This window comes from Streptomyces sp. NPDC053069 (assembly GCF_044546895.1).
Classification (GTDB): Bacteria; Actinomycetota; Actinomycetes; order Streptomycetales; family Streptomycetaceae; genus Streptomyces.
Genome location: NZ_JBITZN010000002.1, coordinates 114,317 through 162,014, shown reverse-complemented (window position 1 = coordinate 162,014; position 47,698 = coordinate 114,317). Strand labels below are relative to the sequence as shown.

Below are 47,698 nucleotides of genomic sequence, written 5' to 3'. Positions count from 1 at the left end.
GTCTACCGACCACCTCGCCTTGTTGCGGCGGGCCCTCGCCCCCCGCCCCCCCCCGGGGGGCCGCGGGGGGGGGGGGGGGGGGGGGGGGGGGGGGGGGCGGGGGGGCCCGGGCCCCCCCCCGCGCCAGGTGCACGAGCCGTGGGTACGGGGGGAACCCCGGCTCAGTGCGACGGCCGATGACCAGTCGGCTCACTCAGTACTGCGTCCCGGGCTCCGAAAACGTCACACCTTGCGGGAAGAAATTTTCGCGACGTACGAAACCGCAGGTCAGACGCGGTTTGCTGGGGTCGGCTTCAGGGCTGGAACGGAACCGGTGCCGTGCAGGGCCGTCGCGCCGGCCCGGCCCTTGCCGGGGTGACCGCCGCCGTGGCCCGGGTGACCGGGGCGGCCCCGGCCGGGGTTGCCGTCGTCGTCGCCCGTGCCCTTGTCCTTGCCCCCGCTCCTGGTCTTGCCGCCGCCCCCGCTGTTGCCCTTGGCCCCGCCGCTCTCCTCGCCCTTGCCGCCGCTCTTCGTGCCGTCGGCCAGGTCGGCGGCGGACAGGACGAGCTTGCAGTACCGGCTCACGCGTGCGCTGCCGCCCGCCAGGTTCTCCAGCGCGCGCCGGCGGCCGGCCTCCAGTTCCCTGCCGTCCCGGAGGTCCCGGCAGGCCGCGGCCGCGTCCTTCCAGCGTCGGCCGGGAGTGCCGGAGGGTTCGCCGGCGCCCGGGGCGTGGCTCCTGCCCGTGCGGTCGTCCGGTCCGACGGCCTCTCCGGAGGCGCCGCCGCGGTGCGCATCCGGGCCGCCGCTCGGCGCGTCCGGCCCCTGCGTCGTGCCCGAGGTGCCCCGGGGCGGGACCGAGGCGAACGGCGCCGTGGCGGTCGCGTCGGGGGAGACGGAGGAGGCGGGGCCGTGCTTCTCGGGCCCGAACGGCGTAGGCAGCATCCCGCTGCCGGCGGCCATGGCGACGCCGCCGAGGGTGCCCGCGGCCACCACGGCGGCGAGCGCCAGCCGCACCGGGCGGCCCCAGCGGGGGCGGCGGGCCGGGGTTCCGGTACGGCCCGGGACGCCGATGCGGATCAGGCCCGCGTCGGCACCGGGCACGGGCCGGCGGGAGGCACCACCGGCGCGGCGCGGGCCGGGGGCGGCAGCGGTCCGTTCGGTCCCGGCGGCCTCGCGGGCCTTGCGGAACGCGGCCAAGGCGGCCTGTTCGCCGGGGAGTTCACCGCTCGCGGGGGCCGCCTCCGCGGCGAGCGCGCCGAGTGCCCTGGAGAGGCGTTCGGCCTGGTCACGGGCGGAGGCGTCGACGGCTTCCAGCGGCTCACCGCGCAGCAGGCGTTCCGCGGTCTCACGGTTCAGCCACTTGTCCTGCTCGTCGGCCATCACATGTCCTTCTGCGTCCGCGCACGCGTATGCGTCACAGTTGCGGACGACACCGCGCGGCCGCGCGGTTCTCGCTGGGGTGGGAGCGCGTCGAGCACGCCCGCCGATTCCGGATCCTCGCCGAGCAGCTCCGCGAGCCGCTTCAGACCGCGGTGCGCCGCCGTGCGCACGGCACCGGCGCGTTTGCCGAGGGTCTCGGCGGCGCTCTTGGCGTCCAGGCCGACGACGACCCGCAGGACGACCGCCTCGGCCTGGTCCTGCGGGAGCCGCGCGATGAGGGAGAGGGTGCTGTCGGTGGCCAGCGCCTCGATGGCCTCGCCGGCCGTGTCGGACTCGGCGGCCCGGCCGGTCAGCTCCGTCTCGTCGCCGCCTATGGCAGGACGGCGGCCGCGCATGCGTATGTGGTCCAGGGCGCGGTTGCGGGCGATCCGGGCGGCCCAGCCGCGGAAACGGTCGGCGTCTCCGCTGAACCGGTCCAGGTCGCGGGCGATCTGCAGCCAGGCCTCGGACGCGACGTCCTCGGCGTCCGGATCACCGACCAGTGTCCGCACATATCCGAGCAGGCGTGGCTGCACGGAGCGGTACACCGTACGGAATGCGGTCTCGTCTCCGTCCTGTGCCGCACGCACCGCGGCGGTCAGCTCCGCGTCGTCCCCCAGCACCGCACTCCCTTTACGCCTGTTTGCCGGTCGGCGCGAAAGGCACGTTACGGCGTCAAACCGCTCCTCGTCCATGTCCGTAGAAGATGCAACTAACTCGTGACCGGGTACGGATGTGCGCAGGGTGAGGGCGGACGGGGCCGGGGTGTGACAGAAAACGCACTCCTGGCGCTGTATCAAGTACGGGTCGTGCGCGGCCCGTCCGCGCGACGGCCGGGGCCTCTCCTGTGGGGGGTGGCGGCCCCGGCCGTTCGCTCTGCACGGGGTGCGCCGGGTGACGAGGATTACTTCTCCCCGGAGGCCTCAGGTGCCGGATCGTCGGCCGCACCCGCTGCGGGGGGCTCACGCGGCGACCGTCACGCCGGCCCGGAACCACTGCGCACAGTCCGCCAGCCGGGCCCTGACCTCGGCGGCGTCCCGGCCGGCCACGACGATGTCGCCGGCCCGGTCGAAGGACTTGACCACGGGCCCGACGAGGTCGCCCGGCCCCTTGGTGACGGCGGCGGCCACGACGCCCCGCTGCCGCAGCAACTGCTGTTCGTCGGGTATCGACACGACCCGGCCCGCCGGAGCGGTGAGGAAGGCCCAGCCCAGGGACCCGCCGCTCGGCGTTCCGGCCTCCGGCGGCGTGGTGCCGAGCGCCGCGGCGGCCCAGTGCCGGTGGAGGTCGGCCCCGGTGGCGCGGCGCGTCACCTCGTCGATGCGTCCGCCGCCGACCCTGCCGCCGCACTCGCCGAACACCAGGGACCCGTCGGACTGTTCGAAGACCTCCAGGTGGAACACCCCGTCCGAGTGTCCGAGGGCGGCCAGTGCGCGGTCGGTCAGGGCGCCCGCCCGGGAGTAGAGCCCGGGCTCCTCCTCGGGGGTGGCCCGGACGGACCCCACCAGGGCCCCGGAATGCACGTCGATCACATTGCGGAGGTACCGCGAGGCGCTCAGCACCAGGGTGCGGCCGTCCCGGACGACACCGTCCAGGTGCAGCTCGGCGCCTGGGACGAACTCCTCGACCAGCCAGGGGCCCTGGCCGGCCGAGGCGGCCCAGCGATCGGCCTCCGCCTCCGAGGCCAGGCGGACGGTGTTCCGCGCCCCGGCGCCGGCCTGCGGCTTGACCACCACCGGAAACCCACCCGCGTGCCGTGCCGTCGAAACGACGTCCCGGGGAGTCGGCGCGATCCCGCATCGGGCGGTCGCGATCCCGGCCGCCCTGATCCGCCGCTTCTGCACGTACTTGTCGCGGAGGGCGACGGCCACATCGAGCGGCAGTGCCCGGACACCACCGAGCGCGCCGACGGCCGCGGCGGTCGTCAGGGAGTACTCCTGGCCGCTCGTCACCAGGTCGAAGCCGTCGGGGGAAAGCCCGGCCCGCGCCAGCGCGAACAGGACGTCCTCGGTGCTTCCGGCCTCGCCGGCGACGAGGACCTCCGCGCCGGCCGCGCCCCGGGCCCGGTCCGCGTCGGTCGCGCTCACCACGCATGTGACCGAGCAGTCCTCCGCCCGGAGAGCATCGATCGCCAGCGGCTTCCAGCCGACCAGAAGAGCGTGGGGCGGGGGCGCGGTGCGGGGCAAGGGAATCTCCGGGGCAGCAGTGTTCTGGACCTGCCGAATTCTGTGCTCTGAAACTCCGGCGGTCAATGGCGGCAAGTCTCGCAGGAAAGCCGTTCCAAGTGGGCTCAACGGACAGGTTCGGGATGTTGTTTCAGATCACTCTTGTCAGTGACCAGAGCGTCCGTTACGGTGAAGGTGATCAAGACCAAAGAGGCGCGGTTCGGGGGAATTCGTGCGGGTGAGAAGTCTTGCACGGGTCGTGACATCAGTCACACCCGCGAAGCGCGGCAGCCGCATCATGGTGGGCGGAGCGCTGGTCGACTCGTTCGGCAACGGGCTCTTCATGGCCGCTTCGACACTGTATTTCGTGGGCGTCGTGGGATTTCCCGCGGCCCATGTCGCGGCGGTGCTCTCGATAGCTGCTTTATTCGGTCTTGTGAGCCCGCTGCCACTGGGTCATATCGCCGATCGTTATGGCGCGGTACGCATTTATCTCGTACTCATGTGCATTCGCTCGGCGGGTTACGGGGCATACGCTTTCGTTCATGAATTCTCCGGTTATGCCGTGCTCACCTGCCTGCTGTGCGCGGCCGACCGGGCCTGCTCCCCCCTGCTCCAGGTGATCGTCTCGAACGTGGCCGGCGGCGAGGAGCGGACCCGCACCCTGGCGTCCATCCGCGCGGTGCGCAACGCCGGTCTCACGGCCGGCCTGCTCACCGCGGGTGTGGTACTCGGCCTCGATGTGCCGTTCGCCTTCCAGGCCGTGTTCCTGGTGAACGGGGCGTCGTTCCTGGTGATCGCCGGGATGGCCCGGTGGGCGGTGCGGGTCGCACAGGTGGCCGCGGGGCCGGCTCCCGCGGCCGACAGGGCCGCGGTCCAGGCGCCGTACCGCAACATGCGGTTCCTGGTGTTCACCGCGGCCAACGGCGTCCTCTCGCTGTACGACTCGTTGCTCCTGGTCCTGATACCGGTCTGGATCGTGCAGCGGACCGGCCTGCCGCACGCCTGGCTGTCCGTCCTGCTCGCCGTCAACACGGTTCTCACGATCCTGTTGCAGGCCTACGTGCACCGCTTCGCCACCACGGTCCGAGGCTCCCTGCGGCTGCTGAAGGTGACGGCGGTGGCGCTCTGCCTCAGCTGCGGGCTGTTCGCCCTGGCCGAGGAAGTGCCACGGTGGCCGGCACTCGCTCTGGCCGCTGCCGCGGTCGTCGCCCTCACCGTGGGGGAGAACCTGCACTCGGTGGCGAGCTGGGAACTCTCCTTCGTCCTGGCGCCGCAGGCCGCCCGGGCGCGCTATCTGGCGACCTTCAGCATGGGAATGACGGGGCAGCGCATCGTCGGCCCGGCGCTGCTGGTCGGTGTGCTGTTGCCCCTGCACCTGTGGGCGTGGGGGGTGGTGGCGGCCCTCTTCCTGGCCGCGTCCGGCGTCGCGGTGTGGTCGGGCCGCCCAGCCAGGGCGAGCACGGAAGACACGGCAGTCACCTCGGGCGCGGACAGCGCCAGACACGCCCCCGGCACCGCTGACGCGGCGGCACGCCAGGAGTGATCCGGGCCGCCCGAGCGGTCGCACCCCACCCTTCTCCCTCGCCCTTCTTTCCCCCTTGGCCGACGGCATCCGACCCTCCGGAATCCATCCGATCCTTCGAACAGAGAGCGCGGACCCTCACACCATGCCTCAGATCACCTTCGTCCATCCCGATGGCCTGCGCTCCGTCGTGGACGCACCCGCCGGCACGACCGTCAGGGACGTGGCGGTGGACGACGCGATCGACGGAATCCTCGGTCAGTGCGGTGGCCGCCTGGTCTGCGCGACCTGCCACGTCTTTGTCGAGGAGGTCGACGGGGCGCCCCTGCCGGAACTCGGCGACGACGAGGACGAGATGCTCGACTACACCGCCGAGGAACGCCGCCCGAACAGCCGTCTGGGCTGCCGGCTGACCATCGGCGAAGACCTCGCGGGCCTCGTCGTACGCGTCCCGGAGAGCCAGACCTGAACCCGCGCGCGGTTCTCACCCGGCGACCGCCGTGACGACAGCGACTGCCGCGATCACCGCCCGTCCGCGAGAGCAAGGAACCATGACCACGACACCTCTGAGAGCACCCACCCCGCCCACCGCGCCGGCCCGTACCGACAGCCCGGACCGCGGGGCCGGGTTCCCGGAAGCCCCGTTCCTGCACCTCCCGCCGGCCTTCGTCGAAGAAGCCCTCGGCGCCGTGCCGCGCGAGGCCGCGCAGCGCTTCACGGACTCCTGGCACGACCTGCCGGCGGACGCCTACCTCGGCACCGACAACCCCTACCGGTACCGGCGTTACAACGCATTCCGGTGCACCGGCACGGATCTGGAACGCCTGCCGCAGCGCCCCTTCATCCAGGACCGCGCGGTGAACGGGCTCGTCGGCGGAGTACCCCGGACGTTCGCCCCGCTCCACCCGGACGTGGCCGAGGGCGCCGCCCTGAGAGCCGTCGTACGAGCCTTCAGGGGCCTCCTCCCGGCCGGTGACCGGGAGGCCGTCGACACCTGCGGCGTCCACCAGATCCGCGTGGTCGCCCGCACCGACGCGGCCGGCGACCCCGCCCCGGAGGGCATCCACCAGGACGGCCACCACTACGTCGGACAGGTACTCATCCGCCGCGAGGGCGTGCTCGGTGCCGAGTCCCGCCTGTACGACCTCGACCGCCGGCAGATCCACCAGGCCCGGCTCACCGAACCCTTCGAGTCGATCCTGCTGGACGACCGCCGGGTGTTCCACGACGTGTCACCGGTCACCGCCTCTCCCGGAGCGGGCACCGGCGTCCGCGACATGCTCCTCATCGACTTCTTCTCCCGTACCGAACCGACGAAAGGGACCTCCCGTGACTGATACCGCTCCCGTGACCGCTCCCACCCGCCCGCGCATCGGTTTCTCCACCAACATCTGGGACAACCCCGCCGAGATCGTGGAGCACCTCGAATTCCTCGCCGGGCATTTCACCGACATCGAGTTCGAGATCGCCGAGGAGGCCCAGGAGGTCCTCTTCGGAGCCGACGGACCCGAGTACGAGCGGATCGTCGAGGGGATGCGCCGCGTCATCGACAAGCACGGACTGGACGTGTCGGTGCACGCCGCGTGGTACGGCCCGCACACCGACCTGGTCTCCCCCGACGAGCGGGAGCGCGCGGAGTCCATCAACTATCTGCGCCGGGCCGTCCACCTCGCTGCGGACCTGGACGTGCAGCGCGTGACATACCACCCCGGCTACATGTCCCGCCGGCCCAACGACGTGCTCCTCGACGTACTGCGCTCCTCGCTGGACCGCGTCCAGCCGCTGCTCTCCCGCACCGGTGTGCAGCTGTGCATCGAGAACATGGGCGCCAACCGCCCCCGCTACGTGGTGTTCTCCCCGGAGGAGCACGTCGAGCTGTGCCGGAGCACCGGCACCTGGATGACCCTGGACGTCCCCCACCTCGCCACCGTCCACCTGCCGCGCGGCGACTACGACGAGGCACTGGCCATGGTCGCCCCGTACGTCCGCACGGCCCACATCGCCGACATCAAGGGCGCCGACCACACCCACATCCCCATCGGCGAGGGCGACTTCGACCTGTGGGGGTCGCTGGAGAAGCTCGGCACCTACGGCTTCGACGGCGCCGCCGTCGTCGAGGAGTTCGCCAAGGGTTACCGGCCGGAGCAGTACCTGGAGGCCGCCCTTGACTTCCGCCGCCGCTGGGACGCCGAGGGCGCCCGCCTGCGGGGCGAGGGATGACCACATCGCCGGCCGTCGCCGATCCGGACCTGCGCCTGCCGCGGCCCGGTCCCCGCGAGCACGTGGCCGAGCTGCTGGGCGGCGTACGGGCGGACGAGGAACGGGTCGCGACCACGGTCAACCTGGCCGCCTTCGAGAACGTGCTCTCCCGTACGGCCACGGCGGCCCTGCACGGACCGCTGGCCAACCGGTACCTCATCGGATACGAAGAGGAGCGCCGCGGGCTGGACCCGGTGCTGCGCTCCGGGCTGCTCACGGCCGCGTATCCCGGCGTCGACCGGCTGGAGCGGGAAGCGGTCGGGACCGCCCGCGCACTGCTGGGCGCCGCCTGGGTGGACTTCCGGCCGCTGTCGGGACTGCACGCCACGATGTCGGTGTTCGCGCTCCTGACCGCCCCGGGCGCCCTGGTGTACTCTATCGCGCCCGAGAACGGCGGCCACTTCGCCACCCGGCCCCTGCTGGAGTCGATGGGCCGCCGCTCCGCGTACCTGCCCTGGTCCGCCGAAGCCGGAACCGTCGACATGGCCGGCTTCACCGACCTGTGGCGGCGGGACCCGGGCGCGATGGTCTTCCTCGACCACGGCGTGCCGCTCGTACCGCTGCCGGTCCCGAGCCTCCGCGCCGCCGTCGGCACCCGCGCGCTGCTGGTCTACGACGCCTCGCACACGCTGGGCCTGGTCGCGGGCGGAGCCTTCCAGGACCCGCTCGGCGAGGGCTGCGACATCGTCCAGGGCAACACGCACAAGAGTTTCCCCGGCGCGCACAAGGGCCTTGTCGCCTTCGCCGACGCCGACGCCGGCCGGGACTTCTCCGACCGCATGGGCCAGGCGCTGATCTCCTCCCAGCAGACCGGCCCGACCCTGGCCAACTACATCACCACTCTGGAGATGGGCGTCCACGCCGCCGCGTACGCCCGGCAGATGCTGTCGAACCGGGCGGCGCTCGCCACGGCACTGCGGGAGGAGGGCTTCACCGTGTTCCGCCCGCCGCATGCCGCCCGGGAGAGTCAGAGCCACGTACTGCTGCTCGAAGCCCCGGACCGGCCGGGCCGTCTCGGCGGCTACGCGGTCGCCGGCCGGCTCGTACGGGCCGGACTGGCCCTGAACGCACGCCCCGTCGAAGGACGGGTGATGCTCCGGGTGGGTGTCCAGGAGGTCACCCGCCGCGGTATGCGGGAAGCGGAGATGGCCCGCCTGGCCGAACTCATGGCGCGGGCTGCGCACGCCGGCCCGGCGGACGGGACGGCCGACGGCCCGCCCGGCGGGGTCGCTGCGCAGGTGGCCGCGCTCGCCGGATCGTTCTCCTCCGTCGCCTACGGATTCGACGACACGGACACGACGGAGAGGACGAGATGACCACACCCGACACGGTGTTCTTCCTCGGCAACGCCCGGTACGGCGAGTTCGAGCCGCTGCGGGTGTCCGGCCTGCGGGTCGGTCTGATCCGCGATGTCCGCTCCCGGGGCTGGTGCGCCGACGACGAGGCCTTCGACACGGTCGTGCCATGGGACCCCGAAGAGGGTGCCGAGGGCCTGACGGTCCTCGCCGGACGGCTCCGTGAGGAGTCCGCGGCCTGCGTGCTCAACCTGCGGGAGGCGTACGTCGAGCCGTATGCGAGGCTCCTCGCCGTACTCGGCCTGCCCGCGCTGCCGGTGGACGAGGTCGCCGCGCTGCGCTCGAAGGAACTGATGCGGCGGCTCTTCACCGAGCGGATCGGACCGTCCAGTACCGGCCGCTACGGCCGGGCCGGATCGGCGGCCGACGTCGTGGACTTCGGCGAGCGGAACGGCTGGCCCGTGGTGGTGAAACCGGCGGCGCTCTACTCCAGCCTGTTCGTGCTCACCGTGCCGGGACCCGAGGCCGCGGCCGAGGTCTTCGAGCAGGTCCGGCAGGGCGTCGCCGAGCACGTCCGGGCCAAGGGGATGCCGGAGCGGTTCACCGCCCTGCAGGTCGAGGAGTTCCTGTCGGGGAGCAACCACTCGGTGGACCTGGTCGTCGACCGCGACGGCACACCGTGGCCGAGTCCCGTCGTCGACGTCCTGACCGGCGCCGACCTCGGCGGTGATGACTTCCACCACTTCGCCCGGTTCGCTCCGAGCCGCGCCGACGCAGAGGACCAGCACCGGATGACCGGGCTCGCGGTCGATGCCGTCCGGGCCATGGGCCTGCGGCTGTGCGCCGCACACGTCGAGTTCGTCCTCACCCCGCAGGGCCCCCGGCTGCTGGAGGTGGGCATCCGGCCGGGCGGCCACCGCGCCCGAGTCCTCCACCAGGCCCACGGCATCTCCTTCATGGACGCCTACGCCGCGGTGCTGCGCGGCGAGAAGCCGGACCTGACGCCCCGGTACGACCGGCCCTTCGGCATCGTCACACCGTTCGCCCGCGACACCGGCGTCTTCACCGGCCTGCGTGGCTTCGACCGCGTGACCTCCCTGCCCACGTACGCCGGGCACAGCCTCTACCACGCACCGGGTGCGACCGCCGGGACCGCGGCACACGGGCACTGGCAGATCCTGTCGGCCGAGCTGTCGGCCGACGGACCCGCCGATCTCCTGCGCGACATCACGGCGGTGTGGCAGATGTCCGACCTGGTGCAGACCCGCCCGTCCGAGGCACGGAAGGTCCCGTCGGCGGGCCGGCCGCACCTTCTGATCGTCGGCGGCAAGGACTCCGGGTTCCGTTCGATCGCCGGCCTCGACGTGCGCATCACGCTCCTCCAGGAACGCGCCAACCTCAGCGAGCTGCAGGAGCGGCGCGCCGACGGCCTGTTCCTCGTCGAGCAGCTGGACCCCGCGTGGGCACGGACCATGGCCGGGTCCCTGCACCGCGGAGAGGCTCCCTTCGACGCCGTGCTCTCCTTCGCCGAACAGCATCTGCTCACCGCGTCGCTGATCGGTGAGGACCTCGGCATCGCGCACAACCCGGTACGGGCCGTACGGCACAGCCGGGACAAGGGCCTGATGCGCGACCTGCTGGCCGTCCACGGGCTGCCGACGGTACGCCACCGGGTGTGCGCGGACGCCGGTGAAGCGGCCGCCTTCCAGCGCGAGCTCGGCACCCCTGTGGTGGTCAAACCGGCCGACGGCTCCGGCAGCCGCGGTGTGACCCTCGCCCGTACTCCGGCGGAGGCCGCCGAGGGCTGGCACCGGGCCGGGAACACGGGGGCCGCAGTGATCGCGGAGGAGTACGTCACCGGGCGGGAGCTGAGCGTCGAGACACTCACCCTGGACGGTGCCCATCAAGTGGTCGCGGTCACCGAGAAGCTGACCTCGGGCGCTCCCTCGTTCGTGGAGACCGGCCACCAGATGCCGGCCGCCCTCGAACCGGCCGTGGCACAGTCGGTCGCGGACACGGCCGGCGCGCTGCTCACCGCCCTGGGACACCGCTGGGGACCGGCCCACACGGAGGTCATGCTCCGGGCCGACGGCTCACTCGCCGTCATCGAGACCCAGACGCGCTTCGGCGGGGACCAGATCTGGGAGATGGTCGAACTCGTCACCGGCGTACGGCTGGCCGCCGCCACCGCGGCCGGGCTGCTCGGCGTCGAGACCCCCGTCCTCCCGGCCTCGGCCGGGGGCGCCGCCATCCGGTTCTTCGCGCACGAGAACGTCGTGCTGGAGGGCGTCGAAGGGGTCGAGGAGGCCCGGAAGCTGCCCGGTGTGGTCGAGGTGAGGGCCACCGTGCGCCCCGGCCAGCGGCTCGGCCCGCTCACCGGTTCCGGCAGCCGCCAGGGCTACGTGCTGGCGGTCGGCGCGACCCGGCAGGAGGCGGTCACCCGGGCCGAAGCGGCCCACGCGGCCGTGCGCTTCGATGTGCGGGACGCCGCGGATCCGCAGTAGGGCGGGTCGCGTCAGCGGGGCGAGCGCAGCGGCTGGTCCCCTGCGGCCGCGGGAGGGCCGGCCGCTGACGCACCGCAGCGTCGCCGATCCCGGACGGCGTCCACCGGCAGGGGCGAGGTTCCGCGACCCCGTTCACGCATGCCCGTTCCTGTCCTCGTCCGCCGCGCTCCCGGCGCCCAGGTGCCGGGCGAGGCGCTTCAGCCCGCGGTGCGCGGCCGTGCGGACGGCGCCGGGGCGCTTGCCGAGGACGCGTGCGGCGGCCGGGCCGTCGAGGCCGACGACCACCCGCAGCAGCACCGCCTCGGCCTGGTCGCGCGGCAGTCCGCGCACCAGTTCCAGCGCCCGCTGCGTGGACAGCGACTCCAGGGCCTCGTCGTGGGTGCTGTGCCGGCCGGGCAGCTCCAGCACGTCCTGTTCCAGCGGCGCGGCCCGGGGCCGTATCCGCCGGCGGCGCAGCTGGTCCAGGGCCCGGTGCCGGGCGATGGTCGCGGTCCAGCCGCGGAAGCCGGCGCCGTCGCCCTGGAACCTGCCGAGGTCGCGGGCGATCTGCAGCCAGGCGTCGGCGGCCACGTCCTCCGCGTCCTCGCCGACGAGGCCGCGGAGAAAGCCCAGCAGGCCGGGCTGCACGATCCGGTAGGCCACCGCGAAGGCGGCCTCGTCGCCCTGCTGGGCGCGCGCGACGGCCTCGCCCAGCTCCCGGTCCCGCGGCTGCGGGCGCCGGGGTTCCCCTCCCTGGCCCAAGACGTCCTCGTTCGTGCCGAGTTCATGGCCACTGCGTGGCGCGTCCCTCACGGTCCGACACGCTCAGGCCGTGTCCCCGCCTCCACGATGATCTGCGCCGCGCCGCGCAGAAGTGTCACAGGAGTGGGAGCCGGGGTCCTCGCGGTCAGCGGGAGCTCGTCGCGTCCCGGCACAGCAGGCGCAGCGAGCCGCTGCCGCCGTAGACGCGCCGGGCCTCGTCGATGGGGTCCCAGAGTTTGCCGTCGGGGGTGCGCACCCAGTGGTCGCCGCCGGTCGCCCACCACTCGGCGCCGGTCTGGCGGACGATCACCTCACCGGCGTAGGCGCCGAAGCCGCGCAGCACGCTCTCGACAGCGGCGTACGGCGGTCCCTCACGGCTTATCTCCTCGATCATCCGGTCGACCCGCCACAGGCTCTGCGCCGAGTAGTCGAGCCGTACCCGGGCGCCTTCGCGCATCGTCGCCACGGTGTCCGCGGCCCACCGCACGGGCTTCGCCGCGGCGGGCGGCCTGGTCTCCTGCTGTGCTGTCAGGTACTGGGTTGTCACATAGGGGAAAGCGGCCGTCTCCGGCCGACTGTCACGCCGTTCAGTACGGTTGCGGCAACCACCGCAGAACTACCCCACGCCGACCGCACGACGGTCACAGGACTCGCGCAGCCAGGGGGTTTGAACGCCGCAGAGCCGGTGCGGGTCCGTCGCCCGCCTCGTACCGCCCGCCGGTGCGCCTCTCAGGCACCGGACTCGTTGCGCGCCCGCCGTGACACCACGGCCCGCAGCACCCGCCGCCCCTCGATCGACAGATCCAGCGCGCGGCGAAGGCCGTGCGGGCCGTGCTCGGCCAGCAGTTCCAGCACCGCCGTCTGCCGCCGCAGCTCCGCCGCGACCAGCGGAGGCAGGTCGGCCGTGTCTCCCGCGCGCCCGGCGTCCAGTCCGTCCCCCGCCTCCGTGCCGTCCGCCGCCGGATCCAGCAGCCGGTGTATCCGCAGCGCGGCAACCGAGCAGGCGTCGGCCCAGGGCCGCACCGCGTCGGCGGTGCGCTCGGCCGGGACCGCCTGCAGCATGCGGCGGACCAGCCGCGCGACCTCGTCGTCGTCGGACTCCTCGGCACCGAGCGCCCCGCGGGCCTTCTCCAGGCTTGCACCCCAGCCGGAGCCGTCGGCGAGGCTCGCCCACAGGGGGCGCAGCAGCTCGTCGTCGGCGCCGAGCAGAGGCAGGCACCGATCCAGACAAGCCAACCCGCTGGCCGCCAGTCCCCGTTCGTCGGCCTGTGCGATCAGTTCCACCAGGCTCATGAAATGTCTCCCTTGCCAGGGCGCCGCCCCATACGGAGCCCGCACTTCCCCTTACTGCGTGCAACGGCGCGGGAGTGTCACAGCGGATGTTTTCAGCCAAGCCGGTTCGCGAGATTCCGGAAGTCGGTCCAGGACAGCGCGGGCCTGCCCGGGTCCCACAGCTTCTGCACGGTGGCCCGCAGCGGCATCCGGATCCCGGCCGCCACCTGCGCCTCCGTCTGCGCGTTCGGGAAGTCGCACCACACCGCGAAGGAGCCGCCGAGGATCTGCCCGTCGTAACCCGCCGGTACGGCGCTCGTGCCGCGCAGCACCCGGGGGTTCCACTGCTCGTAGATCCGCTGTCCGGTCGGGTACACGAAGGTCTGCGGCTGACCGAGCACGTAGTAGAGGAACTCGTCGTTGTAGTTGAGCACCTTCCGCCCCGCGCTCAGGTACTCCACGGGCTGCCGGGCACCGAGCTCCTTGCCGGTCCAGTAGGCGGCCTGCAGGTCCTTCGCGGCCTGCACGGAGGTCCCGCGGTAGAAGCCGTCGTTCCAGGCCCGCACGGTCTTGCCGTGGGCGCGGACGGTGCCGGCCCGGTCGTTCAGCCAGCCGGTGGCGAGGTCGGCGACGGTGCCGCCGGAGCCGTACTTCTGCCGGGCCGCCGCGGCGAGCTGCGGATAGGACGCCTGCGCGTTCTTCACGGTCAGCGCCTGGTACTCGTCGCCGCCGAGGTGCCACTGGTTGCCGGTGAACAGCCCCGCGTACTCGTTCAGCAGGTCGTCGACGATCTTCGCGGAGGCGGGCTTGGAGATGTCGATGGCCCCCTTGGTCGCGATCCCGCTCGCGTTGCGCAGCTGGAGGTCCGGGTGGGCGGCGAGGACGGCGCCCAGGTGTCCGGGCGAGTCGATCTCGGGGACGACGGTGATGTGCCGGCTGTTCGCCAGCCCCACGATCCTCTTGACCTGCGCCTTGGTCAGATGGTCCGGGGAGACGATCTCGGGATGGGTGCTGGACTCGATGCGGAACGCCTGGTCGTCGGAGAAGTGCAGTCCCAGCTCGTTGAACTTCAGGTCCCCCAGCTCCCGTATTCGGTCCTCGATCCAGGATTCGCTGAACGGTTTGCGGGCGATGTCCAGCATGAACCCGCGCACCGGTTTGGCGGGCGCGTCCCGCACGACGCCCTCGGGCGCCGTACCGCCGCCGTGGACCTCCTGCTTCAGCGTGCGGGTGCCGTAGAAGACACCGGCCTCGCCGGGACCGCTGATGTCCACCCGCCCGTCACGGACGGTCATCGTGTACGACTCCTGGTTCCCGCCCCCGCCGCCGAGCGCGAGCCGGACGTCCCCCGCCCGCACGTCGTCCTTCTGGCCCGCGTAGCCGATCCCCAGCTCCCCGGCTATCAGCCGTCCCTCGTCGGCCAGCTCCGCGTCGCTGATCACCACCCGGTCCGCCTTCTGCGGCTTCCAGCCGGGCCCGCGCGCCGGAGCGTGCGAGCGCACCGCGGGTATCGTGCGCGGCGCCTGCGACAGCGCATAGGACCGGCTGGGCCGCGGACTCGCCGAGGGCGTGGCCGCACCGCTGGAGGCGCTGCCGGCCACCCGGCCGGACGACGACTGCTGTCGCGCACCCCCTTCCGGCTGCCCGCCGCCCCCGCCCGCCGAGGCCCATACGCCGACGCCCGTACCGAGCGCGACGGTCCCGACGAAGGCGGCGGCCACCACCGTCCGTTTCCGTATCACCTGCTGCGCCGAACCACGGCGCTTGTGCTGGGTCACCCTGCCAACGTACGACCGATCGGCGCTTCCTTCGTCACCGAGTCGCTCTGAAACTCTCCCGTCCGAGTGAATTTCAGGCATCGCACGGACACACAGTGACCACTCTCGATAACCTGACGACACACCTTTCACAGCATCCCCTGCCACGCCACATGTGACGCGAGGACCCACGCTGCCCGCCCACCGCCTTCCGTATCTCCCCACGCCCCTCGACGCCTTCAACAGCGCCCCCGGCGACGAGGCCCGCGCCCTCCTGCTGCGCTGCCTGGGCAGCCTGCGCTGGTCGCACCGCCTCGCGGACCACCGCCCCTACCCCGACCTGGACTCCCTCCTGGCGGCGGCGGACGAGGCGGCATACGACCTGTCGCCGGCGGATCTGGCGGAGGCCCTGGCGGGCGAGTCACTTCCCGACCTGCCCGAGGGCACCTACTCGGCGGCCCACATGGCTCTGAGCGCGGCCCACGCGGCCTATGAGGCCCGATTCGGACACGCGTTCGTCATCTATCTGGGCGACACTCACCCGGACGAGGCCATCGACCGCATCCTGGAGGCGATCCGATCACGATTGGCGAACGATCCGGAGGAGGAGCGGGTGATCGCGGCAGAGGAGCTACGGCGCCTCGCCCGAGGCAGGCTGGACACCTGCCTCGGGGGCGCGGGGAACTGTGCGACCAGCTACAACGCACCCGCACACGGCACATAACCGCTCATACCACCCCGGCAGCCGCACGGCCCCTAACCCATCCGGTGCCAGTTTGATCACACCGGGAGGCCCCCCGTAAGGCACAGCGCAGCGTCTCGCTACGATGCTGAGGGCCGGTGGACCGTACCCGGCCGGGCCCGACCGACAGTGAAGCCGGCGCGGCCCTAGTCCCCGCTCCCGGAGGGTTCTTCCGTGCCGGCTGGAACGCTGTACCGCGGCCGGGAAGGAATGTGGTCCTGGGTGGCTCACCGAGTCACCGGCGTCCTCATCTTCTTCTTCCTGTTCGTTCACGTGCTGGACACCGCTCTCGTGCGTGTCTCCCCCGAGGACTACGACAAGGTCGTAGCCACGTACAAGACGCCGATCGTCGCGCTGCTGGAGTACGGCCTCGTCGCCGCCATCCTCTTCCACGCGCTCAACGGCCTGCGCGTCATCGCCGTCGACTTCTGGTCGAAGGGCCCGCGCTACCAGAAGCAGATGTTCTGGACCGTGATGGGTGTCTGGGTCGTCCTGATGGCCGGCGCGGTCTACCCGGTCCTCGGCCACGCCGCCCGCGTTCTCTTTGGGAGCTGACGCCGATGTCGACCACTGAAACCACCGCGTCCGGCGTCGGCCCCGTCGAGGGAGCCGCCTACGACGTCGACAACCCGGCCCCGCTGATCGAGGCGCCGCGCAAGCGCACCAAGAAGACCCCGAAGTCGACCCGGGGCAACTTCGAGCTGGCCGCCTGGCTGTTCATGCGCCTGTCCGGCATCGTGCTGGTCGTCCTGGTCCTCGGCCACCTGCTGATCCAGCTCGTGCTGGACGGCGGTGTCTCCAAGATCGGCTTCGCCTTCGTGGCCGGCCGCTGGGCCTCCCCGTGGTGGCAGGTCTGGGACCTGCTGATGCTGTGGCTCGCGATGCTGCACGGCGCCAACGGCCTGCGCACGGTCATCAACGACTACGCGGAGCGCGCGAGCTCCCGCATGTGGCTGAAGGCCCTGCTGTACACCGCCACGGTGTGGACCATCCTGCTGGGCACGCTGGTGATCTTCACCTTCGACCCGAACATCCGCTAGGCACGGGGCTGCGAGAATCATGAAGATCCACAAGTACGACACCGTCATCGTCGGCGCCGGTGGCGCGGGCATGCGCGCCGCCATCGAGGCGACGAAGCGCAGCCGCACCGCCGTGCTGACCAAGCTCTACCCCACCCGCTCCCACACGGGCGCCGCGCAGGGCGGTATGGCCGCAGCGCTGGCCAACGTGGAGGAGGACAACTGGGAGTGGCACACCTTCGACACGGTCAAGGGCGGTGACTACCTGGTCGACCAGGACGCCGCCGAGATCCTGGCGAAGGAGGCCATCGACGCCGTCCTCGACCTGGAGAAGATGGGCCTGCCGTTCAACCGCACCAAGGACGGCACCATCGACCAGCGCCGCTTCGGCGGTCACAGCCGCAACCACGGCGAGGCCCCGGTCCGCCGGTCCTGCTACGCCGCGGACCGCACCGGCCACATGATCCTCCAGACGCTGTACCAGAACTGCGTCAAGGAGGGCGTGGAGTTCTTCAACGAGTTCTACGTCCTGGACCAGCTGATCACCGAGGTCGACGGCGTCAAGCACTCGGCCGGTGTCGTCGCCTACGAGCTGGCGACCGGTGAGATCCACATCTTCCAGGCGAAGGCCGTCATCTACGCCTCCGGCGGCTGCGGCAAGTTCTTCAAGGTGACCTCCAACGCGCACACCCTCACCGGTGACGGCCAGGCCGCCGTCTACCGCCGGGGCCTGCCGCTGGAGGACATGGAGTTCTTCCAGTTCCACCCGACCGGCATCTGGCGCATGGGCATCCTGCTCACCGAGGGTGCCCGCGGCGAGGGCGGCATCCTGCGCAACAAGGACGGCGAGCGCTTCATGGAGAAGTACGCTCCCGTCATGAAGGACCTGGCGTCCCGTGACGTCGTGTCCCGCTCCATCTACACGGAGATCCGCGAGGGCCGCGGCTGCGGTCCCGAGGGCGACCACGTCTACCTGGACCTCACGCACCTGCCGCCGGAGCAGCTGGACGCCAAGCTCCCGGACATCACCGAGTTCGCGCGCACCTACCTCGGTATCGAGCCGTACACGGACCCGATCCCGATCCAGCCGACCGCGCACTACGCGATGGGCGGCATCCCGACGAACGTCGAGGGTGAGGTCCTGGCGGACAACACCACCGTCGTGCCGGGTCTGTACGCGGCCGGCGAGGTCGCCTGCGTCTCCGTGCACGGCGCCAACCGCCTCGGCACCAACTCGCTGCTGGACATCAACGTCTTCGGCCGCCGTGCGGGCATCGCCGCCGCCGAGTACTCGGCGAAGGCCGACTTCGTCGAGCTGCCGGAGGGCCCGGAGACGTTCGTCGTCGAGCAGATCGAGCAGCTGCGCAACTCCACCGGCAACGAGCGGGTGGCCACCCTGCGCCGTGAGCTGCAGGAGACCATGGACGCCAACGTCATGGTGTTCCGCACCGAGCAGACGATCAAGACGGCCGTCGAGAAGATCGCCGAGCTGCGCGAGCGCTACAAGAACGTGGCGATCCAGGACAAGGGCAAGCGGTTCAACACCGACCTGCTGGAGGCCATCGAGCTGGGCAACCTGCTGGACCTGGCCGAGGTCATGGCCGTCTCGGCGCTGGCCCGCAAGGAGTCCCGCGGCGGTCACTACCGCGAGGACTACCCGAACCGCGACGACGTCAACTTCATGCGCCACACCATGGCGTACCGCGAGGTCGGCGCCGACGGCTCGGAAACCGTCCGTCTCGACTACAAGCCGGTCGTCCAGACCCGCTACCAGCCGATGGAGCGTAAGTACTGATGGCTACCCCTGTTCTGGACAAGGCGGACGCGGCCGGCCGGCCCGAGCCCGGTTTCGCCGACTCCCCCTACATCACGGTCACCTTCCGGATCCGCCGGTTCAACCCGGAGGTCTCGGCGGAGGCGGCCTGGGAAGACTTCCAGCTGGAGATCGACCCGAAGGAGCGTGTCCTCGACGGCCTCCACAAGATCAAGTGGGACGTCGACGGCACCCTCACCTTCCGCCGCTCGTGCGCGCACGGCATCTGCGGCTCGGACGCGATGCGGATCAACGGCAAGAACCGCCTTGCCTGCAAGACGCTGATCAAGGACATCAACCCCGAGAAGCCGATCACGATCGAGCCCATCAAGGGCCTGACGGTCCTGAAGGACCTGGTCGTGGACATGGAGCCGTTCTTCCAGGCGTACCGGGACGTCATGCCGTTCCTGGTCACCAAGGACACGAACGAGCCGACCCGTGAGCGGCTGCAGTCCGCCGAGGACCGCGAGCGCTTCGACGACACCACCAAGTGCATCCTGTGCGCCGCGTGCACGTCGTCCTGCCCGGTGTTCTGGAACGACGGCCAGTACTTCGGTCCGGCCGCGATCGTGAACGCCCACCGCTTCATCTTCGACAGCCGTGACGAGGCGGGCGAGCAGCGCCTGGAGATCCTCAACGACCGTGACGGTGTGTGGCGTTGCCGTACGACCTTCAACTGCACGGACGCCTGCCCGCGCGGTATCGAGGTCACCAAGGCGATCCAGGAAGTGAAGCGCGCGCTCATCACGCGCCGCTACTGATCTTCCCGGTCATCCGCATCCGGCCCGAGGGCCCTGCTTCCGATCCTCCGGAAGCGGGGCCCTCGGGCGTTTTTGTCGCGTTTCACCGACCCGCGGTTCTAATCTGACGACATGTCAGACAAAGAGTCGTACGAACTGCTCGGTTTCGACAACGTGCTGCTGCCCGTCGGTGACCTCGGCGAGGCCGTCGACTTCTACGAGCGGGCCGGGTTCACCGTGGGGTTCCGGTTCGACGAGGCCGGGATCGCGCTGCTGAGGGTCGGCGCGGAGACCCCCGGGATCCTGCTGCGCGCCGAGGAGGCACTGGGGCACCGGACGCCGCCCTGGCCCTCGTCGCGCATCTGGCTGGAGGTGCCGGACGCACGGGCGGCGGCCCGGGAGCTGGCCGCGGCCGGCATCACCCCGCTGGACGAGGTGTTCCGCGCGGCCACCGGCTGGACCGTGGAGATCGCCGACCCCTGGGGCAACGTTCTCGGCTTCACGGACTACACCAAGCGCCCGGAACTGGGCCGCCGTTGGTGAGCCGGAGGACTCCACTCTTGAGTTGAACACGTTCAAAAATGGGGCTAGAGTCATCCCTGTCAGCGTTTTGAACGCGTTCAAGAAGGGGTGGGGCATGGACCGCACCGTCATCGCCTACGTCATCTACCTGGTCGTCAGCATCGCGCTGACCATCTGGGTGGCCCGCACGCTCAGCCGCAACGGCCGGATCTTCCTCGCCGACGTGCTGCACGGCAACGAGAAGCTCGCGGACGCCGTCAACCACCTCCTGGTCGTCGGCTTCTACCTGGTCAACCTCGGATTCGTGGCGCTGTATCTGAGCGGGGACGAGACGATCGAGGACACCCGCGGCATCTTCGAGGCGCTGTCGACCAAGCTGGGCGTGGTCCTGCTGGTGCTCGGCGTGATGCACCTGGGCAATGTGTACGTCCTCAACCGCATCCGCCGGCGCGGGATCATGGAGCGCGAGCAGCAGCCCCCGGTCACCCCGCAGGAGTGGATCACCCCGGCGGCCGGGGCGTGACCACCGTGACCGGCATGACCACCGCGGAGGACCGGGGCGCCACGGGGGGCATCCCGGCCCTCCGCGGGCTGACCGTGCTGTACGACGCCGAGTGCGGCCTGTGCACGCATCTGCGGGACTGGCTCGCGCGGCAGCCGCAGCTGGTCCCGCTGGAGCTGCTGCCGGCGGGCTCCGACCGGGCCCGGGCCCGCTTCCCCGGGCTCGACCACCCGGCCACCCTCGACGAGGTCACCGTCGTCGGCGACTCCGGCCAGGTCTACCGGGGCGCCGGCGCCTGGATCGTCGTCCTGTGGGCCCTGCGCGAGCACCGGCCCCTCGCCCACCGGCTGAGCACCCCGTCCGGCGCCCGGCTCGCCCGCGGGGCGGTGCTGGCGGCGGCGAAGTGGCGCGGCGCGCAGTGGGGCGGGCACCAGACGTACCGGCGGCAGGACGGGTGGTCGTACCACCCGAGCACCGGCTGGAGCTACAACCCGCCGTCCTGCCCCGACGGCTCCTGCGCCACCCGTTAGGGTCCTTTGCCGCACTCGTTAGGCTCTTGTACCGTGCCCGCGAAGAACGACGGTCCCGAGACGGCCGGCTCCCCCAGCAGCAAGTCCGAGCAGACCCGCGCGCTGATCCTGGAGACCGCGATGCGGTTGTTCCAGGAGCGCGGGTACGACAAGACCACCATGCGGGCCATCGCCAAGGAGGCCGGGGTCTCCGTAGGCAACGCCTACTACTACTTCGAGGGCAAGGAACACCTGATCCAGGGCTTCTACGACCGGATCGCCGCCGAGCACCAGGCGGCGGTCCGCGAGATCCTGGACCGGGAGACCGACCTGGAGGCGCGGCTGGCCGGCGTACTGACCCGCTGGCTCGACATCGCCCGGCCCTACCACGAGTTCGCCGTGCAGTTCTTCAAGAACGCCGCCGACCCCGACAGCCCGCTCAGCCCCTTCTCACCGGAGAGCGAACACGCCCGCGAGCAGGCCATCAGCGTCCACCGGGAGGTGCTGGCCGGCTCGAAGTCCAAGGTCGCCCCCGAACTGCGGGACGTCCTTCCGGAGTTGCTGTGGCTCTCCCAGATGGGGCTGGTCCTGTACTGGATCTTCGACCGCACCGAGGACCGCGAGCGCAGCTACCGGCTCGCCCGGCGCGGCGCCCGGCTGACCGCCCGCGGAGTGGCGCTCGCCCGCTTCCGTGTGCTGCGCCCCCTGGTCCTGGAGGTCCATGAACTGTTCACGGACTTCCTGCCCGGCATGACGAAGGCGCTGCCGGACCCGCGGGCCAAGGGGCCCAAGGAGCGCAAGGGGCCCGAGGACGAGGAGTGACCCCGGTCAGATCCAGTTCAGACGCCACAGGCGGAACACGCCCGTGCCGTCGTCCAGGTACTGGCTGCCGCCCACGTCCTCGGTGCCGACCACGTACTCCTTGCGCTGCCACAGCGGGATCAGCGGAACGTCCCGGGCGACGTCCGCCTGGATGTCCTTGAAGTCGCCCGCGGCCCGGCTGCGGTCGGGGTACTGCTGGCTGTCCAGGATGAGATGGTCGACCAGTTTGTTGCTGTACCCGGTGCTCATCGTGGAGCCGGTGCCGACGAGCGCGGCGCCGAAGGTGTCCGGGTCGGGATAGTCGGCCACCCAGCCGACCGCCCACGCGTCGATCTTCCCGGTGGCCCAGCGCTTCTGGAAGTCGGTCCACTCGTACCCCTGGACGTCCACCTTGAACAGACCGCCCGCCTCCAGCTGCTTCTTCAGCGCCGCGGCCTCCTCCTCACCGGCGCCCCGGTTCCTGCCGTAGCCGAAGGTGAAGCGCACCGGCAGGCTCACCCCGGCCTGGGTGAGCAGCGCACGCGCCTTCTGCACGCTCTGCGTCGGGTAGTCGTCGAAGAAGGAGGTGGTGTGGCCGGTGATGCCGGTCGGGATCAGCGAGTACAGCGGGTCGACCGTGCCCTCGTAGACCGTCGCGGCCAGCTCCTCGCGGTTGACCAGCCAGGCCATCGCGCGGCGCACCCGCACGTCGTGCAGCGGAGAGGTCGCGCGGGTGTTGAGGTACAGGTTGCGGGTCTCGGCGCTGTCGGACTCGGTGATGCGCTGCTTGGGGTCGCTGGGGTTGAGGTGGGAGAGCACGTGCGGCGGCAGGTCCCGGGTGGCGACGTCCACCTGGCCCGCCTTCCAGGCGCTGTCGAGTTTCGCCGAGTCGGCGTAGTAACGCAGCTCGATGGGACGGCCGGTGCCGCTGAGGTAGCCCTCGTACCGCCCGTTCGGCCTCAGTTCGGCCTGCCGGCCCCTGGTGTACGAGGCCAGGGTGTACGGGCCCGTGCCGTCGACCGCGGTACCGGTGCGCAGGGAGTCGGCCGGGTAGGCGTCCTTGTCCACGATCGCCCCGGCGCCCGTGGCGACCTTCAGCGGGAAGGTGGCGTCGGGGGACGACAGGTGGAAGGTGACGGTCGTCGCGTTGTCGGCGCTCACCGAGGCGAGCGTGGCGAACAGCGACGACGGGCCGACATCGGAGTTGATCCTCTTGACGCGGTCGAAGGAGTACTTCACGTCCTCGGCCGTCATCGCGCGCCCGCTCGGGAAGGTGATCCCGGACCGCAGCGTGCACCGGTACGTCCGCAGGCCGGCGCCCTGGAAGGCACAGCTCTTCGCCGCGTCCGGGACCGGCTCGACGCCGCCCGGTTCGAACGTCAGCAGCGACTGGAAGACATTGCTGAACAGGGCCCAGGAACCGGCGTCGTAGGCACCGGCCGGGTCGAGGTTCGTGACGGCGTCCGTCGTACCGACCCTGATGGCCCTGTTCTTGTCCTGTTGCGACGGCAGCAGCTGCCAGCCGCCGATTCCCACGACCGCGAGCACGAGCAGTGTCATGAGAACGCGCATGCGAACAGATCGCATGGTGGTGCCCTCCCCAGGCCTGCAAAAGCCCTACCCCTGGCCAGCACTGTTTGCGCCACTCCCCTAGTGGCGCGGCTCACCTAATCACACCTGTTTCAGATGGGGGAAGGGCTTTCTGACCAGATGAGCAAGAACTTACCGAGGCGTTTGTTTCCGCCGGGTTTCACAGGGCCTTCACAGGCGTGGGAGCGGTTGCCGCCGACGGGCGCTATGACGTCCGGCGCAGTGCACGCAGGCCGCGCAACCCGATGACTCCGATGACCGTCCCCCATACGAAGGAAACGACCGCCAGCAGCAGGTGCACCCAGAAGTACGCGGTCGGGTGGCCGTGGTCGAAGGCGAGTCCGCTGCTGTCCTTGACCAGGTTCTTGACGAAAGTGACCCAGATGACCCAGGACCACACCCCGAAAACGAGCAGGAACCAGGAGACCGGGCGGCTGAGCTTCATGGCACCAGTATCACCGTCGGCTGTCCGGTTCCGTGTCGGGGGTGACCTGGGTCATGGGACTCCATGGCCGACAAAAGGTACGTTCTCGACCGTGCCCGCACCGAAGAAGACCGGCCGGCGCTCGCTGCTGGTCACCTCCGCCGCCCTGCTGTCCCTGTCCGTCACCGCGCCCGCCGCCCTCGCCGCCCCGGCCCCGCCGGCGAGTCCGTCGGCGACGCCCCCGGCCCGCATGTCCACCGTGGGCGGGGAGCGGCTCGGGCAGCCCGGCACACAGGTGAACCTGGCCCCGGGTGTGCCCGTGCTGCCGAAGGACCTCACCGCCCGCTCCTGGATCGTCTCCGACGCGGAGTCGGGGCAGGTGCTCGCCGCGCACAACGCGCACTGGCGGCTGCCCCCGGCCAGCACACTGAAGATGCTGTTCGCGGACACCCTGCTGCCCAGGTTCCCCAGGACCATGGAGCACAAGGTCGCGCCGGCCGACCTCGCGGGCGTGGGCGCCGGCTCCAGCGTGGTCGGGATAACGGAGGGCCACGCCTACACCGTCCACGACCTGTGGCTCGGTGTCTTCCTGCGCTCGGGCAACGACGCCGTGCATGTGCTGTCCGCGATGAACCAGGGCGTCGCGCAGACCGTCAAGGACATGCAGAACCACGCCGACGAGCTCCAGGCCCTGGACACCCATGTCGTCTCCCCGGACGGCTACGACGAGCCGGGACAGGTGTCGTCGGCGTACGACCTGACGCTGTTCGCCCGGTCCGGGCTGCAGAAGAAGGACTTCCGCGACTACTGCTCGACCGTCAGCGCGAAGTTCGAGTCCGGTGAGATCCGCAATACCAACCGGCTGCTGAGCGGCGACACCGACGTGCCCGTCTACCAGGGCATCGCCGGGGTGAAGAACGGCAACACCACCAACGCGGGCGCCACCTTCACCGGCGTCGCCGAGCGGAACGGCAAGGTGCTGCTGGTCACGGTGATGAATCCGCAGAAGCACGAGCACAACGAGGTCTACAAGGAGACCGCGAAGCTGTTCGACTGGGGCTTCCAGGCGGTCGGCAAGGTCGGCCCGGTGGGCGAGCTGGTGCCGCCGAAGAGCGCCGCGCCGAGCCCCGCGCAGTCCGGGGCCGGCGCCTCCGCCGGACCGTCCACGGGGACCGGCGGCTCCGGCTCCAGGCCGGTGGCCGGAACCACCACCCGCTCGGGCTCCCGCGGCGTGGGCATCGCCGCAGCCATCACGGGCGGCGTGCTGGTGCTGCTCGCGGGCGCGGCGTTCCTGATCAACCGCCGGTGGCCGCTGCCGGACCTGATGCGCCGCCGGACCCGTCCCTGACCTCGGCGGGTTCGGCCTCGGTGCTCGGCGTCGCCGTCCAGGAGGCGCAGAACAGGACGAGTCTCGCGGTGAAGTCGATCCACAGCAGCAGCGCCACGGGCACGCCGAACGCGCCGTACATGCTCTTCGCGGCCACCCCCTGGATATAGCCGCTGAGCAGCAGCTTCAGCAGTTCGAAGCCGACCGCGCCGAGCAGCGCGGCCACCAGCAGGCGGCGGCGCGGCGGCTCGACCCCCGGCAGCAGGGTCAGGACGTAGAGCAGGACCAGGAAGTCGGCGAGCACGGCGACGGCGAACGCCGCGATCCGCAGCAGCACACTGCCCCAGCCCTGCTCGGCGAGGCCCAGCGCACGCGAGACCAGGCCGACGGCGGCCGACGCGAGCGTGGACGCGGCGAGGGTGACGAGCAGGGCGCCGCCGAGGCCGAGGAGGATGCCGGCGTCCTTGGCCTTGGCCACCAGCGGGTTCTGCTGCTGGTCCGGCAGCTCCCACACCGCCCGCAGGCAGTCCCGCATCTGCCCGACCCAGCCGACGCCGGTGAACAGCAGCGCGGCGCCCGCGATGACGCCGACCGTGCCGGCGTTGTCGACCAGCGAGGTGAGGTCCAGCCGGCTGGAGACGACGCCCGGGAACTGTTCGGCGATCTTGTGCTCGACGGTCTTCTGCCGGGCCGGGCTGAGCGTGGCGGCACTGATCGCGGCGGCCACGGTCAGCAGCGGGAAGAGCGCCACGAAGCTGACGAACGTCATGGCGGCGGCCAGTCGCGTCCACTTCACCCGGTCCAGCCGTTCGTAGCAGCGCCACGCGTGCGTGGCCATCAGGCGGGTGACGATCGGCCCGATGCCGGGGAGTCTCTTCAGCCAGTCCATGATCCGTCCCTGCCCCTGCCGGCGCGCTCGTATGACATCCCACTAATCCCCCATTGTGTGGAGCGGGCGAATGTTCCGTAACTAACCACCCGTACCGGGGCGATACGGTCACCGACATGCCTGGAGACACGGTTTCCGTCATCCGCCCGCGGACGTACGAGGAGGCCGCGGCAGCCGTCCGCGCCTGCGGGGCGGGCGGTGTCGTCGCCCGGGGCGGCCCGGCACGGACGCACGGGGACGCGGCCCGGAACGCCGGCGGCACCGTCCTCGACACGACCGGCCTCGACCGCGTCCATGTCGTCGACGCCGACGAGGGCATCGTGCTGTGCGGCGCCGGTGTCCTGCTGCACCGGCTGACCGAACTCCTGCTGCCGCTCGGCTGGTTCGTGCCGGTCGCCGCCGCCACCGGCCCGGTGACCGTCGGCGGGGCGATCGGCGCCGACCTCCACGGCGACAGCCATCACGTCTGCGGGTCCTTCTCCCGCCATGTGCTGTCCGTGGAGCTGCTGACCGCCGACGGCGAGGTCCACGCGGTCAAGCCGGGCACCGAGCTGTTCGAGGCGACCGCCGGCGGCATGGGCCTGACCGGGGTGATCCTGACGGCCACGATCCGGCTGCTGCCGGTGCAGACGGCGTATCTGACAGTCGCCACCGAACGCGCCACCGACCTCGACGACCTGCTGGCCCGGCTGACCGCCGACGGCCACCGCGCGCGCTACTGCGCCGCCCGGATCGACCTGACGGCCCGGGGCGCGGCCACCGGACGCGCCGTCCTCACCCGCGCCGACCACACCCCGCTCGACGGCCTCCGCGCGGGCACGCGCGCGTGGCGGCACCCGCTGTCCCACCGCGCGCGCCGCATCCCGACCGCCCCCGCCCTCGTCCACTCCCGCATTCCCGCCCTCGTCCCCGCCCTCGTCCCGAGTGGTGCCTTCGGCGGCCTCCCCGGCGGTCTCCTCGGCCGTACCGCCGCCGGCCTGCTGGGCGGGATCCGGTACCACACGGCGGCGCCACGCGCGCGTACCGGCCAACTCCGGCCGCTGTCCGCCGTCTTCGGCCCCGCGGACACCCTCCCCCACGTCCCGCTCGGGAACCGCCCGCACGGCCGCGCCGGCCGGGTGCGCTACGAGTTCGCCGTCGGCCACGGCCAGGAGGAGACCCTGCACCGGATCGTGCGGCGCCTGGCCGCACACCGCTGCCCGTCCTTCCAGGCCGTCCTGCGGCCCCTCGGGGACGCGGACGCCGGCTGGCTCTCCTTCCCCCTGCCCGGCTGGACCCTCGCCCTGGACGTGCCGGCCGGGCTGCCCGGACTCGCCGCCTTCCTCGACGACCTCGACGAGGAGATCACCGCGGCCGGCGGCCGTATCCGCCTCGCCGGGGACGCGCGGCTCCGCCCCGGCCTGCTCGCCGCCATGTATCCGCGCGTGGCCGACTTCCGCGCGCTGCGCACCCGGCTGGACCCGCGCGGAGTGTTCGTCTCCGACCTCGCCCGCCGGCTCGGGCTCTAGCCGGCTGCGCGCCTCAAGACCTCTACGACACCGCGCTGCTGCGGAGCGCACCGGCCTGGGGCGGAACCACCGACCCGCCGAACGCGAACTCCCGCAGCTTGCGCCACACGCCGTCCGCGCCCTGCTCGTACAGGGCGAACCCCGTGCACGGCCACTGGGCGTCGAACCCGGCCAGTTCCTCGAAGGCCCGGTCCATCGCCGTCTCGTCGATCCCGTGTGCGACGGTGACATGCGGGTGGTACGGGAACTGCAGCTCGCGCGCCACCGGCCCGGACGCGTCCCGCACCCGCTGCTGCAGCAGGGTGCAGTCCTCGGCGCCCTGGACGACACGGACGTAGACCACCGGGGACAGGGGACGGAAGGTGCCGGTGCCGGACAGGCGCATCGGGAACGGCCGGCCCGCAGCGGCCACTTCGGTGAGGTGCGCCTCGACGGCCGGCAGCTCGGCCTCGTCGACCTCCGTCGGCGGCAGCAGGGTGACGTGCGTGGGGATGCCGTGAGCCGCGGCGTCGCCGAAGCCCGCGCGCCGCTCCTGGAGCAGGCTGCCGTAGGGCTCCGGGACCGCGATCGACACGCCGATCGTTACGGTCCCCACGTCGTCTCCTGTCGTCGTGCCCGTGTTCCTGTGTCTGTTTTCTGCTCAGCCGCCGGATTCCTCCGGCTGTTGGCTATCGACTGTACGGCCATGACTGTCCTGTGGGCAGGCGCAGCGGAAGTGATGTGCAGCGCTCTGCCCGGCCGGACGGGTGTGCGGTCGTACGCCTGGGTGCGCCCGGCGCTCGTCAGTGCTTCGCCGGCAGGAAACCCACCCGCTCGTAGGCCTGCGCGAGCGTCTCCGCGGCGACCGCGCGGGCCTTCTCCGCGCCCTTGGCCAGGATCGAGTCGAGGGTCTCGGAGTCGTCCAGGTACTGCTGGGTGCGCTCGCGGAACGGCGTGACGAACTCGACCATGATCTCGGCGAGGTCGGTCTTGAGAGCGCCGTACATCTTGCCCTCGTAGTCGCGCTCCAGCTCGGCGACGGACGTGCCGGTGAGGGTCGAGTAGATGGTGAGCAGGTTGCTGACGCCCGGCTTGTTCTCCGCGTCGTAGCGGATCACGGTGTCGGTGTCGGTGACGGCGCTCTTGACCTTCTTGGCCGTGGTCTTCGGCTCGTCGAGCAGGTTGATCAGGCCCTTCGGCGTGGACGCCGACTTGCTCATCTTGATCGACGGGTCCTGCAGGTCGTAGATCTTCGCCGTCTCCTTGAGGATGTACGGCGACGGGATCACGAAGGTCTCGCCGAAGCGGCCGTTGAAGCGCTCGGCCAGGTCACGGGTCAGCTCGATGTGCTGACGCTGGTCCTCACCGACCGGCACCTCGTTCGCCTGGTACAGCAGGATGTCGGCGACCTGCAGGACCGGGTACGTGAACAGGCCGACGGAGGCGCGGTCGGCGCCCTGCTTGGCGGACTTGTCCTTGAACTGGGTCATGCGGCTGGCCTCGCCGAAGCCGGTGAGGCAGTTCATGATCCAGGCGAGCTGGGCGTGCTCGGGGACGTGGCTCTGGACGAAGAGGGTGCAGCGGTCCGGGTCCAGACCGGCCGCGAGCAGCTGGGCGGCGGCCAGGCGGGTGTTGGCACGCAGCTCCTTCGGGTCCTGCGGGACCGTGATCGCGTGCAGGTCGACGACCATGTAGAACGCGTCGTGGGACTCCTGCAGGGCCACCCACTGGCGGACGGCGCCGAGGTAGTTGCCGAGGTGGAACGAGCCGGCGGTGGGCTGGATGCCGGAGAGCACGCGGGGGCGATCAGCAGTGGCCATGTCGCCCATTCTCTCATCGGCTGGGGTGTCATCGGCCCGAGAGGTGGGAGTGGGCCGGTGCGTGGGGACCACGGACCGGTTGTGGCGGGTCGCGCCCCGCGGCGGAGCCGCATAGCGATGCGGCCCCGCGCCCCGTCGGGTTGGCTGCCCCTTGCGGAGTTGTCAGCCCAGGTCGACTTCCGGGTACAGGGGGAAGCCGGCCACCAGGTCCGTCGCCCTCTGGGCGATCTCCTGGGACACCTTCTCGTCCAGGACGTGGGCCGCCTTGGACGGGGCGCCCGACTTCGTGGTGCCCGGCTCGGTGGTGGTGAGGACGCGGTCGATGAGGCCGGCGACCTCGTCCATCTCGGCCGTGCCGAGGCCACGGGTGGTGAGCGCGGGGGTGCCGATGCGGATGCCGGAGGTGTACCAGGCGCCGTTGGGGTCGGCCGGGATGGCGTTGCGGTTGGTGACGATGCCCGAGTCGAGGAGGGCCGACTCCGCCTGGCGGCCGGTGAGGCCGTAGGAGGTGGCGACGTCGATCAGGTTGAGGTGGTTGTCCGTGCCGCCGGTCACCAGGGTGGCGCCCCGGCGCATCAGGCCCTCCGCCAGGGCGCGGGAGTTGTCGACGATGCGCTGGGCGTAGTCCTGGAACGCGGGCTGCCGGGCCTCGGCGAGGGCGACGGCCTTGGCGGCCATGACGTGCGGCAGCGGGCCGCCGAGGACCATCGGGCAGCCGCGGTCGACCTGGTCCTTGAGGGAGTCGTCGCACAGGACCATGCCGCCGCGCGGGCCGCGCAGCGACTTGTGGGTGGTGGTGGTGACGATCTGGGCGTGCGGGACCGGGTCGAAGTCGCCGGTGAGCACCTTGCCGGCGACGAGGCCCGCGAAGTGGGCCATGTCGACCATCAGGGTCGCGCCGACCTCGTCGGCGATCTCGCGCATGATCCGGAAGTTCACCAGGCGGGGGTACGCCGAGTAGCCGGCGACGATGATCAGCGGCTTGAACTCGCGGGCCTGGGTGCGCAGGGCCTCGTAGTCGATGAGGCCCGTCGCCGGGTCGGTGCCGTAGGACCGCTGGTCGAACATCTTGCCGGAGATGTTCGGGCGGAAGCCGTGGGTGAGGTGGCCGCCGGCGTCCAGGGACATGCCGAGCATGCGCTGGTTGCCGAAGGCCTGGCGCAGCTCGGCCCAGTCGGCCTCGGTGAGGTCGTTGACCTGGCGGGCGCCGGTCTTCTCCAGGAAGGGGGCCTCGACCCGGTCGGCGAGTACGGCCCAGAAGGCGACGAGGTTGGCGTCGATGCCGGAGTGCGGCTGGACGTAGGCGTGGCGGGCGCCGAACAGTTCGCGGGCGTGCTCGGCGGCCAGGGCCTCGACGGTGTCGACGTTGCGGCAGCCGGCGTAGAAGCGGCGGCCGACGGTGCCCTCGGCGTACTTGTCGCTGAACCAGTTGCCCATCGCCAGCAGGGTGGCCGGGGAGGCGTAGTTCTCGGAGGCGATCAGCTTGAGCATCGCGCGCTGGTCGGTCACCTCCTGGCCGATGGCGTCGGCGACCCGGGGCTCGACGGCGCGGATGACGTCGAGGGCGGCACGGAAGGCGGTGGACTCGGTGGAGAGGGGCTGCTGCTCTGGCATGAGGACCTCCGGACGGTGTGCGTACAGCGTTCACGTTCGGCCCAGGCGCACGGCACTGTTTCCCGTCGGGCCGCTCCCCGATGGTCCGTCCCATCCCAGCGCGCCAGTCACGGCCCGCTGATCAGCCTACCGGGCGAGCCGGACGGCGCAGGTCCCGCGTCCACCATGCGAGCGACGGTAGGAAGGAGTTCACCGTCGTGTTCCCGAAGTGTTCTCGTCGGATCCGGGAGAGGCCATGACCGCTGCAGAAGACCTCATCAGCGCCGCCGAGGCGCACTGTGCGCCCACCTACCATCCGCTGCCGGTCGTCGTGGCCACGGCGGACGGCGCCTGGATGACGGATGTGGAGGGGCGGCGGTATCTCGATCTGCTGGCCGGTTACTCGGCGCTCAACTTCGGACACCGCAACCGGCGGCTGATCGAGGCGGCGAAGGCGCAGCTGGAGCGGGTGACGCTGACGTCCCGCGCCTTCCTGCACGACCGGTTCGCGGCGTTCTGCACGGAGCTGGCCGAGCTGTGCGGGATGGAGATGGTGCTGCCCGTGAACACCGGCGCGGAGGCGGTGGAGAGCGCGGTGAAGACGGCCCGGAAGTGGGGGTACCGGGTGAAGGGGGTGCCCGCGGAGATGGCGAAGATCGTGGTTGCGGGCGGCAACTTCCACGGGCGTACGACGACGATCATCAGCTTCTCCACCGACCCGGAGGCCCGGGCGGACTTCGGGCCGTACACGCCGGGGTTCGAGATCGTGCCGTACGGCGATCCGACGGCGATGCGGCAGGCGCTGACGGAGAACACCGTGGCGGTGCTGCTGGAGCCGGTCCAGGGCGAGAACGGGGTGATCGTGCCGCCGGCCGGCTATCTGCCCGCGGTCCGGGAGCTGACCCGCGAACGGAACGTGCTCTTCGTCGCCGACGAGGTGCAGTCGGGTCTCGGCCGCACGGGGCGGACCTTCGCGTGCGAACACGAGGGGGTGGTCCCGGACATGTATGTGCTGGGCAAGGCGCTGGGCGGCGGGATCGTGCCGGTGTCGGCGGTGGTGTCGAGCGCGGAGGTGCTCGGAGTGTTCCGCCCGGGCGAGCACGGGTCGACGTTCGGGGGGAATCCGCTGGCCTGCGCGGTGGCGCTGGAGGTGATCGCGATGCTGCGCACGGGCGAGTTCCAGGCGCGGGCGGCCGAGCTGGGCGCGCGGCTGCACAGCGAGCTGGCGGGGCTGCTCGGCACGGGCGCGGTGACGGCGGTGCGGGGACGCGGACTGTGGGCGGGGCTGGACATCGCCCGGGCGGTCGGCACCGGGCGCGAGGTGTCGCAGCGGCTGATGGACCGGGGCGTGCTGGTGAAGGAGACCCACGGCGTCACCATCCGGATCGCGCCGCCGCTGGTCATCTCCGAGGAGGACCTGGACTGGGGCCTCGCCCAGCTGCGGGCGGTTCTGGGCTCTGGCGGATCACGTGCGGCAGGAAACGCGCGTACGTGTCGGTGATCAGCCCGGAGGACTCGCGGATGCCGAGACCGGCCGGCTCGTTCTGGACGACCCAGGCGCCGAGGACGACATGGTTGCCGTCGAAGGCGGGCAGCGGGGCGAGCTGCTGGTAGCAGGCGGGCTCGTCGCGCAGTACGGCCGGTGCGCCCGGCTGGTGCACGGTGACGCCCTCGCCCTCGCGGCCGAGGAGGGGCTTGGCGACATAGCCCTTCTCGACGGCCAGCTCGCGAGGGCCGTCGAGGTAGGCGGGGAGCAGGTTGGGGTGACCGGGGTACAGCTCCCAGAGGACGGCCAGCAGGGCCTTGTTGCTGAGCAGCATCTTCCAGGCGGGTTCGATCCACAGGGTGCTGCCGGTGCCGCCGCCGTTGTCGAGGGTGTCCAGGACGTGCCCGCCGAAGGCGTCGGTGGTCAGCCACTCCCAGGGGTAGAGCTTGAAGATGCTGCGGATGAACCGGAGCTGGTTGTCGACGAAACGGCCGGAGAGGGTGTCCCAGCCGATCTCCTCCATGGACAGCCAGTCGGTGTCGAGGCCGGCCTGTTCGGCGGTCTCCTTGAGGTAGGCGACCGTCATCAGGTCCTCGCCGAGTTCGTCGGCCGAGGAGTGCGCGAAGTGCAGGGGGCTGCCGGGAGGCAGCAGCGCGGCCTGGGTCCGCCAGGCCTCGACGAGGCGTTCGTGCAGGGAGTTCCACTGGTCGGCGCCGGGGAAGCGGTCCTCCATCCAGAACCACTGGGGTGAGGCGGCCTCCACCAGCGAGGTCGGGGTGTCGGCGTTGTACTCCAGCAGCTTGGCCGGGCCGGTGCCGTCGTAGCGGAGGTCGAACCGGCCGTAGACGGAGGGGAGTTCGGCGCGGCGCCGCCAGGCCTCGGTGACGGCGGCGGCCACGCGCGGGTCGGTGATGCCGAGGTCGGCGAACCGGTCCCCCGCCACGATGTGCTCGGCGGCCGCCAGGCACATGCGGTGCAGTTCCTCGACGGTCTCCTCCAGCGCCTCGATCTCGTCCAGGGTGAAGACGTAGTAGGCGCTCTCGTCCCAGTAGGGGCGCAGGGACCCGTCGGGGTGGCGGGTGAGGGGGTAGACGAGCCCCTGTTCCTCGACGGTCTGCTGCCAGCCGGGGCGGGGGGTGGTGGTACGGCGTTCCATACGGCGGTCTCCGGTCCGTTGTCCGGATCAGCCGCCGGAGCCGTGGTAGCCGCCGCCGAAGCCGCCGCGGTGGACTCCGGTGCCGCCGCTGGAGGAGCCGGAGCCCTTGTGGGGCTTGGTGAAGGAGCCGCCGTCCACCCAGGAGCCCTTCTTCCGGCCGCCGTAGTACCAGGCGCCGTCCACGGACGCCTTGGTCGACGTGCAGTTCTTGTCGGAGACGACCTTGTACCCCTTGGCGAGGTTGTAGCTGTCGCGGTCGACGCAGCGCTTGTCCGGTTCGGACGAGCAGGCGGTCAGGGCGGCGGCCAGCAGACCCATTCCGCCGAGGACGACCGTGCCGGAGCGCAGCCGGCGGCGTGTGTTCTGCATCGTGGTGTCTCCCCGTGTGCTCTTCGCGCTCTTCGGACGATCGGTTCAGACCGACGATCGGTTCAGACTAGAGAACGGTAAGAGCGCCGACCCGGGCGGGTGTCCGGATCGGCCCTCTCCTAGAGTCCCTTTGTGTTCTTTGGAATGGTGTGCGCCCTTGGCGCGGCGGTCTGCTTCGGCACCGCGACGGTGTTGCAGGCGGTGGCCACGCGCGAGGCCGGTACGGGCGGGGGCGGCGAGGCGGCCCTGCTGCTGCGGGCGCTGCGGCAGTGGCGGTACATCGCCGGACTGGCACTGGACGGGCTCGGCTTCCTGTTCCAGATCGCCGCGCTGCGGTCCCTTCCGATCTACGCGGTCGGCGCGGCCCTGGCGTCGAGTCTGGCGGTGACCGCGGTGGTGGCGGCGCGCCTGCTGCAGGTGCGGCTGAGCGGCACCGAGTGGACCGCGGTGGCCGTGGTGTGCGCCGGGCTCGCGATGCTGGGGCTGGCGTCCGGACCGGAGGGCAAGGAGGCCGGCTCGGACGTCTTGCGGTACGTGATGCTCGCCGTGGCGGTCGGAATGCTGCTGCTCTCGTTCACGGCCGGGCGGCTGTCCGGGCCGGCGCGGGCGCTGGTGCTCGGGCTGGGGGCCGGTTTCGGCTTCGGGGTGGTGGAGGTGTCGGTCCGGCTGATCGACAGTCTGGCGCCGACGGATCTGCTGACCAACCCGGCGGCCTACGCGCTGGTGATGGGGGGCGGCGCCGCGTTCATGTTGCTGACGTCGGCTCTTCAGCGGGGGTCCGTGACGACCGCCACCGCCGGCATAGTGATCGGCGAGACCATCGGTCCGGCGGCGGTCGGGGTGGTGTGGCTGGGGGACCGTACGCGGGAGGGGCTGGCCTGGCTGGCGGTGCTGGGGTTCTTGGTGGCCGTGGTGGGGGCACTGGCGCTGGCGCGGTTCGGAGAGGCGCCGGTGGGGGCCGAGGAAGGCTGAGGCCGCCTGTTCGGGCTCTTGATTGCCCGCCGCGGCGGGATGCGTGAGGCCTCCGCCCGGGGAAATCCTCGGTCGACGGCGTCGAACCTGCGCGCCGATCGACGAGCCGCCGTCAACTCGCCGCACCCCGCCGGTCGTAGAGTCACCGGCATGCGCCCCGTCGACGACCCCTCCTACCGGAACAACCCGCAGTTGAACGCCTGGCTGGACACCGCCCGCGCCGACTTCACGGCCCTCGCCGAGCAGGCCGGCGGACGGTGGGACTTCTCCCCCGCCTCCCTGCCCCGACTCGAACGCCTCGTCCTGGAGCGCTACACCACCTGGGAAGAGCAGTACGACGACCGGCGAGGCCCGTTTCTGCGGGCGGTCGCCTGGTACCTGGGCGAGGTCCTGGTACGGCACCACGATGCGGTCTGGGTGTGGCCGCCCGGCACTCCCTGTCCCGGCCGGGAGCGGTCGTGCCCTGCGCTGACCTACCCGTACGACCGGCTCACCGAGCGGGAAGCCGAAGCCGTCGCGGCGTCGGAGGAGGAGGGCGAGTCCCTCCTCCCGACCGTCGACCCGCACCGGATCGTCGGCGCCCTCCACCGGGCGAAGGACTCCCGTCTGAGCGTCGCCCTGGAGCACTTCGAGGGATGGCGCGACGACCTCGCACCCTGGATGCCGTCGGACACGTGAACCGGATGCGGCGCGCATCGCCGCCCTACGGCAACACCCTGCACAACGCGTCCAAGGCTCCCGCCCACGCGCTGTCCGGCGGTGTCGCGTAGCCCACGACCAGTGCGTCCAGCGGTTCGGCGACGGCCTGTGGGTGGCGGTGCAGGGACAGGCCGTGGAGGGCGAGGCCCTGCCAGGCCGCGGCCTGGACCACCGACTGTTCCATGCCGGCGGGCAGCCGCAGCAGCGCGTGGAGGCCCGCGGCGATGCCGGTGACCGTCACCTCGGGCGCGCGGGCGCTCACGGATGCGGCGAGGGCGTCGCGGCGGCGCCGGTAGCGCAGCCGGGAGGAGCGGACGTGGCGGTCGTACGCGCCGGAGGTGATGAACTCGGCGAGGGTGAGCTGGTCCAGCGCGCCCACGGTGTCGATGCGGCCCTTGGCCGAGGCCGCCTCCTCCACGAGGGCCGGGGGCAGCACCATCCAGCCCAGCCGCAGTCCGGGGGCCAGGGACTTGCTGGCGGTGCCGAAGTAGATCACGCGGTCGGGGTCGAGACCCTGGAGGGCACCGACGGGCTGGCGGTCGTAGCGGAACTCGCCGTCGTAGTCGTCCTCCAGGATCAGACCGCCGGTGCGCCGGGCCCAGTCGATCACCGTGGCCCGCCGTTCCGGGTGCAGGGGCGTGCCCATGGGGAACTGGTGCGCGGGGGTCAGCAGGACCGCCCCCTGATCGCCCAACGCCCTGGTGTCGGTGCCGAGTTCGCCGTACGGGAGGACGGATGTGGCGAGGCCGGCCTGCTGGAGCAGGTTCCAGTAGACGTCGAGGCCGTACGACTCGACCGCCACCGTGCGCACCCCGCGCGCCGCGAGGACCGTGCCGACGATGCGCAGGGCGTGTGCGAAGCCGGAGGTGATCAGCACGGTCTCCGGATCGGCGCGGACGCCGCGCACCCGTGCGAGGTAGCCGGCGAGGGCGGCGCGCAGTTCGGGCCGGCCGCACGGGTCGCCGTAGCCGAGAGCCTGGTAGGGGGCGGTGGTGAGGGCGCGGCGGGCGGCCTTGAGCCACTCGGTGCGCGGGAAGGCCGCGAGGTCGGGGGCGCCGGGGAGCAGGCTGTACGTCGGGCGGGCGGGCGCCGGGTGACCGGGTGCCGTGCCCCTGCCGGCGGGCGGGGCCGCCGCCAGCTCCGCGACCCGGGTGCCGGAACCCTGCCGGGCGGTGAGCCAGCCCTCCGCCACCAGGTCCGCGTAGGCCTCGGCGACGGTGTTGCGGGCGATGCCGAGGTCGGCGGCGAGGGAGCGGGAGGAGGGCAGCCGGGTGCCGGCGGCGAGCCGGCCGCTGCGGACGGCGTCGCGCAGGGCGTCGGTCAGGCCCCGGCGCAGACCGCCCGCGCCGGTCGGTTCGAGGTGCAGGTCGACACCCAGAGTGGCCCAAGGTTTCGCCATGGAACTGGACCATACTCCTGGGCTGCCTGGCTTCTAGGGTCGAGGGCATGAGCACTGAGGAAACCGTCGAATACGCCCCCGAGCGCACCCCCCGTATGCACTGGGCCCAGCACGCCCCCGAGGTCTACAAGGCGATGATCCGGCTCGACGCGGCGGCCAGGCAGGGCCTGGACCCCAAGCTGTACGAGCTGGTGAAGATCCGCGCCTCGCAGCTCAACCACTGCGCGCTCTGCCTCGACATGCACACCAAGGACGCGCTGGCGGCCGGCGAGAGCGTCCAGCGGATCGTGCAGCTCAGCGCGTGGGAGGAGTCGAAGCACTTCTACACCGAGAAGGAGCTGGCGGCGATCGAGCTGACCGAGGCGGTCACCGTGCTCACGGACGGCTTCGTGCCGGACGAGGTGTACGAGAAGGCCGCCAAGCACTTCGAGGAGGCCGAGCTGGCGCAGCTGATCGCCGGGATCGCGGTGATCAACGCCTGGAACCGGTTCGGGGTGACCACTCGCGCGGTGCCCGGCCACTACCAGGCGGGGCAGCACACGTGAGCCGTACCCAGCTGCTGGACCCGGCGGTCGGCCGGGCGATGTCCGCGCTCAGCGCGGCCGCGAAGAAGGGGCTCGGTGATCCGGTCCTCGCCGAGCTGGTCATGATCCGCGCCTCGCAGATCAACCACTGTGCCTTCTGCCTCGACATGCACCTCCAAGTGGCCCGGAAGAACGGGGAGTCCGAGGACCGCGTCCAGCTGCTCAACGCCTGGGAGGAGGCCGAGGACCTCTACAGCGAGCGGGAGCGGGCCGCGCTGGCGCTGACCGAGGCGGTCACCGTGCTGACGGACGGCTTCGTGCCGGACGAGGTGTACGACACCGCCGCCAAGCACTTCAGTGAGGCCGAACTCGCCCATCTCATCGGCCTGATCACCGCCATCAACGGCTGGAACCGCCTGATGGTCAGCCGCCGAGTCCCGCCAGGGGGTTACCAGCCATGAGCAAGGTGGACGTGAGCAAGGTGGATGTGTTCCGCACCCTGCACCGCAAGCGCGCCCAGGGTGATCCGCTGGTCCTGCCCGGCCCCTGGGACGCGGCGAGCGCCCGGGTGTGTGCCGAGGCCGGGTTTCCGGCGCTGGCCACACCGAGTGCGGGGGTGGCCGCCTCGCTCGGGTACGAGGACGGGGCGACCCCGGCCGACGAGATGTTCGCGGCGGTGGCCCGGATCGTGCGGGCGGTGGAGGTGCCGGTCTCGGCGGATGTCGAGGGCGGGTACGGGCTCGCACCGAAGGAGCTGGTGGAGCGGCTGCTGGAGGCGGGTGCCGTGGGGTGCAACCTTGAGGACTCCAACGGGGGTGTCCTCAAGGACCCGCACGAGCACGCCGAGTTCCTCGCCGAGGTCCGCTCGGCCGCCGCCGACCGGCTCTTCGTCAACGCGCGGGTGGACACGTTCCTGCATGGCGACGGCGAGCCCGAACGGGCCATCGAGCGGGCCGCGTTGTACGTGGCCGCGGGCGCGGACTGCGTGTATCCGATCCTCGCCCCGGTGGACGTACTGCCCCTGCTGCGGGCCGGCATCCAGGGCCCGCTGAACATGGTGGCCCGGCTGGACGGCGAGGGCCCCTCGCCCGCCGTGCTCGGCGAACTCGGGGCCACCCGCGTCACGTTCGGGCCGGGGCTCCAGCGGCGGGCCGTGGCCGCGCTGCGGGAGATCGCCGACGGCCTGACGAAGTAGGGCGGTTCAGGGCAGCCACTTCTTCCACTCGGAGGGGTGGCTGTCCACCCACTTCTTCGCCGCCTCCTCGGGCGACAGCTTCTGGTCGGCGATCATCAGGGAGACCTCGTTCTGGTCCTCGGTCGTCCACCGGAACTTCTTCAGGAAGGCCGACGCCTCGCCGCCGGACTTCGCGAAGTCGGCGTTGAGGTACTTCTGCAGCGGGGTGTGCGGGTAGGCGCAGGCGATCTTGGCCGCGTCGGCGTCGCAGCCCTCCTTGTACGGCGGCAGCTTCACCTCCGTCATGGGGACCTTCTTGAACAGCCACTGGGGTGAGTACCAGTACGTCAGGAAGGGCTTCTTCTCCTTCGCGAACTGTTTCATCTGGGTGATCTGGGCCGCCTCGGAACCGGCGAAGACGACCTGGTAGTCCAGCTTCAGGTTCTTCACCAGGGCCTTGTCGTTGGTGACGTACGACGGGGAGCCGTCCATCAGCTGGCCCTTGCCGCCGCTCTCCGCGGTGCGGAAGAGCGAGGCGTACTTGTTCAGGTTCCGCCAGTCGGTGATGTCCGGGTGCTCCTTGGCGAGGTACGTCGGGACGAACCAGCCGATGTGTCCGGTCACCCCGAGGTCGCCGCCGTGGGCGATGGTCTTCTTGTCCTCGACGTACCGCTTCTCCTGGTCCGGGTGGCCCCAGTCCTCCAGGATGGCGTCGACCCGGCCCTGGCTGAGCGCGTCCCAGGCGGGCACCTCGTCGACCTGGACGGTGTCCACGCGGTAGCCCAGCTTGTGTTCCAGCAGGTACTGGGCGACGGCCACATTGGACTGGGCGCCCACCCAGGACTGCACGGACAGCGTGACCGTCTTCGAGCCCCGGGCGTTGGCGAACGGGCTGGCCTGCCTGGTCATGTCGGCGGCGCCGCAGCCGGTGAGCAGCGCCAGCGAGCCCGTCACGGCGATCGCGGTCAGGACAGTCGTACGACGTCGCATGTCAGGCTCCCTTCCTCGGGCGTCGTTCCGTCGGCTGGGTCACCCGGTCGAGCATCAGACCCAGGCAGACGATCGCGGCTCCGGCCACCAGACCGGTCGCCAGGTCGCCCTGGGCGAGGCCGAAGGCGACGTTGTAGCCGAGGGCGCCGCCGCCGACCAGGCCGCCGATGATGACGACGGCGAGGACCAGGACCACACCCTGGTTGACCGCGAGCAGCAATGAGCGCCTGGCGAGCGGGAGCTGGACCTGCCACAGCTGCTGCCGGCCGGTCGCGCCGAGCGAGCGCGCCGACTCCAGCGCGGCCGGGTCGACCTGGCGCAGACCCTGCGCGGTGATCCGGACGACGGCCGGGAGGGCGTAGACGACGGCCGCGGCGACGGCGGGGGCACGGCCCACGCCGAACAGGGCGACGACCGGGATCAGGTACACGAACTGCGGCATGGTCTGGAACACGTCCATCACCGGGCGCAGGGCGCGTTCGACGCGGTCGCTGCGGGCCGCGGCGATGCCGGTCGCGAAGCCGAGGACCAGGGTGACGGCGACCGCGGCCAGCACCTGGGAGAGCGTGTCGAGGGCCGGTCCCCACACCCCGAGCACACCGATCGCGGCCATGGCGAGCACGGCGGTCAGGGCGGTGCGCCAGGTGCCGATCGACCAGGCCAGGGCGGCGACGATCAGCAGCACCGCCCACCAGGGCAGCCACTGCAGGCCGCCGCGGACGGGGTCCAGGATCCAGGTGGTGAAGTGGCCCGCCCAGTCGGCCGTACCGCCGATGACCGGGACACCGGAGTAGAGGTGGTTGGTCATCCAGTCGACGGCGCGGTCGACCGGTTCGGCGATGTCCAGGGTCCAGCCGGAGGGCCAGTCGAGGCGGCCGAGCAGACGGGCGGCCAGCGCGACGGCCACGGTGACGGCGAGGGCGTAGGGCCAGCCGATGGCGCGGGTGCGTGTGTCCCCGGCGCCGGCGGCCCCGCCGGCCCCGGCGGCTGCGGTCACCCGGTCCAGCACGATCGCCAGCAGCACGATCGGGATGCCGGCGGCGAGGGCCTGGCCCACGTCGACCGAGGAGAGCGCCTGGTAGACGCGGTCGCCGAGGCCGCCGGCGCCGATGACCGAGGCGATGACGGCCATGGACAGCGCCATCATGATCGTCTGGTTGAGGCCGAGCAGGAGTTCTCCCCGGGCCAGGGGGATACGGGCGGTCAGCAGCCGCTGGCGGCGGGTCGCGCCGAGCGACTCCACGGCCTCCAGGACTTCGGGGTCGGCGCCGCGCAGTCCGAGCGCGGTGAGACGGGCCATCGGCGGGGCGGCGTACACGACGGTGGCGAGCACGGCCGCGGGGACGCCGATGCCGAAGACCAGGACGACGGGGAGGAGGTAGGCGAAGGCCGGGAGCACCTGCATGGTGTCCAGGACCGGGCGCAGGCCGCGGTCCAGGCGGTCGGAGAGGCCGGCGGCGAGGCCGAGCAGCGCGCCGACGACCACGGAGGCGAGGACCGCCACGACCATCAGCGCGAGGGTCTGCATGGTCGGGACCCACATGCCCAGCGCTCCGCAGGCCAGGAGGGCGACGGCGGTGCCGGCGGCCAGGCGGGGGCCGGCGACGCGCCAGGCGACCAGGGCGCCGAACGCCGTGACGCCGGTCCAGCCTGCGGCGAGCAGGGTGACGTAGACGACTCGTACGGAGAGTACGACCGCGTTGCTGATGTAGCCGAAGAAGTAGAGGAACAGGGGGTGGCTGTCCCGGTTGTCGATGACCCAGTTGCTGGCCGTGGCGAGGGGTTTGTCGACGCTGACGGTCAGCTCGTGGGGCCAGCTGGTGCCGGGCCAGTGGGTGGCGGCCCAGGGGGCCAGGACCGCGGCGAAGAGGGCGAGCAGGAGGAGTTTGCCTGCGGCGCGGCTCTTGAGGACGCGGGGTGTGCCGGTACGGGAGGTCGGGAGACTGAGCGTGGCCATCAGACGGCCTCCGGGCTGGTGCGGGGCCCCTCCGGGCTGGTGCGGGGGGCGGGGGGTGCCGCTTGCCCGCGCTTGCGGGGTGCCGCTGCGCCCGCCCCTGCCGCCCCAGCGGCACGACTGTCCGCAGCTGCGGCGTCGGCGGGGGGTGAGGTGGTGACGCCGGCCACCACGTCCAGGAGGTGTTCGTGGTCCACGATGCCCAGGCACCTGCCCTCGTCCATCACCCGGGCGGGCTCGCCTGCCCGTGCCACCGCCTCGATGGCCTCGGCGACCGTGGCCTCCGGGCGGATCGCCGGGCCGGTCCCCGTCTCCTGCGCGACGGCGGGGCGCATGGCCGTACGGCAGGTCATCACCTGCTCGCGCGGCACGTCCCGGACGAACTCGCGGACGTAGTCGTCGGCCGGGGAGCCGACGATCTCCTCCGGGGTGCCGAGCTGGACCACTCGGCCGTCGCGCATCAGGGCGATACGGTCGCCGAGTTTCAGGGCCTCGGTGAGGTCGTGGGTGATGAAGACCATCGTGCGGCCCTCCTCGCGGTGCAGGCGGGCCACCTCGTCCTGCATGTCGCGCCGGATGAGCGGGTCCAGCGCACTGAACGGCTCGTCGAAGAGGAGGACCTCGGGGTCGACGGCCAGGGCGCGGGCCAGGCCCACGCGCTGGCGCTGGCCGCCCGACAGCTGGCCGGGGCGGCGGTGCTCCATGCCCTCCAGGCCGACCTTGGTGACGACCTCGGCGGCCCGTTCGCGCCGTTCGGCCTTGCCGACGCCCTGGATCTCCAGGCCGTAGGCGACGTTGTCGAGGACCGTGCGGTGCGGGAGCAGGCCGAAGTGCTGGAAGACCATGGCGGCCCGGTGGCGGCGCAGTTCGCGCAGGCGGGCCTTGTCCATCGCGCGGACGTCCTCGCCGTCGATGGCGATGGTGCCGGCGGTGGGTTCGATGAGGCGGGTGAGACAGCGGACGAGGGTGGACTTGCCGGAGCCGGACAGGCCCATGACCACGAAGACCTCACCCTTGCGGACGTCGAAGGAGACGTCGCGGACGGCCGCCGTGCAACCCGTGCGGGCGCGGAGGTCGGCGGGGTCCAGCGTGCTGAGCTCCGGGTCGGCGGGAATCCGCTCCGGCTTGGGGCCGAAGACCTTCCACAGGCCGGACACCGAGAACACCGGCTCGGTCGTGGTGGGCGGCTTGCGGGTGGGAACCGTGAGCGCCATCAGGCGTCACCTCCGATCAGTTCGACGGCCTTCTCCCCGACCATGAGCACCCCGATCATCGGGTTCACGGCGGGCATGGTCGGGAACACGGACGCGTCGGCGATGCGGATGCCGTCGAGACCGCGGATCTTCAACTCGGGGTCGACCACGCCGAGTTCGTCGTCCGTGGCGCCCATCTTGCAGGTGCCGGCAGGGTGGTAGACGGTGTGCGCGACCTTGCGGGCGTACTCGCTCAGCTCGGCGTCGCCGAGGACCTCGGGGCCGGGGCAGACCTCGCGCTTGAGCCAGCCGGCGAGCGGCTCGGTCCTGGCGATCTCACGGGCGATGCGGATGCCGTCGACGAGGGTCCGGCCGTCGTAGTCGTCCTCGTCGGTGAAGTACCGGAAGTCCAGGGCGGGCTTCACGGACGGGTCGGCGCTGGTCAGGTACAGCCGGCCGCGGCTCTTCGGCTTGGGGATGTTCGGGGTCATGGACACCCCGAACTCCGGCCGCTCATAGCCCAGTCGCTCGGGGTTGTCCGTGAACGGGATCTGGTAGAAGTGGAACATCAGGTCCGGGCCCGCGCTTCCGGGGTCGCGGCGCACGAACAGGCCGGCGTCGGAGTCCATCGCGGAGTTCTCCGGGATCGGGCCGTGGGTCTCCCAGACGATGACCGACTCGGGGTGGTCGAGCAGGTTCTCGCCGACGCCCGGCAGGTCGTGCACGACGGGAATGCCGAGGGCCTCCAGGTCCGCCCGCGGTCCGATGCCCGAGTGCAGCAGCAGGCGCGGGGAGTCGACGGCGCCCGCGCACAGCACGACCTCGTTGCGGGCCCGGATCAGCAGCTCCTCGCCGTCCTTGGTGCGCACATGGACGCCCTCGGCGCGGGTGCCGTTCAACTCCAGCCGGTACGCCCAGGTCTCCAGCAGGATGGTCAGGTTGGGCCGCTCGTCCATCACCGGGTGCAGGTACGCCACCGACGCCGAGGACCGCTTGTTGTTCTCGGGGTGGTAGGCGAGGTCGAAGAAGCCGACGCCCTCGGTGAACGGCTTGCGGTTGAAGCCCTCGACGCGGGGAACCCCGAGCGCCGTCCGGGCGGCGTCGACGAAGTCGCGGGCGATGGCGTTCCGGTCCTTCTCGTCGACGGAGACGATGTTGTTCTTCAGACGGGCGAAGTAGGCCTCCATGGGGACGGCGCCCCAGCCCTTGGCGCCGGCCTCCTCCCACTCGTCCCAGTCGGAGGGCAGCGGCTTGAAGGAGATGAGGGTGTTGTGCGAGGAGCAGCCGCCGAGGACGCGGGCGCGGCTGTGCCGGATGTGGGAGTTGCCGCGCGGCTGCTCGACCGTCGGGTAGTCGTAGTCGAGTTCGCCGCCGAGCAGGCCCATCCAGCGGCGCAGGGTCAGGACGTCGTCGCGGCCGACGTCGCTCGGGCCGCCCTCGATGACGGCGACGGTGACGTCGGGGTTCTCGGTGAGGCGGGAGGCGATGACGGAGCCCGCGGTGCCGCCGCCGATGACGACGTAGTCGTAGACGTGGGGGGTGTGGGACATGGGGGTACTACTCCAGGGGGTGTTTCCGGGGGGAGAGGCGGGGCTCAGCCGGCGAACCATCGCACCGGCTTCGGCGCGAGGTTCTGGTAGACGTGCTTGGTCTCGCGGTACTCGGCGAGTCCTGCGGGCCCCAGCTCGCGGCCGGTGCCGCTCTTGCCGAAGCCGCCCCACTCCGCCTGCGGCAGGTAGGGGTGGAAGTCGTTGATCCAGACGGTGCCGTGGCGCAGCCGCCCGGCGACGCGGCGGGCCCTGCCGGGGTCGGTGGTCCACACGGCGCCGGCTAGGCCGTACTCGGTGTCGTTGGCGAGGAACACCGCCTCTTCCTCCGTGCGGAAGGTCTCGACGGTGAGGACCGGGCCGAACACCTCCTCGCGTACGACGGTCATGTCGCGGTGGCAGGCGTCGAGGACGGTCGGCTCGTAGAAGTAGCCGGACGCGGGCCGCTGCGCCGACGGCTCGGGCCGCTTGCCGCCGCAGCGCAGTACGGCGCCCTCGGCGAGCGCGGCGGCGACGTACGCCTCGACCTTGGCGCGCTGCTGCTCGGAGACCAGCGGGCCGCACTCGACGCCGGCCTCGGTGCCCCGGCCGAGCCTGATCCGCTGTGCCCGGCGGGCGAGTTCGGCGACGAAGCGCTCGCGGACCGACTCCTCGACGATGAGGCGGGCGCCGGCCGAGCAGACCTGGCCGCTGTGGATGAAGGCGGCGTTGAGGGCCTGGTCGACGGCGGTGTCGAAGCCCTCCTCGGTGGCGCAGGCGTCGGCGAAGACGACGTTGGGGTTCTTGCCGCCGAGTTCGAGGGCGACCTTCTTCACCGTCGGGGCGGCGGCCTGGGCCACCTTGGTGCCGCTGACCAGGCCGCCGGTGAAGGAGACCAGGTCGACGCCGGGGTGCTCGGCGAGCCGGGCGCCGACGGTGTGGCCGGGACCGGTGACGATGTTGGCCACGCCGGCGGGCAGGCCCGCCTCGGCGAGCAGCTCGATCAGCGCCACGGTGGTCATCGGGGTGATCTCGCTGGGCTTGATCACGAAGGTGTTGCCGGCGGCGAGCGCCGGGGCGATCTTCCAGCTGGCCTGGAGGAGGGGGTAGTTCCAGGGGGTGATCAGCGCGCACACGCCGACCGGCTCATGGACGACGACGCTGTGGATGTCGGGCGAGCCGGCGTCGACCACCCGGCCCGGGGCCTCGGCGGCGACCAGGTCGGCGAAGTAGCGGAAGGCGTCGGCGACACAGTCGATGTCGACCCGGCCCTCCTCCACGGTCTTGCCCGCGTCCCGGCTCTCCAGCAGGCCCAGTTCCTCGCGGTCGCGCACGAGGAGATCGGCGACGCGGCGCAGCAGCGCGGCGCGCTCGGCGACGGGGGTGCCGGGCCAGGGTCCGTCATCGAAGGCCTGCCGCGCGGCGGTCACCGCACGCTCGGCATCCTTCTCGTCACCCTCGGCGACCACGGCGAACGGCCGGGCGTCCGCGGGGTCGAGGATCTCGCGCGTCGCACCGGAGATCGCTTCCAGCCACTGGCCGCCCGCGTGGATGGTCGCCTCGGCCTGTCGTGCCGTTCTGTCCGCCATGATCGGTATTGCCTTCCGTTCCTGTTCCGCTCCCCTGTGTCACACGTGCGTCACGGTCGGGGACCGCGGACGCCTGCCCCAGGGCCGCGAACGGCATGCGCAATCGGTGGCCGAAAGTGCGCGGCGTCACTGAAAACGCGGTCGAAAACGGACAAAAGCGGGCTCGGGATTGACTCCTTCACATGATCGACGTCCGTTCGGAAGTCAGCGCACCGCGTAGTCCGGCAGGCGGACCGCTTCGGCGCGGGTGCCTTCCGGGGCGCCGGCGGCGAGCATGTCCAGCGCCTCCTGGGTGGGGGCGGGCAGGAAGAACCGCTCCGCTCCCTCGCGCCCCACGGCCTGGTGCTCGGTGACGAAGGGGCGCATCGCGTCCTCGTAGGCCGCGAACGCCGCCGTGTGGTCGCCGCGGGCGTGTGCCAGCTCGCCGGCCAGCAGATACGCGCCGATCAGCGCCTGGGACGTGCCGCGGCCCGAGGTGGGGGCCGCGCAGTGGCCGGCGTCACCGAGCAGAACGACCCGTCCGCTGCTCCAGGTGTCCATCACCACTTGGGCGTTGGCGTCGAACCAGAAGTCCTCGGCCGTCCGCATCTCCGTCAGCAGCCGCGGGATCTCCCAGCCCTCACCGGCGAACCGTTCGGCGACGATGCGCTGCTGTGCGCCGGTGTCGCGACGGTCGTACTCCAGCGGCCCGGCGGCGAAGTGCAGGGCGGCCCTGGCCCGGCCGGTCACGTCACCGGCGAATATGTTGGCCGCCCTGCCCGGGGAGACGTACACCTGCCCGGTGTGGTTCAGCCCCAGGTGGTTCGGCAGGCTGAAGATCGCGGTGTAAATGCCCAGGGAGCGTACGAAGTGCTCCTCGGGGCCGAAGACCAGCGCTCGGGTCCGCGAGTGCAGCCCGTCGGCACCGACCAGCAGGTCGAACCTGCGCGGCGGCCCGTTCTCGAACGTGACGTCCACGCCGCCGGCGTCCTGCCGCACCGCGCGGACGGAGTCGCCGAAGAGGAACTCCGCCCTGTCCCGGGCAGCCTCGTACAGCAGCCGGGTCAGTTCCCCCTTGGGGACTTCCAGGTCGCCCGCGAAGACCGCGGCCGGCAGGGTGGCGTACCGCCTGCCGTCGGCGTCCACCATCGCCGCGTCGCCCATGGCGGTGTCCAGCGACCGGATCGACTCCAGCAGGCCCATCCGGTCCAGGACGTCGAGGGCCTCGCCGCGGAAGTCGACGGCGTAACCGCCGTGCCGGACGTGCGGGGCGCGTTCGATCACCGTGGGCCGCAGGCCATGGCGCTCCAGCCAGTGGGCGAGTGCCAGGCCGGCCACACCGGCGCCGGAGATCAGAACCTTCTTTTCTGTCGTCATGAGTACAACGTACGAGCACGAACACCCCTCTCCCAGTGAGCAGTTGATGAAAGTGCTCTAGTGCGGGAGGGTTAGGGTGCACTAGTGCACCAGGGTCCGAGACCGCTTCGGTCGGCAGGAGGTCGCCGCCATGGCTCAGCCGCCGTACGCACAGATCGCGGGAGAACTGCGCCGCCGCATCCGGACGGGCGAACTCGCCCCCGGTGACCGCGTGCCGTCCACCCGGGCGATCACCCGGCGGTGGGGGGTGGCCATGGCCACCGCCGGCAAGGCGCTGGCGACGCTGCGGCACGAGGGCCTGGTACGGGCCGTGCCCGGGGTCGGGACCGTGGTCGCCGACCCCGGGCCGCAGCCGCGCTCGGCCCGGTCCTCCACCGACGACCCGGCCGTCCGGGCCCGCATCGTCCGTGCGGCCGTCGCCCTTGCCGACGCCGAGGGAACGGCGGGGCTGACCATGCGGCGGATCGCCGCGGAACTCGGCATGCCGACCATGTCGCTCTACCGGCACGTCGCCAACAAGGAACAGCTGATCGCGCTGATGGTGGACGCCGCCTTCGCGAGCGAGCCGCTGCCGGCCCGGCCGCCGGAAGGCTGGCGCGCCCGGCTGGAGCTGTCCG

The 47,698-nt window shown here is 71.7% G+C and carries 45 protein-coding genes, 1 pseudogene and 1 riboswitch (1 of these 47 only partly in view); of the genes and pseudogenes, 24 read left to right on the top strand and 22 right to left on the bottom strand.

Annotated features, from left to right (window positions below):
* Window positions 1–267: 267 nt before the first annotated feature.
* From ACIGXP_RS04345 to ACIGXP_RS04335, 3 genes are all read right to left on the bottom strand, one after another.
* The gene (locus ACIGXP_RS04345; protein WP_399763862.1) at window positions 268–1,359 is read right to left on the bottom strand and encodes a hypothetical protein; all 1,092 of its coding nucleotides are present in this window, start codon (window positions 1,357–1,359) and stop codon (window positions 268–270) included.
* Window positions 1,359–2,021 carry an RNA polymerase sigma factor gene (locus tag ACIGXP_RS04340; RefSeq protein ID WP_351238824.1) on the bottom strand — a complete coding sequence of 221 codons (663 nt, stop codon included), beginning with the start codon at window positions 2,019–2,021 and terminating at the stop codon, window positions 1,359–1,361. The genes ACIGXP_RS04345 and ACIGXP_RS04340 overlap by 1 nt, the downstream gene beginning before the upstream one ends.
* Window positions 2,022–2,360: 339 nt before the next feature.
* A complete protein-coding gene (locus ACIGXP_RS04335) occupies window positions 2,361–3,584 on the bottom strand; it encodes an ATP-grasp domain-containing protein (RefSeq protein ID WP_399763859.1) in 1,224 nt (407 codons plus the stop codon).
* 238 nt (window positions 3,585–3,822) lie between these two features.
* Here ACIGXP_RS04335 and ACIGXP_RS04330 point away from each other — a divergent pair, with 238 nt between their 5' ends.
* The 6 genes from ACIGXP_RS04330 to ACIGXP_RS04305 all read left to right on the top strand — a co-directional run bounded on the left by ACIGXP_RS04330 (window position 3,823) and on the right by ACIGXP_RS04305 (window position 11,146).
* On the top strand, window positions 3,823–5,109 hold the full coding sequence (locus tag ACIGXP_RS04330; RefSeq protein ID WP_363220149.1) for an MFS transporter: 1,287 nt from the start codon (window positions 3,823–3,825) through the stop codon (window positions 5,107–5,109).
* A gap of 124 nt (window positions 5,110–5,233) precedes the next feature.
* A complete protein-coding gene (locus ACIGXP_RS04325) occupies window positions 5,234–5,557 on the top strand; it encodes a 2Fe-2S iron-sulfur cluster-binding protein (RefSeq protein ID WP_363220150.1) in 324 nt (107 codons plus the stop codon).
* Between the two features lie 82 nt (window positions 5,558–5,639).
* Window positions 5,640–6,425 (top strand): 2OG-Fe dioxygenase family protein, encoded by a 786-nt coding sequence (locus tag ACIGXP_RS04320; protein ID WP_399763855.1) that lies wholly within the window; start codon window positions 5,640–5,642, stop codon window positions 6,423–6,425.
* Window positions 6,418–7,308, top strand: a complete 891-nt coding sequence (locus ACIGXP_RS04315; protein ID WP_399763852.1) for a sugar phosphate isomerase/epimerase family protein — start codon at window positions 6,418–6,420, stop codon at window positions 7,306–7,308. The genes ACIGXP_RS04320 and ACIGXP_RS04315 overlap by 8 nt, the downstream gene beginning before the upstream one ends.
* A complete protein-coding gene (locus ACIGXP_RS04310; RefSeq protein ID WP_363220154.1) occupies window positions 7,305–8,663 on the top strand; it encodes a hypothetical protein in 1,359 nt (452 codons plus the stop codon). The genes ACIGXP_RS04315 and ACIGXP_RS04310 overlap by 4 nt, the downstream gene beginning before the upstream one ends.
* Window positions 8,660–11,146 carry an ATP-grasp domain-containing protein gene (locus ACIGXP_RS04305; protein WP_399763847.1) on the top strand — a complete coding sequence of 829 codons (2,487 nt, stop codon included), beginning with the start codon at window positions 8,660–8,662 and terminating at the stop codon, window positions 11,144–11,146. Before ACIGXP_RS04310 ends, ACIGXP_RS04305 begins: the two co-directional genes overlap by 4 nt.
* Window positions 11,147–11,278: 132 nt before the next feature.
* Here ACIGXP_RS04305 and ACIGXP_RS04300 read toward each other — a convergent pair whose 3' ends face one another.
* From ACIGXP_RS04300 to ACIGXP_RS04285, 4 genes are all read right to left on the bottom strand, one after another.
* On the bottom strand, window positions 11,279–11,887 hold the full coding sequence (locus tag ACIGXP_RS04300) for an RNA polymerase sigma factor (RefSeq protein WP_399764826.1): 609 nt from the start codon (window positions 11,885–11,887) through the stop codon (window positions 11,279–11,281).
* A gap of 145 nt (window positions 11,888–12,032) precedes the next feature.
* On the bottom strand, window positions 12,033–12,419 hold the full coding sequence (locus ACIGXP_RS04295) for a hypothetical protein (RefSeq protein ID WP_399764825.1): 387 nt from the start codon (window positions 12,417–12,419) through the stop codon (window positions 12,033–12,035).
* A 197-nt stretch (window positions 12,420–12,616) separates the two neighbouring features.
* On the bottom strand, window positions 12,617–13,180 hold the full coding sequence (locus ACIGXP_RS04290; RefSeq protein WP_363218666.1) for a hypothetical protein: 564 nt from the start codon (window positions 13,178–13,180) through the stop codon (window positions 12,617–12,619).
* Window positions 13,181–13,272: 92 nt separating this feature from the next.
* Entirely contained in the window at window positions 13,273–14,937 is a 1,665-nt protein-coding gene (locus tag ACIGXP_RS04285; RefSeq protein ID WP_399763843.1) for a glycoside hydrolase family 20 protein, read from the bottom strand.
* A 154-nt stretch (window positions 14,938–15,091) separates the two neighbouring features.
* Between ACIGXP_RS04285 and ACIGXP_RS04280 the strand changes: the two genes are divergently transcribed.
* From ACIGXP_RS04280 to ACIGXP_RS04240, 9 genes are all read left to right on the top strand, one after another.
* Window positions 15,092–15,640: a 2-oxo-4-hydroxy-4-carboxy-5-ureidoimidazoline decarboxylase gene (locus ACIGXP_RS04280; RefSeq protein WP_399763841.1), complete on the top strand. Its 549-nt coding sequence runs from the start codon at window positions 15,092–15,094 to the stop codon at window positions 15,638–15,640.
* A 192-nt stretch (window positions 15,641–15,832) separates the two neighbouring features.
* Window positions 15,833–16,213, top strand: coding sequence for a succinate dehydrogenase, cytochrome b556 subunit (sdhC, locus tag ACIGXP_RS04275; RefSeq protein ID WP_079161351.1), 381 nt, complete (start codon window positions 15,833–15,835; stop codon window positions 16,211–16,213).
* A gap of 5 nt (window positions 16,214–16,218) precedes the next feature.
* Window positions 16,219–16,698, top strand: a complete 480-nt coding sequence (locus ACIGXP_RS04270; protein ID WP_360081382.1) for a succinate dehydrogenase hydrophobic membrane anchor subunit — start codon at window positions 16,219–16,221, stop codon at window positions 16,696–16,698.
* 19 nt (window positions 16,699–16,717) lie between these two features.
* Window positions 16,718–18,472 (top strand): succinate dehydrogenase flavoprotein subunit, encoded by a 1,755-nt coding sequence (sdhA, locus tag ACIGXP_RS04265; RefSeq protein WP_363214815.1) that lies wholly within the window; start codon window positions 16,718–16,720, stop codon window positions 18,470–18,472.
* Window positions 18,472–19,251 (top strand): succinate dehydrogenase iron-sulfur subunit, encoded by a 780-nt coding sequence (locus ACIGXP_RS04260; protein ID WP_363214814.1) that lies wholly within the window; start codon window positions 18,472–18,474, stop codon window positions 19,249–19,251. The genes sdhA and ACIGXP_RS04260 overlap by 1 nt, the downstream gene beginning before the upstream one ends.
* A 111-nt stretch (window positions 19,252–19,362) precedes the next feature.
* Entirely contained in the window at window positions 19,363–19,773 is a 411-nt protein-coding gene (locus ACIGXP_RS04255; protein WP_363214813.1) for a VOC family protein, read from the top strand.
* Window positions 19,774–19,867: 94 nt separating this feature from the next.
* On the top strand, window positions 19,868–20,275 hold the full coding sequence (locus ACIGXP_RS04250) for a hypothetical protein (protein WP_363214812.1): 408 nt from the start codon (window positions 19,868–19,870) through the stop codon (window positions 20,273–20,275).
* Between the two features lie 14 nt (window positions 20,276–20,289).
* Window positions 20,290–20,784: a thiol-disulfide oxidoreductase DCC family protein gene (locus ACIGXP_RS04245; protein WP_399763833.1), complete on the top strand. Its 495-nt coding sequence runs from the start codon at window positions 20,290–20,292 to the stop codon at window positions 20,782–20,784.
* Between the two features lie 33 nt (window positions 20,785–20,817).
* On the top strand, window positions 20,818–21,585 hold the full coding sequence (locus ACIGXP_RS04240) for a TetR/AcrR family transcriptional regulator (protein ID WP_399763830.1): 768 nt from the start codon (window positions 20,818–20,820) through the stop codon (window positions 21,583–21,585).
* 6 nt (window positions 21,586–21,591) lie between these two features.
* Here ACIGXP_RS04240 and ACIGXP_RS04235 read toward each other — a convergent pair whose 3' ends face one another.
* Complete coding sequence (locus ACIGXP_RS04235) at window positions 21,592–23,151, bottom strand: ABC transporter substrate-binding protein (protein ID WP_399763828.1); 1,560 nt, start codon at window positions 23,149–23,151, stop codon at window positions 21,592–21,594.
* A gap of 208 nt (window positions 23,152–23,359) precedes the next feature.
* Window positions 23,360–23,599 carry an SCO4848 family membrane protein gene (locus ACIGXP_RS04230; RefSeq protein ID WP_351238855.1) on the bottom strand — a complete coding sequence of 80 codons (240 nt, stop codon included), beginning with the start codon at window positions 23,597–23,599 and terminating at the stop codon, window positions 23,360–23,362.
* Between the two features lie 91 nt (window positions 23,600–23,690).
* On the opposite strand from ACIGXP_RS04230, the gene ACIGXP_RS04225 reads away from it, so the two are divergent.
* Window positions 23,691–24,926, top strand: a complete 1,236-nt coding sequence (locus ACIGXP_RS04225) for a D-alanyl-D-alanine carboxypeptidase family protein (RefSeq protein WP_399763823.1) — start codon at window positions 23,691–23,693, stop codon at window positions 24,924–24,926.
* Here ACIGXP_RS04225 and ACIGXP_RS04220 read toward each other — a convergent pair.
* A complete protein-coding gene (locus tag ACIGXP_RS04220; protein ID WP_399763820.1) occupies window positions 24,874–25,794 on the bottom strand; it encodes a YihY/virulence factor BrkB family protein in 921 nt (306 codons plus the stop codon). The genes ACIGXP_RS04225 and ACIGXP_RS04220 overlap by 53 nt on opposite strands.
* 116 nt (window positions 25,795–25,910) lie before the next feature.
* Here ACIGXP_RS04220 and ACIGXP_RS04215 point away from each other — a divergent pair, with 116 nt between their 5' ends.
* The gene (locus ACIGXP_RS04215) at window positions 25,911–27,302 is read left to right on the top strand and encodes an FAD-binding protein (RefSeq protein WP_399763817.1); all 1,392 of its coding nucleotides are present in this window, start codon (window positions 25,911–25,913) and stop codon (window positions 27,300–27,302) included.
* 22 nt (window positions 27,303–27,324) lie between these two features.
* Here the strand turns inward: ACIGXP_RS04215 and ACIGXP_RS04210 are convergent, their stop codons facing one another.
* The 3 genes from ACIGXP_RS04210 to ACIGXP_RS04200 all read right to left on the bottom strand — a co-directional run bounded on the left by ACIGXP_RS04210 (window position 27,325) and on the right by ACIGXP_RS04200 (window position 30,715).
* Window positions 27,325–27,897, bottom strand: a complete 573-nt coding sequence (locus ACIGXP_RS04210) for a 2'-5' RNA ligase family protein (RefSeq protein ID WP_399763814.1) — start codon at window positions 27,895–27,897, stop codon at window positions 27,325–27,327.
* Between the two features lie 187 nt (window positions 27,898–28,084).
* Window positions 28,085–29,101, bottom strand: coding sequence for a tryptophan--tRNA ligase (gene trpS, locus ACIGXP_RS04205; RefSeq protein WP_363214804.1), 1,017 nt, complete (start codon window positions 29,099–29,101; stop codon window positions 28,085–28,087).
* Window positions 29,102–29,263: 162 nt separating this feature from the next.
* Window positions 29,264–30,715: a glycine hydroxymethyltransferase gene (locus ACIGXP_RS04200; RefSeq protein WP_363214803.1), complete on the bottom strand. Its 1,452-nt coding sequence runs from the start codon at window positions 30,713–30,715 to the stop codon at window positions 29,264–29,266.
* A gap of 32 nt (window positions 30,716–30,747) precedes the next feature.
* A riboswitch (ZMP/ZTP riboswitch) is annotated at window positions 30,748–30,836 on the bottom strand.
* A gap of 114 nt (window positions 30,837–30,950) precedes the next feature.
* On the opposite strand from ACIGXP_RS04200, the gene rocD reads away from it, so the two are divergent.
* A complete protein-coding gene (gene rocD, locus ACIGXP_RS04195) occupies window positions 30,951–32,195 on the top strand; it encodes an ornithine--oxo-acid transaminase (RefSeq protein ID WP_399763809.1) in 1,245 nt (414 codons plus the stop codon).
* Here the strand turns inward: rocD and ACIGXP_RS04190 are convergent.
* Both ACIGXP_RS04190 and ACIGXP_RS04185 read right to left on the bottom strand, forming a co-directional pair.
* Window positions 32,158–33,336 (bottom strand): annotated as a pseudogene (locus ACIGXP_RS04190) (glutathionylspermidine synthase family protein); the annotation flags it as partial. The gene rocD and the pseudogene ACIGXP_RS04190 overlap by 38 nt on opposite strands.
* A 27-nt stretch (window positions 33,337–33,363) precedes the next feature.
* Window positions 33,364–33,705 carry a hypothetical protein gene (locus ACIGXP_RS04185; protein WP_399763805.1) on the bottom strand — a complete coding sequence of 114 codons (342 nt, stop codon included), beginning with the start codon at window positions 33,703–33,705 and terminating at the stop codon, window positions 33,364–33,366.
* A 144-nt stretch (window positions 33,706–33,849) separates the two neighbouring features.
* Here ACIGXP_RS04185 and ACIGXP_RS04180 point away from each other — a divergent pair, with 144 nt between their 5' ends.
* Window positions 33,850–34,677, top strand: a complete 828-nt coding sequence (locus ACIGXP_RS04180; RefSeq protein WP_399764822.1) for a DMT family transporter — start codon at window positions 33,850–33,852, stop codon at window positions 34,675–34,677.
* 150 nt (window positions 34,678–34,827) lie between these two features.
* A complete protein-coding gene (locus tag ACIGXP_RS04175) occupies window positions 34,828–35,355 on the top strand; it encodes a hypothetical protein (protein WP_363214800.1) in 528 nt (175 codons plus the stop codon).
* Between the two features lie 25 nt (window positions 35,356–35,380).
* Here ACIGXP_RS04175 and ACIGXP_RS04170 read toward each other — a convergent pair whose 3' ends face one another.
* Window positions 35,381–36,775: a PLP-dependent aminotransferase family protein gene (locus tag ACIGXP_RS04170; protein ID WP_399763801.1), complete on the bottom strand. Its 1,395-nt coding sequence runs from the start codon at window positions 36,773–36,775 to the stop codon at window positions 35,381–35,383.
* Between the two features lie 47 nt (window positions 36,776–36,822).
* Here ACIGXP_RS04170 and ACIGXP_RS04165 point away from each other — a divergent pair, with 47 nt between their 5' ends.
* The 3 genes from ACIGXP_RS04165 to ACIGXP_RS04155 are packed head-to-tail and all read left to right on the top strand — an operon-like array spanning window position 36,823 to window position 38,494.
* Complete coding sequence (locus ACIGXP_RS04165) at window positions 36,823–37,320, top strand: carboxymuconolactone decarboxylase family protein (protein WP_399763798.1); 498 nt, start codon at window positions 36,823–36,825, stop codon at window positions 37,318–37,320.
* The gene (locus ACIGXP_RS04160) at window positions 37,317–37,760 is read left to right on the top strand and encodes a carboxymuconolactone decarboxylase family protein (protein ID WP_399763796.1); all 444 of its coding nucleotides are present in this window, start codon (window positions 37,317–37,319) and stop codon (window positions 37,758–37,760) included. The genes ACIGXP_RS04165 and ACIGXP_RS04160 overlap by 4 nt, the downstream gene beginning before the upstream one ends.
* A complete protein-coding gene (locus ACIGXP_RS04155) occupies window positions 37,757–38,494 on the top strand; it encodes an isocitrate lyase/phosphoenolpyruvate mutase family protein (protein ID WP_399763794.1) in 738 nt (245 codons plus the stop codon). Before ACIGXP_RS04160 ends, ACIGXP_RS04155 begins: the two co-directional genes overlap by 4 nt.
* 6 nt (window positions 38,495–38,500) lie before the next feature.
* Here the strand turns inward: ACIGXP_RS04155 and ACIGXP_RS04150 are convergent, their stop codons facing one another.
* From ACIGXP_RS04150 to ACIGXP_RS04125, 6 genes are all read right to left on the bottom strand, one after another.
* Window positions 38,501–39,463: an ABC transporter substrate-binding protein gene (locus tag ACIGXP_RS04150; RefSeq protein ID WP_399763792.1), complete on the bottom strand. Its 963-nt coding sequence runs from the start codon at window positions 39,461–39,463 to the stop codon at window positions 38,501–38,503.
* Between the two features lies 1 nt (window position 39,464).
* The gene (locus ACIGXP_RS04145) at window positions 39,465–41,420 is read right to left on the bottom strand and encodes an ABC transporter permease (RefSeq protein ID WP_399763789.1); all 1,956 of its coding nucleotides are present in this window, start codon (window positions 41,418–41,420) and stop codon (window positions 39,465–39,467) included.
* Window positions 41,420–42,631, bottom strand: a complete 1,212-nt coding sequence (locus ACIGXP_RS04140) for a glycine betaine/L-proline ABC transporter ATP-binding protein (protein WP_363214792.1) — start codon at window positions 42,629–42,631, stop codon at window positions 41,420–41,422. The genes ACIGXP_RS04145 and ACIGXP_RS04140 overlap by 1 nt, the downstream gene beginning before the upstream one ends.
* A complete protein-coding gene (locus ACIGXP_RS04135; RefSeq protein ID WP_399763786.1) occupies window positions 42,631–44,160 on the bottom strand; it encodes a GMC family oxidoreductase in 1,530 nt (509 codons plus the stop codon). Before ACIGXP_RS04135 ends, ACIGXP_RS04140 begins: the two co-directional genes overlap by 1 nt.
* Window positions 44,161–44,204: 44 nt before the next feature.
* Window positions 44,205–45,725 (bottom strand): aldehyde dehydrogenase family protein, encoded by a 1,521-nt coding sequence (locus ACIGXP_RS04130; RefSeq protein WP_399763781.1) that lies wholly within the window; start codon window positions 45,723–45,725, stop codon window positions 44,205–44,207.
* Between the two features lie 204 nt (window positions 45,726–45,929).
* On the bottom strand, window positions 45,930–47,081 hold the full coding sequence (locus ACIGXP_RS04125; RefSeq protein WP_399763779.1) for an FAD-dependent monooxygenase: 1,152 nt from the start codon (window positions 47,079–47,081) through the stop codon (window positions 45,930–45,932).
* A 130-nt stretch (window positions 47,082–47,211) separates the two neighbouring features.
* Between ACIGXP_RS04125 and ACIGXP_RS04120 the strand changes: the two genes are divergently transcribed.
* On the top strand, window positions 47,212–47,698 hold the 5' portion of the coding sequence (locus ACIGXP_RS04120) for a TetR/AcrR family transcriptional regulator C-terminal domain-containing protein (RefSeq protein WP_399763776.1). It continues 458 nt past the right edge of the window; 487 of the gene's 945 nt are visible here — the first part of the coding sequence; the start codon lies at window positions 47,212–47,214; its stop codon lies beyond the right edge, outside the window.

Bases quoted from the DNA above. Each gene is read 5' to 3' on its own strand.
- ACIGXP_RS04155 (WP_399763794.1), top strand. From the start codon at position 37,757: ATGAGCAAGGTGGACGTGAGCAAGGTGGATGTGTTCCGCACCCTGCAC.
- trpS (WP_363214804.1), bottom strand. From the start codon at position 29,101: ATGGCCACTGCTGATCGCCCCCGCGTGCTCTCCGGCATCCAGCCCACC.
- rocD (WP_399763809.1), top strand. From the start codon at position 30,951: ATGACCGCTGCAGAAGACCTCATCAGCGCCGCCGAGGCGCACTGTGCG.
- ACIGXP_RS04255 (WP_363214813.1), top strand. From the start codon at position 19,363: ATGTCAGACAAAGAGTCGTACGAACTGCTCGGTTTCGACAACGTGCTG.
- ACIGXP_RS04345 (WP_399763862.1), bottom strand. From the start codon at position 1,359: ATGGCCGACGAGCAGGACAAGTGGCTGAACCGTGAGACCGCGGAACGC.
- ACIGXP_RS04130 (WP_399763781.1), bottom strand. From the start codon at position 45,725: ATGGCGGACAGAACGGCACGACAGGCCGAGGCGACCATCCACGCGGGC.
- ACIGXP_RS04235 (WP_399763828.1), bottom strand. From the start codon at position 23,151: ATGCGATCTGTTCGCATGCGCGTTCTCATGACACTGCTCGTGCTCGCG.
- ACIGXP_RS04125 (WP_399763779.1), bottom strand. From the start codon at position 47,081: ATGACGACAGAAAAGAAGGTTCTGATCTCCGGCGCCGGTGTGGCCGGC.
- ACIGXP_RS04245 (WP_399763833.1), top strand. From the start codon at position 20,290: ATGACCACCGCGGAGGACCGGGGCGCCACGGGGGGCATCCCGGCCCTC.
- ACIGXP_RS04185 (WP_399763805.1), bottom strand. From the start codon at position 33,705: ATGCAGAACACACGCCGCCGGCTGCGCTCCGGCACGGTCGTCCTCGGC.
- ACIGXP_RS04175 (WP_363214800.1), top strand. From the start codon at position 34,828: ATGCGCCCCGTCGACGACCCCTCCTACCGGAACAACCCGCAGTTGAAC.
- ACIGXP_RS04325 (WP_363220150.1), top strand. From the start codon at position 5,234: ATGCCTCAGATCACCTTCGTCCATCCCGATGGCCTGCGCTCCGTCGTG.
- ACIGXP_RS04165 (WP_399763798.1), top strand. From the start codon at position 36,823: ATGAGCACTGAGGAAACCGTCGAATACGCCCCCGAGCGCACCCCCCGT.
- ACIGXP_RS04135 (WP_399763786.1), bottom strand. From the start codon at position 44,160: ATGTCCCACACCCCCCACGTCTACGACTACGTCGTCATCGGCGGCGGC.
- ACIGXP_RS04200 (WP_363214803.1), bottom strand. From the start codon at position 30,715: ATGCCAGAGCAGCAGCCCCTCTCCACCGAGTCCACCGCCTTCCGTGCC.
- sdhA (WP_363214815.1), top strand. From the start codon at position 16,718: ATGAAGATCCACAAGTACGACACCGTCATCGTCGGCGCCGGTGGCGCG.
- ACIGXP_RS04305 (WP_399763847.1), top strand. From the start codon at position 8,660: ATGACCACACCCGACACGGTGTTCTTCCTCGGCAACGCCCGGTACGGC.
- ACIGXP_RS04290 (WP_363218666.1), bottom strand. From the start codon at position 13,180: ATGAGCCTGGTGGAACTGATCGCACAGGCCGACGAACGGGGACTGGCG.
- ACIGXP_RS04320 (WP_399763855.1), top strand. From the start codon at position 5,640: ATGACCACGACACCTCTGAGAGCACCCACCCCGCCCACCGCGCCGGCC.
- ACIGXP_RS04310 (WP_363220154.1), top strand. From the start codon at position 7,305: ATGACCACATCGCCGGCCGTCGCCGATCCGGACCTGCGCCTGCCGCGG.
- ACIGXP_RS04140 (WP_363214792.1), bottom strand. From the start codon at position 42,631: ATGGCGCTCACGGTTCCCACCCGCAAGCCGCCCACCACGACCGAGCCG.
- ACIGXP_RS04170 (WP_399763801.1), bottom strand. From the start codon at position 36,775: ATGGCGAAACCTTGGGCCACTCTGGGTGTCGACCTGCACCTCGAACCG.
- ACIGXP_RS04230 (WP_351238855.1), bottom strand. From the start codon at position 23,599: ATGAAGCTCAGCCGCCCGGTCTCCTGGTTCCTGCTCGTTTTCGGGGTG.
- ACIGXP_RS04260 (WP_363214814.1), top strand. From the start codon at position 18,472: ATGGCTACCCCTGTTCTGGACAAGGCGGACGCGGCCGGCCGGCCCGAG.
- ACIGXP_RS04220 (WP_399763820.1), bottom strand. From the start codon at position 25,794: ATGGACTGGCTGAAGAGACTCCCCGGCATCGGGCCGATCGTCACCCGC.
- ACIGXP_RS04250 (WP_363214812.1), top strand. From the start codon at position 19,868: ATGGACCGCACCGTCATCGCCTACGTCATCTACCTGGTCGTCAGCATC.
- ACIGXP_RS04180 (WP_399764822.1), top strand. From the start codon at position 33,850: ATGGTGTGCGCCCTTGGCGCGGCGGTCTGCTTCGGCACCGCGACGGTG.
- ACIGXP_RS04150 (WP_399763792.1), bottom strand. From the start codon at position 39,463: ATGCGACGTCGTACGACTGTCCTGACCGCGATCGCCGTGACGGGCTCG.
- ACIGXP_RS04270 (WP_360081382.1), top strand. From the start codon at position 16,219: ATGTCGACCACTGAAACCACCGCGTCCGGCGTCGGCCCCGTCGAGGGA.
- ACIGXP_RS04145 (WP_399763789.1), bottom strand. From the start codon at position 41,420: ATGGCCACGCTCAGTCTCCCGACCTCCCGTACCGGCACACCCCGCGTC.
- ACIGXP_RS04215 (WP_399763817.1), top strand. From the start codon at position 25,911: ATGCCTGGAGACACGGTTTCCGTCATCCGCCCGCGGACGTACGAGGAG.